Below are 55,961 nucleotides of genomic sequence, written 5' to 3' on the forward strand. Positions count from 1 at the left end.
CAGCCACGACCGGAACCGCGCGCGGTAGGCGCCCGGATCGTGGATCAGGCCGGCCCGGATGTTGGGGTCGAGCGCCGTGAGCAAGCGCTTGCTCTCGCGCCGCAGCACCGTCTCGTAGACCGACGCACCCGGTTCCAGCACGAGGCTGAGCGTGCCGAACGACACGGCCTTCGCGTCGGCGGGCAACGGGCCGGGGTCCTCGACGAGCCGGTCGGCCGTGCCGTCGACGTAGAACGCGTAGCGGGCGCTGCCGTCGTCGGCGAGGCCCACGACGGCGAGCGTGGTGTTCTCCGGTCCACGTTGGACCAGGTCCGTCGCCACGTTCGACGCGTGCAGCCGCTTGACCAGCTGCTCTCCGAAGTGGTCGGTCGACACCCGCGACAGGAACGCCGTCGGCACGTCCAGCCGTCCGAGCGCCACGGCGACGTTGTAAGGACCGCCACCCAGCTTCGGGGCCAAGGGGGCGAGCTCGTCTTCCCCCACGGGCACCATGTCGACCAGCGCCTCACCAGCAACCACGATCACGCGCTCTACTCCTTCTGGGAGACCCCGTTCCTCTGGAGCCCATCCAACAACAGTTCGCCCAAAGCAGTGAACGCCTCGGCGTCCGAAACGCCTGCCCGCTTCGTGAGGACCCCGGTCTGGATGCTCTCGATGAGCAGCCCGGCCATCTCGGCGAAGAGCGTGGCGTGCACCTCGCGGAACACGTGCCGCTCCACACCGTCCTGAATGAACGCCTTGATGCGCTCGGCCGCAGCGCGCGCGTTGCGTTCGTAGGTGGCCCTCGTCGGCGGGAAGTCCGACACGTCCGCGATGAACGCCGCCGACGCCTTGTTCAGCTCCTCCGCCGCGCCCGCGAGGTAGCTGCCGATGCGTTTGCGCACGTCGTTGAGGCCCGCGATGCGCTTCTCGATGCGTTCGGCGGCGCCCTTGAAGTACCGGCCGACGACCCGGACCGCGAGCTGCTCCTTGCTGCCGGCGAGCGCGTACAGCGTGGATTTCGAGCAGTGCAGCCTGCCCGCGATGTCATCCAGCGTGAGATGCCCGAAGCCCTCGGTGAGGAACAACGCCTCCAACCGGGTGAGCAGCTCAGCCTGCCGCTGCGTGAGAGCCCGCGTCATATGAGGACCTTGCCACATTCACTGGCAGCTGTACTGCACAACGTCCTAGAGTACAGCTACCAGTACACCACCGGAGGTCGACGATGCCCGCCGAGCGGCTGCTCCCCACCCAAGAGGCAGAAGACCTGATCGCGCTGGTCAGGGAGATCGCGCGGGACGAGCTCAAGCCCCACGCGGCCGACGCCGAGGAGAACGAGAAGTTCCCCCGCGACGCGTTCCGCCTGTTGGGCAGGTCGGGTCTGCTGGGCCTGCCGTACGCCGAGGAGTTCGGCGGCGGCGAGCAGCCCTACGAGGTGTACCTGCAGGCGTTGGAGGAGGTCGCCTCCGCGTGGATGACGGTCGCCGTCGGCCTCTCCGTGCACGTCATGTCCTGCTACGGCCTCGCCAAGTTCGGCACGCGCGAGCAGCAGGAGCGCTGGCTCCCCGAGATGCTCGAGGGCGACCTGCTCGGCGGCTACGCGCTGTCCGAGGTCCAGGCGGGCTCCGACCCGGCCGCCATGTCGACCCGCGCCGTCCGCAAGGGCTCCGAGTACGTCGTGAACGGCACCAAGGCGTGGATCACGCACGCCGGCGCCGCCGACTTCTACACGCTGATGGCCCGCACCTCCCCCGACGCCGGCCGCGGCATCTCCTGCTTCCTCGCGCCGGGCGAGACCTCCGGGCTCGTGGCCGCCACACCCGAACGCAAGATGGGGCTCACCGGGTCGATCACGGCGCAGCTGGCGTTCGACGACGTGCGGTTCGGGGCGGACCGGCTGATCGGCGCCGAGGGTGACGGACTGAAGATCGCACTGTCCGCTTTGGACTCCGGCCGGCTCGGAATCGCCGCCTGTGCCGTGGGTCTGGCCCAGGCCGCGCTCGACGAGGCCGTGGCGTACGCCAAGACGCGCACGCAGTTCGGCCGTCCGATCATCGAGTTCCAGGGCCTGGAGTTCCTGCTGGCCGACATGGCGGCAGCCGTCGAGTCCGCGCGCGCGACCTACATCTCGGCGGCGCGTCGGCGTGACCGCGGGTTGCCGTTCCGGCAGCAGGCGTCGATCGCCAAGCTCATCGCCACCGATGCGGCGATGAAGGTGACGACCGACGCCGTGCAGGTGCTCGGCGGGGCCGGGTACACCCGCGACTTCCCGGTCGAGCGGTACATGCGCGAGGCCAAGGTGCTGCAGATCTTCGAGGGCACCAACCAGATCCAGCGCCTCGTGATCGGCCGCGGCCTGCGCTAGCGCGGGTTGGTTGCGCGGGCTTGTTTCGCGGTCTAGCTCTCGCGGTAGAAGGGGTCGGCGACGGCCCCTTCTACCTTTTCCTCGTCCCAGGTGTAGACCTCGCGGCCCTGCACGAAGACGCGCAGCGCGCGGCTCATGACGTCGAGCGGGTCGCCCGACCAGATCACGACGTCGCCGTCCAGGCCAGGCTTCAGCGAGCCGACCCGGTCGTCGAGTCCCATGATCTTGGCCGGGGTGCTCGTGATGGACTTCAGGGCGACCTCGCGGTCGAGGCCCTCCTTGACCGCCAGCGTGGCCTGGTGCACCAGGAAGTGGATCGGCACCACCGGGTGGTCCGTCGTGATCGCCAGCTCGACGCCGGCGCGGGCGAGGATGCCGGGGTTGCGCAGGCCCCGGTTGCGAAGCTCCACTTTGGACCTGGACGTGAACAGCGGGCCGATGATGACCGGGATCTGCTTCTCCGCGATGACGTCCGCGATCAGGTGGCCTTCGGTGCCGTGGTTGAGGATCAGCCGGTAGCCGAACTCCTCGGACAGGCGGATGGCCGTGGCGATGTCGTCGGCGCGGTGGGCGTGCTGGCACCAGCCGAGTTCGCCGGTGAGCACCTTGCCGAGGATCTCCATGGTGTTGTCGCGGTCGAACGGCTTGCCGTCCTTCTCCGCCTCGGCCTTCTTCGCCGCGTAGTCCTGCGCCTTGGTCAACTGGTCGCGGATGACCGCCGCGACCCCCTGGCGGGTGGCCGGGAGCTTGCCCTTCTCGCCGTAGACGCGCTTCGGGTTCTCGCCCAGCGCGCTCTTCACGCTCACCGGCTCCTTGACGAGCATCTCGTCGACCGTGCGACCCCAGCACTTGATGGCCACGGTCTGGCCGCCGATGGGGTTGCCGGAGCCCGGCTTGACCACCGCGGTGGTGACGCCGCCGCTGAGGGCGTCCGCGAAGCCCAGGTCAGCGGGGTTGATGGCGTCGAGGGCGCGCATCCTGGCGCCCACCGGGTCAGTCATCTCGTTGGTGTCCTGGCCGGCCCAGCCTTCGGCCTCCTCGTGGACGCCCATGTGGCCGTGGGCCTCGACGAAGCCCGGGAGGACCCAGGAGCCGGTCGCGTCGACGGTCGGGGTGCCGGCTGGGATTTCCACGTTCTGGCCTACTGCTGCGATCTTGCCGTCCTGGATGAGGACGGTGCCGCCTTCGATGGGGGCGCCGTCCACGGGTACGACGTGGCCACCGGTGATCGCGAGGTTCATGGTTAGCGACGCTAACGGTTTTGGTGTCGTTCGGCCACCCGGTCCGTCACCTTTGTGCGGTGGTTGGGGTGGGTGCAAAGACAACCTCGGACGAGCGTGGTCCAGTCATCGCCGCTGACGCGTCGATAGAGATCGGGGCTGGGTTTGTGCAGGCACGTCACCACACCGCTTTGACGATCTGCGCGCTCGTTCGGGCTCCCTTCGGCATCGCGCTCGGCAACCTCGCCCCGGCCGCTGCGCCTGCGTCAGCCTGGGTTACAGCGGGCGGATGCCCCACCGCGCGCCCCACGACTCGCCTGGCGAGACCCAGATCAGGTCCATCCCGGAGTTGAGCGCGTTCGGTGGGCACGTCATGGGCTCGATCGCCACCGCGCGGCCCCTGCCCGGGTACGAGTCCGGGGTGTAGACCTGCACCCAGCGGAAGGCCGGGTCCGCCCACACCTCCACGCCGCCGTCGTCCGAGGTCAGGGTGTGGTGGATCAGGCCGTCGGCCGCGGGTTCGCAGCCGCCGAAAGGGGTGTCCAGTTGCACACCGTCCAGGGTGCGGCCCTCGCGGAAGTCGTAGGGCGTGCCCTCCACCGGGGTGGCCGGGCCGGACGGGACCATGCGGTCGGTGTCCAGGGGGAGGACGGTGGTCGCGGCCAGCGTCAGGGTGCAGGTGTCGGTGGTGGCGTTGCCTGCTCGGGGGTACGGGTGGGTGCCCACGCCGAAGGGGGTGGGGACGTCGCCGACGTTCGTGACGCCGTGGGTGACGGTCAGGCCGTTGTCGTCCAGGGCGTAGGAGACGGTGATGTCGAGGGCCGCCGGCCAGCCTGCTTGGGGCTCGATCAAGGCTCGCAAGGAGACGAGGGAGCCGGTGTGTTCGAGCACTGACCAGGGGCGGCGGCGGACCAGGCCGTGGATGGCGTTGCCCCTGGCCGGCTCGGTGACCTCCAGGTGCTGCTCCACGCCGTCGAGCACCCAGGTGGCGCCCGCGGTTCGGTTGGGCCACGGGACGAGGACGGCGCCCGCGCTCATCGGGGGTTTTTCGTCGGCGCCGAATGTTTCCACGTATGGGACGTCGTCGACCTCGAAGGAGCGCAGGCCCGCCCCTACAGTCGTGATCACGGCGGTGGCACCCTCGTACGAGATCCCCAACATGAGGCTGAAGCCTACGGGGCCTGCGGAAGGATTTGCCCATGAAGGTTCATCACCTCAACTGCGCTACGTTCCGGCCGCCCCTGGTGGCGGGTGGGCTGGTGGCGCACTGTCTGCTGATCGAGTCCGACCAGGGGCTGGTGCTGGTCGACACGGGGTTCGGCATGAACGAGGTGACGAACCCCAAGGGGACGATCGACCCGATGAGCCGCAAGTTGTTGCGGCCGGTGCTCGACATCACCGAGACGGCGATCAGCCACGTCGAGAAGCGCGGGTACACGGCGGACGACGTGCGGCACGTGCTGGTGACGCACCTCGACCTCGATCACGCGGGCGGGCTGCGCGACTTCCCCAAGGCCACGGTGCACGTGCTGGACGCGGAACTGGAGGCCGCGGTCAACGCCAAGGGGACCAAGGAGAAGGCGCGGTACCCGAAGGCTCAGCGGGACGGGGTGAACTTCCGGACGCACAAGGCCGAGGGTGAGAGCTGGTTCGGGTTCGAGGCGGTCAAGGACGTCGACGGGCTGCCGGACGACATCCTCATGGTGCCGTTGATCGGGCACACGCGAGGGCACACCGGCATCGCGGTGCGGTCCGACGGCGGGTGGTTGCTGCACGCCGGGGACGCCTACTTCTACCGCGGCGAGATCGAGACGCCGCCCAGCAACATCTTCGCGCTCAAGCTCACCGCGCGGCAGACCGAGACGATCCGCGAGCAGCGGCTGTCCAATGTGGAACGGCTGAAGGAGCTCAAGCAGTCCGGTGAGGCCGAGGTGTTCTGCGCTCACGACCCGGTCGAGCTGGCCCGGCTCGCGTGACGTTCATCCACCAGGTCCGCCTCGACCAGTCGAGCGACACGCACCGGTACCCGTTCACGTTGCCGGTGGTGCGGCACCTGATCGGGCACCCGCTGCACTTCCGCACGCCCGTCACGTTCCTCACCGGGGACAACGGCGCCGGCAAGTCGACGCTGGCCGAGGCGATCGCGGTGGCCGCCGGGTTCAACGCCGAGGGCGGCACGCAGTCGTTCCGGTTCGCCACCAAGGCGACGGAGTCGTCGCTCGGCGATCAGCTGATCCTGAGCTGGGGCACCAGGAAGCCGCGCACCGGGTTCTTCCTCAGGGCCGAGTCGTTCTACAACGTCGCCACCGAGATCGACCGCATCGGCGAGGGGATTCACGCGTCGTACGGCGGAAAGTCGTTGCACGAACGCTCACACGGCGAGAGCTTCATCGACCTGATGAACCACAGGTTCGGCGGCCGGGGCCTCTACGTGCTCGACGAACCGGAGGCCGCGCTGTCGGTCAAAGGCTGCCTCACGGTCCTCAGGCGCATGCACGAACTCGTCGAGGAAGGCTCGCAGTTCATCATCGCCACGCACTCGCCGATCCTGCTCGCGGCGCCCGGCGCGACGATCCTGGAGATCACCGACACGATCGACGAGATCTCCTACGACACAGCGGAACCGGTCAGGCTCACCCGCAACTTCCTGGGCGATCCCGACCGGTTCCTCAAGCACCTGCTGGACTAGCAGCGCTACTTGCCGAGGTTCTCGGGGTGCGTCTCCACCTTGCCGTGCAGCACGCGGTTGATGCCCCACAGCACGAGTCCGGCGAGCAGCAGGTAACCCGCGATCTTGTAGTCGTCGAACGGGCGGCCGGACGTCCACGGGATCGCCAGGTACGCGCACGTGATCGCGCCGAGCACCGGCGCCCAGGTGGGCGCGCGGAAGTGCTTGTGCTCGGACGGTTCCCGACGCAGCACCAGGCACGCGACGTTGACGATGGCGAAGACGATCAGCAGCAGCAACGAGGTCGTGCCGCCGAGCTTGCCGATGTCCGCTGTGGACACCAGGATCACCGCGACGCCGGTCGTGAAGACGATCGAGATCCACGGCGTGCGGCGGAACGGGTGCACGGCGCCGAAGAACTTCGGGATGATCTTCTCGTTCGCCATGCCGTACAGCAGTCGCGACGCCATCAGCATGTTGATCAGCGCCGAGTTGATGACCGCGAGCAGGCCGATCAACGCGAAGATCCACAGCGGGAAGCCGGGCGCGCCGACGGTGACGACCTTCAGCAACGCGCCGCTGCTCGCCTTCGCGAGCTCGTCGGACGGGATCAGCAGCGACGACGTGATCGCGACCAGCACGTAGATCGTGGCCGCGATGGCCATGCCCCACAGCATCGCGCGCGGGAAGATCTTGACCGGGTTGCGGCACTCCTCCGCCATGTTGACCGAGTCCTCGAACCCGACCATCGCGAAGAACGCGAGCGCCGTGGCCGAGGTGACCGCGAGCAGCACGTTGCTGCCGGACGGCACGTGGATCTCGGTCAGCCTGCCGGGCTCGCCGTCACCGTTGATCACGGCCCAGGCGCCGATCGCGATGATGATGAGCAGGCCGGACAGCTCGATGCAGGTCAGGACCACGTTGGCCTTGACGGACTCCGAGACGCCGCGGAAGTTGACCAGGGCGAGGCCCGCGATGAAGACGATCGCGATGCCGGTGATGACGAGCGACTCCGGGCTGAGCGCCACGTCGAAGAACTCCACCAGCAACTGCCGCAGGTACGTGCGGCCGAACGCCAGCGCGGCCGACGACGCCGAGGTGATGCCGGAGCACATGACCGCGAACGCGACCATGAACGTCAAGAAGTGGATCTTGAACGCTCTGTTCGTGTACAGCGCCGCGCCTGCTGCTCTGGGGTACTTCCCGACCAGTTCCAGATAGCTGAACGCGGTCAGGAACGCCACCACGAACGCGAGCAGGAAGGGCAGCCAGAGAGCGCCGCCGATCTTGCCTGCCACGTTGCCGGTGAGGGCGTAGATACCGGTGCCGAGGATGTCGCCGACGACGAAGAACAGCAGCAGCTTCGGGCCGATTGCCCGATGTAGCTCTGGTTGCTCCGTTTGTGGAGTCGCTTCAGCCATGCCCGAAGATTCTGCCCCTTTTGCCCGCTACCTGCGGGAACGAACGATGACCTCACCCAATTGGTGTAACAATCGCCGGATGAGACTCGCGGCAACCGCGATCATCGCCGCCGTGGCGCTGACCGCCTGCTCCTCGTCCGAACCCGCGAGCGACACCGGCTCCCGCCTCCGCGACGTCCCGAGCCTCGTGGCCGCGGTGAAGAAGTCCGTGACGGACAAGGGTTCCTACCGCTTCACGATCGACCCGCCGCTCGCCGGCACGTCCGGGCGGGCACCCGCGAACGGGAGCGTGCGGCTGGGCGGCGAGGTCCCGTCGATGGACGCGACCACGACCCGCCCCGTGCAGACCGACGGCGCCGCCGTGGAGCTCAGGCTGGTCTCGACGACGAAGGACACCGCGTTCGTGCGGCTGCCGGCCGACGTCTTCGGGCTGCCCGCCGACAAGCCGTGGGTGAAGCTCGACCGCAAGGTCGACGACGAGTTCACGACGACCGTGCTGGGCTTCCACGACGTCGTCTACCAGCAGGCCGTCTTCACGACGTACCACCTGCCGGTGATCGAGGCGGGCGGCGAGCTCAAGCTGACCGCGGAGGCCGGTGGCGCCACCCGCTACACGATCTCCGTCGACTACCAGAAGGCCTACGACAAGCTGACCGACGAGGCCTTGCGCGCCGAGGTCAAACTCGCGTTGGACCAGAAGGTGGCCGGTGCCACCGCCGAGGTCGAACTGGACGGCAGCGGTCTGCCCTCCCGCATCGGCTTCTACACGGACTTCCAGGGCCAGCGGATCGTCGACGCCACCCGCTTCTCCGACTGGGGCGGCGCCGTCACGATCGCCGACCCGAACCCGGCGGAGGTCAGCCCGCGGGGTTGACCTTGTAGCGCCAGATCGCCGGCAACGCCGCCACCATCGCGACGCTGGCGAGGACCACCAGCACGCCGCCCGCCGTCACCGCCGCGGCCGTGCCGAACGCCGCGCCACCTGTGCCGTGCAGCAGGTCGGCGATGCGCGGCCCACCTGCGACGACGACGATGAACACGCCCTGCATCCGGCCGCGCATCTCGTCGGTCGCGGCGGACTGCAGGATCGCGCCGCGGAACGCCATCGACACCATGTCGGCGGCACCGGCGAGCGCGAGGAACGCGGCCGCGACCCACAACGACCCGGCGAGCCCGAAGCCCGCGATCGCGACGCCCCAGCCCACGACGGCCAGCGTGAGCGCGACGCCGTGGCGGTTGACGTTCGAGATCCACCCCGACGTGAGCCCGCAGATCACCGCACCGACGGGGATCGCCGCGAACAGCACGCCGAGCGCGAACCCACCGCCCGCAGGGTCGCCGAACGTGTGCTGGGCCATCTCCGGGAAGAGCGCCCGCGGCATGCCGAACACCATCGCGATGATGTCCAGCACCATGCTCGCCATCAGCACTTTCTGCGCCCACAGGTACACGAACCCGTCGAGCACGTCCCGCAGCCCCGCGCGGCGGATCACGCCGTCCAGCGGGGGCATGGCGGGCAGCTTCCACACCGCGTAGACCGTGACGGTGAGGGCGATGGCGTCGACCAGGTAGAGCGTCGAGAGCCCGACGATCGGCATGAACGCACCCGCGAGCAACGGCCCGAGCACCGCGCCGAACTGCATCACCGTCGACCCGAGCGCGCCGGCGGACGGCAGCAGCTCAGCGGGCACCAGCCGCGCGATGGACGCCGACCGCGCCGGCGCGTTGGCCGCGAAGAACACCTGCTGGAAGCCGAGCAGCGCGATCACGAGCCACACCGACCCGACGTTCATCGCCGCCTGCGCCCACAGCAGCACCGACGACACCGCGATGCCGATGTTGGTGACGAGCAGCAGCTTGCGCCGGTCGACGGTGTCCGCGATGGCACCGCCCCACAGCCCGAAGACGAGCAACGGCACGAGCGCCACACCGGCGGCGATGCCGACCCACGCCGACGACCCGGTGAGGTCGTACACCTGCTTGGGCACGGCAACGGCGGTGAGCTGGGAGCCCACCGCCGTCACGATCGTGGAGAGCCACAACCGGCGATACGCGACGATCTTCAACGGTCGAGTGTCGATCACGAACGTCGAGCGCGCGCTTCTCACCACAGTGGCCACTTGGTTAGCCTATGGCAACTAACAAGCCCTTTATGTGATGTGTCGCCAAGACCACTCGTCAGAGGCGGACGGGGTACACCGGCTCGGGCACCTTGGGCGTGATCCGGCCCTCGACGAAGATCCCGTGCCAGATCATGAAGCAGAGCACGCTCCACAGCTGCCGGCTGCGGTCGAACTGCTCCGACTTGTGCTCGGCCAGCAGGTCCAGCACCGCGTTCTTGTCGAGCAGGTGCCCGGTCTGCGAGTCGTTGATGATCCCGCGCGTCCAGTCGTACATCTCGGCGCGCAGCCAGTGCCGGATCGGCACCGGGAACCCGAGCTTGGGCCGGTTGAGGACGTGCGCCGGAATGATCTTCGCCAGCGCCTTGCGCAGCGCGTACTTGGTCGTGCCCTCGGTCAGCTTCTGGTCGAGCGGCACCTCGGCCGCGACCCGGAACACCTCGGGGTCGAGGAACGGCACGCGCAGCTCGATCGAGTTGGCCATCGTCACCTTGTCGGCCTTGACCAGGATGTCGCCGCGCAGCCACGTGTAGAGGTCGATGTGCTGCATGCGCGCCACCGGGTCCCAGTCCTCGGACTCCCGGTACCAGGGCGCCGTGACGTCCTTGAACCCGATGCCCTCGACGTACCCCGGGAACACCGCGCGCACCTGGTCGTCGCTGAAGTTGCGGGCGTTCCCGTAGTAGCGGTCCTCCAGCCGGAGCGCGCCGCGCCGCAGCAGGTCCTTGCCGCGCACACCCTCCGGAATGGACTTGGACACCGCGCCCATCAGCTTGCGCACACCGCCGGGCACCTTCTCGAAGGGCGCCAACGACAACGGCTCGTGGTAGATCACGTAGCCACCGAACAGCTCGTCGGCACCCTCACCGCTGAGGACCGCCTTGACGTACTTACGAGCTTCCTTCGCGATGAAGTACAACGGCACCAACGCCGGGTCCGCCACCGGGTCGTCGAGGTACCAGATGATGAGCGGCAGCTCGTTCATCATCTCGTCCGCCGACACCGTCCGGACCACGTGCCGCACCCCGATCGCCGCGGCCGTCTCCGCGGCGACGTCGACCTCGGAGTACCCGTCCCGATCGAACCCGCTGGTGAAGGCGATCAGGTTGGGGTTGTGCTGCTTGGCCAGCGTCGCCGTGGCCGTCGAGTCGATCCCGCCCGACAGGAACGCCCCGACCGTCACGTCCGGGTCCGAGATCATGTGCTTGGAGACGGAGTCCCGCATCACGTCGGCGATGCGCTCGTGCAACGCCTCGGCCTCGTGCGCCCCGTTGACCGGCCGAGGGCTGAACACGGGCTTGAAGTACCGGTTGAACAGCACCTGCCCACCCGGCGACACCTTGAACGAGGTGCCAGACTCCACGCGCCGGATCGCCTTGTGCAACGACTCGGGCTCGGGCACGTACTGCAGCACCAGGTAGTGCTGCAACGCCGTCTGGTCCAGCTCCTGGCTGATCCCCAGCACACCGGTCAGCTGCAACAGGCTCTTCTTCTCCGACGAGAAGCCGACCCCGCCAGGCCCGGCGGCCCAGTACAAGGGCTTGATCCCGAACGGATCCCGCGCGCCGAAGACCACCCGCTCCTGCGCGTCCCAGATCATGAAGGCGAACATGCCGCGCAACATCTTGACCCAGTCGGCCCCGAGGTAGTGGTACCCCGCGACGATCGACTCGCCATCGCCGTTGGTCCGGAACTGGGCCCCGAACTTGCGCATGAGCTCGGCCCGGAGCTCCTTGTAGTTGTAGATCTCGCCGTTGAAGTTCAGCGTGTACCGCGTGGGGTTCTCCGGCGGCCCCCACACCAGCGGCTGGTGCGAGTGCTCAAGATCAATAAAGCCAAGCCGGTTGAACCCGTAGATGACCTCAGCGTCGGCCCAGGTGTCCTGCTCGTCGGGCCCACGGTGCCGCTGGCAGCGCAGAGCCGCAGCGACGGAGTCACGCGCGGAGGCCGCACCGGCTTCCGTAGAACAGATGAGTCCGAGCACTCCGCACACGTGAAATCGCACCTCGTAGCTAGCTGTTGCTGAAATCCCAGTATGCCGAAGCGGGGATCCGGACATTCTCGCCACCCGAAGGACGCCCGACCCCCAGGTCAGGTTCCGCGAGGCCGGAGAGGCGCCGAGCACGAGACCAGGTGCGCACGCAACCGCAGTCGTCAACGCAACCCAACCACCTACGCAGGCAAGGCGCGCGCACTCAACCGGCAGCCGTCAACGCAAGCCCACCACCTACGAGGCCTGGCACGCGATGCCGAAGGCGAGCCCGAACGGGCTGATGCCCCATCGGGAACCGGTTCCACCGCTCAAGGCGATTGGGGCTTGACTTTGGGTGCGAGGTGCTAGCTTCTCGAGCTCGGCCGGGCGCTTTTCAGCCCGGCCTTTTCCGGCCGATGAGCGCCTCGCAAGGGCCCCGAAGTCAAGCCCCAATCGCACACCCCAGGTCTTTCGTCGAGACCCGCGCAACCAACTCTCGCAACCGCAGCCCGACCAACAAAACGCAACCAACCCCGCTGGAACAGGAACCACAGCAACGCAACCGGCACACGCGAACAACAAAAACGGGGCGCCTCCCCGCCCACAGGAAGACGCCCCACCAGAAACAAAGAATTTACGGAGCTACTCGCTCCAACGACCACCCGTCCCGCCCGAGCCGGAACCGCAGCCGGTCGTGCATCCGATCCCGCCGCCCCTGCCAGAACTCGACCTCCTCAGGCCGAATCCGCCACCCACCCCAGTGCGGCGGCACAGGAATCTTCTCGGTCTCGGCGAACTGCCGCTCGATCTTGTGCAACGCGGAGTCCAAAGTGGACCGACCGGTCACCACCCGCGACTGCGGCGAGGCCCAGGCCCCGATCTGCGATCCGCGCGGCCGGGAGTTCCAGTACTCCGCGGTCTCCACGGGCCCGACCTTCTCGACCGTCCCGCGCACGTGCGCCTGGCGCTGCATCGCGAACCACGGGAACGTCGCCGACGCGTAGCGCGTGGCCATCAGGTCGTGCGACTTGTTGGACGTGTAGTTGGTGAAGAACACCAACCCGCGTGCGTCGAGGCCCTTCGCCAGCACCGTCCGCGAGGACGGCCGGCCCTTCACGTCGGTCGTGGCGAGCACCATGGCGTTCGGCTCGGGGAGCCCGGCGCCCGAAGCCTGGTCCAGCCACAGCTGGAGCTGCTCGTGCCAGGTGGCGGCGAGCTCGGCCTCGCTGAGCGAGCCCTGCTCGTAGGACACGCGCATCGCCGGTAGTGCGATGTTCGTGGTCTCCGTCATCGGCGAACCTCCAAGCGGCGGCAGAACTCGTGGTCCCTGGACCCGCGACCATACGCACGGCGTGCCGATACCGAAACCGCCTGCGCGGTGATGACCACCACCTGAACGGTGACTGTCCGTGCAAAGAACAGTTCTGGATCGAGTCCGTGATCGAGTCAGATGGCGTCGAGCACACGTGTGACAGTGACCACGTCGTCACCCAGTGCGGTAGCAAGGGTTCCGCCCGCTGCCAACGGAACGACGCTCCACCACTCCCCGCCGTCGGCCGGTCGTTCCTTGGCGTCCAGGAGCAGCTCGGTGCCCACCACTCGCCTTCCGGCCAGACCGGCGGACGAACCGTCGACCAACGGATCGCCCACGACCAGCTGCTGGTGCAACAACGGCTTGCCGCAACGGGTTGCGCGCACCGACGACGACAGCGAGCCGGCCGCTTCGCCAGAGCGTCCCAGCACCAGGACCTCCCGCAGTCGCAACTCTGCGTGACCGTCCAATTCAGCCTCCACCACTGCGGTGTGGTGTGCCCGTGCCGTCACCACGGTCGGTTCGGGCAGGTAGGAAACGCTGCCCTCGACCGAAAATCGCACAAGAGACGAAGAAGGCTCACCGGACGAACCGGGCAGCACCAGGGTCGCCGCAACGCCTCGGAGGTCCAAACACGCCCCAGGGCCGACTTCGACGGTCAGGGACAACGAATCGCCGCCCAGGGGTGCGGTGACCGAGGAAACCAGGTGCACCAACGCAACCGGGCCCACGCGCCGGGCCGGCACCAATGTCAACGGTGTCATCGAGCGCAGGACTCGCACGACGCTGTTGCCGTGCGAGTCCAACGCGACCACCAGCCGTGCCGAGGCTTTCACCGGGCCGTCCTCACAGCAGATGCCTTCACAGCCCCGCCAGCACCCACTTGGCGACCTCGGGCGCGTCCGGCGTCTCCACCAGCGACTGCGCGATGACGGGCAGCTCGCCGCGCATCCGGTGCGCGTCGGAGACCATCACCTCCATGTCCGCGCCGACGTACGGCGCCAGGTCCACCTTGTTGATCACCAACAGGTCCGCGGTCGTCACGCCCGGCCCGCCCTTGCGCGGCACCTTGTCGCCACCGGCCACGTCCACCACGAAGATCTGCCGGTCGACCAGGCCGCGCGAGAACACCGCCGTCAGGTTGTCCCCGCCGCTCTCGATGATCACCAGATCGAGGCCGTCGAACCGGTGCTCCAGCCGTTCCACCGCGTCCAGGTTCGCGGTGATGTCGTCCCGGATCGCCGTGTGCGGGCAACAACCGGTCTGCACCGCCTCGATCCGCGACGGGTCCAGCACCCCGGCTCGCCGCAGGAAGTCGGCGTCCTCGGTGGTGTAGATGTCGTTCGTCACGACCGCCAGCGACAGCTGCGACCCCAGCGCCCGGCACAACGCGGCCGTCAGCGCGGTCTTGCCGCTGCCGACCGGGCCGCCGATGCCGATCCGCGGCGCGACCCCGTGGTGGTGACCGTGCGGATCGGGTCCGTGGTTAGCTCCCAAAGAGACGCACCCCTTCACGTCGTACATGTGCCTCGGCCAGCAGATCCAAGGCAGGCGAACCCAACGCGGGCAACTCCACACAGGCCCGCGAAGCGACATCTTCGACCGGCAGCGCGGCCACGATCGCGTTCACGCCGAACGGATCGAGCCCCAGCAACCGCACGGCCGCGGAAGCCGGACCACTGACGGCCAGATAAGCGCAGGTCAGAGCCGCTTCGAACGCGTCACCGGCCAGCACCCCGATCACCAACGGCTGGTGCGGCGAAGAAGGCAACGCGTCCAGCCGCGCCGACGGCCACGCCCGCCGAGCCGCCCGCAACATCCCGCGCCCCTGCGCCCGCGAAGCCTCGCGTTGTGCCGGCGAGGGCGTCCGGGCGTCGAGCTCGGCGTCCAGCATCTCAAGATCCTCACCGCGGGCGGCGGCAGCGGCGAACCCGGCCGCCAGCAACCCTGCCCCGACCAACCGCCCGTGCAGGAACGACCGCAGCGAGGGCTCGTCGACGACCAGCTTGCGCGCGGCCGCCTCCTCCAGCCCACCGGAGTGCACGTGCCCACCGCCGGGAAAGCGGGAGTCGGCGAGGATCAGCGCGGTCAGCATCAGAACAGGAAGTACCGTTGCGCCATCGGCAGTTCCGCCACCGGCGACGGCTCCACCAGGTCCCCGTCGACGTGCACCGCGAAGCTGTCCGGGTCGACCTGGACGTCCGGCATGGCGGAGTTCAGCACCATGTCTGCCTTGGTGACCGACCGCGTCGACTCCACCGGCAGCACCCGCCGGGCGTACCGCGACCCGATCCCCGCCTCGACAGCCTCGGGCGACACGAAGAACACCGACGAGGCGGCACCGGCCGTGGCCCCGAACATCGGCCGCGCCCACACCGGCTGCGGCGTCGGGATCGACGCGTTCGCGTCGCCCATCTGCCCCCAGGCGATGAACCCGCCCTTCAGCACCACCGACGGCCGCACCCCGAAGAACTTGGGCTCCCACAGCACCAGGTCGGCGAGCTTGCCGACCTCGACCGACCCGACCTCGCCGGCGATCCCGTGCGCCACCGCCGGGTTGATCGTGTACTTGGCGACGTACCGCTGCGCCCTCAGGTTCGCGTCCAGCGAGCGCCGCGACGACATCACGTGCGCCGTCTGCCAGGTCCGGATGATCACCTCGCCGACCCGTCCCATCGCCTGCGAGTCCGACGAGATCATCGAGATCGCGCCCAGGTCGTGCAGCAGGTCCTCGGCCGCGATCGTGGTGGGCCGGATCCGCGACTCCGCGAAGGCGAGGTCCTCGGGCACCGACGGGTTGAGGTGATGGCACACCATCAACATGTCGAGGTGCTCTTCCAGCGTGTTCACGGTGTGCGGGCGCGTCGGGTTCGTCGACGACGGCAGCACGTTCGGCAGCGAGACCACGCGGATGATGTCCGGCGCGTGCCCGCCACCGGCGCCCTCCGAGTGGTACGCGTTGATCGACCGGCCACCGATGGCGTCCACAGTGGACTCCAAAAACCCGGCCTCGTTCAACGTGTCCGTGTGGATCGCGACCTGCACCCCGGACTCGTCGGCCACCCGCAGGCACGCGTCGATCGCCGCAGGCGTGGTCCCCCAGTCCTCGTGCAGCTTGAAACCGCCGGCGCCGCCGACGAGCTGCTCGCGCAAGCCCTCGACCGACACCGTGTTCCCCTTGCCCAGCAACAGGACGTTGACCGGCATGTGGTCCATCGACGTCAGCATCCGGTCGAGGTACCAGGCGCCGGGCGTGACCGTGGTGGCCTTCGTCCCCTCGGCCGGGCCGGTGCCGCCACCGATCAGCGTCGTCAGCCCGGACGCCAGCGCCTCGTCGACGATCTGCGGGCAGATGAAGTGGACGTGGCAGTCGATCCCACCGGCCGTGAGGATCTTCCCGTTGCCGGACAGGATCTCCGTCGACGGCCCGATCACCAGCGCGGGGTGGACCCCGTCCATCGTGTCCGGGTTGCCCGCCTTGCCGATGCCGACGATCCGCCCGTCCCGCACCCCGACGTCGGCCTTGACCACACCCCAGTGGTCGAGGATCACCGCACCCGTGATGACCAGGTCGGGAGCACCCTCGGCCCGGGTCGCGATCCCCTGCCCCATCGACTCGCGGATCACCTTGCCGCCACCGAAGATCACCTCGTCGCCGGACCCGGCCCCGCGCGAGCGGTCCTCGGTGACCTCGATGAACAGGTCGGTGTCGGCGAGCCGGATGCGGTCACCGACCGTCGGCCCGAGCAGCTCCGCGTAACGCGAACGATCGATCATCGCTGCAACCCCCGCACGATGCGCAGTCCTGCCAACGGAACCAGCGTGATCTCGCGTTCCACGCCGGGCTCGAACCGCACGGCCGTGCCGGCCGCGATGTCGAGCCGGTACCCGAACGCGGCCTCCCGGTCGAACAGCAGCCCGGTGTTCACCGAGGCGAAGTGGAAGTGCGACCCGACCTGGACGGGCCGGTCGGCGACGTTCACGACGACGATGGTCACCCGCGGCCGTCCTGGGTTGAGCTCGACCGGTTCGGCGCCGACGACCACCTCCCCCGGCGCGGGTCCTGCGGACGGCGCGATGGGGTGGTGGACGGTCACGAGCTTGGTGCCGTCCGGGAACGTCGCCTCGGCCTGCACCGAGTCGATCATCTCCGGTACGCCCCGCATGACCTGCTCGGGAGCGAGCACGGCGCGTCCGCTCTCCATGAGCTCGCTGACCGTGCGGCCGTCCCGCGCGCCCTCCAGCACGTGGTCGGTGATCAACGCGACGGCCTCGGGGTAGTTGAGCAGCACGCCGCGTTCGAGCCGTCTGCGCGCCACGTCGGCGGCGACGTGCACGAGGAGCTTGTCGCGTTCATGCGGCGTCAGATGCACCCCGCCGTTCTAACACGCGGAAGCACGCTTTCCCTGAGTGGAAACACGGCCGAAACACGACCGCGTGTCCACCGACCGGTTGACAACCGGGGTCAGCGATCAGGTCGTCCCGCGGAGACCCCTCGAAAACGCAGGATTTACGACATGAACGCGATCCGAGTGAGGGGCCTCCGGAAGGCCTACAAGGACCACCAGGCGGTGGCAGGGGTGGACCTCGACGTCGCCCGCGGCGAGGTCTTCGCGGTGCTCGGCCCGAACGGCGCCGGCAAGACCACCAGCGTCGAGATCATGGAGGGGCACCGCGACCGCGACTCCGGCGAGGTCAGCGTGCTCGGCGTCGACCCGGCCAAGGGCGGCCGCGAGTGGCGTTCGAAGCTCGGCATCGTCCTGCAGAGCGCGACCGACGCCGCGACGCTGACCGTCCGCGAGGCCGTGCACCACTACGCGAAGTACTACGGGAACCCGCGCGACCCGGAGGAGGTCATCGACCTCGTCGGGCTCACCGAGAAGGCGAAGTCCCGCGCGGGCACGCTCTCCGGCGGTCAGCGACGGCGGCTCGACGTGGCGCTCGGCATCATCGGACGCCCCGAGCTCGTGTTCCTGGACGAGCCGACGACCGGGTTCGACCCCGAGGCGCGGCGCCAGTTCTGGGGCCTGATCAAGCTGCTCGCCGCCGAGGGCACCACGATCCTGCTGACCACGCACTACCTCGACGAGGCCGAGGCGCTCGCCGACCGCGTGGCCGTGCTCGCCGGGGGCGTCATCGTCGCCGAGGGCACGCCGCAGACGCTCGGGGGCCGCGCGCACGCCGAGGCGACCGTTCGCTGGCTGTCCGACCGCGGCTACCAGGAGGTCCTGACCTCCGAGCCCACCAAGGTGATCGCCGATCTGTCCCGGCACGGCGAACTGGCCGAGCTCACCGTCACCCGCCCGTCGCTGGAAGACATCTACCTGGAGCTGATCAAGTGACCACCGCCGTGCTGTCCAAGACCGCCGCTCTGCCGTCCGCTTTGGCGCTCGGGTTCGCCCGTGGTGGCACCGAACTGCGGGAGTTCTTCCGGCAGAAGGAGAATCTCCTCTTCACGATCTCGTTGCCGGCGCTCTTAATGCTGCTGCTCGGCACCGTCTACGTGAAGGAACCCGCCGCCGCGCAGATGTTCGCGGCCAGCATGATCGGCGCCGGCATCATCTCGACGTCGTTCGTCGGGCTCGGCATGAGCGTCGTGGCCGACCGCGAGGACGGCACGCTGAAGCGCCTGCGCGGCACGCCGATGCCGTTCTCGTCCTACTTCCTCGGCAAGATCATCCTGGTCTTCGTGTCGAGCCTGTTCGAGGCCGTGCTGCTGCTGGTCGTCGGCATCCTGCGGTTCGACGTCGAACTGCCTTCGAGCGCGGAGAAGTGGTTCACGTTCGCCTGGGTGTTCGCGCTCGGCGTGATCTCCTGCTCGCTGATCGGCGTGGCGCTGAGCTCGATCGCGAAGTCCACCCGCAACGCGGCGGGCGTGCTGAACCTGCCCTACATCGTGCTGCAGTTCCTCAGCGGCGTGTTCATCATGCAGTCGATGCTGCCCGAGTCCCTGCGCACGGTGGGGTCGCTCTTCCCGCTGAAGTGGGTGTGCCAGGGTTTCCGCTCGGTGTTCGCTCTGAACGACGACTACGCGGTCATGGAGGCGGCGGGATCATGGGAGCTCGGCAAGATCGCGCTGGTGCTGGGCGCGTGGACGATCGTGGGCCTGGTTCTCGTCAGCAGGACTTTCAAGTGGAGCAACACCAGTCGCTGATCACCTGGTACGTGCTGTTCGCGGTCACCCAGACCACGGCGCTCGTGCTGATCCTGATCGACAACAACACCCTCGCCGACCGCCTGTCGGCGGCGGGGCTGTTGTGCTTGAACGGCCTGTGGTTCCTGCTCTACGGCAGGAAGCTCGTCCGGCGCGGGTACGACGACTGGCACGGGTTCGTCTACGCCGCCGGTTCGCTGCTGACGTTCGCACCGGCCGTGTGGTTCAGCGGCAACGCGACGTTCGCCCTGTTCGGCCTGGTCCCGCAGATCTACATGACGCTCCCGGTGGCGCAGGCGTTCGCGCCGATGGTGATCTTCGTGTTCACCCCGCAGGCGCTGACCTGGCTCGCGGGCGCCGAACCCGCCCTGCCGTGGCCCGCCGCGATGCTGATCGCGGGCTTCTCCCAGGCGTTCGGCTGGGCGATCGGCCGCATGTCCGACCAGAGCAGGCAACGCGCCGAACTGCTCGACAAGATCGAGCAGCTGACCATCGAGGCCGAACGGGCCCGCTGGGCGGCCGAGATCCACGACACGCTCGCCCAGGGCTTCACCTCGATCATCACGCTGCTGCAGGGCGCGCAGCCGAACGTCGACCTGGCGTTGCGGACCGCCCGCGAGAACCTCCGCGAGGCCCGCGCCCTGGTCGCCGCCAACGCACCGTCGCCTTTGGACGGTTCCTCCCTGGAGGACGCGTTGCGGCGCTTGATCTCCGGGGTGACTTTGCCGTCGTCGTTCCGCGTGATCGGGGACGCCGTGCCGCTGGCCACCTCGGTCGAGGTGGTGCTGCTGCGGACCGTGCAGGAGGCGCTGAACAACGTGGCGCGGCACTCGGAGGCGTCCCGCGTGGACGTGACGATGAGGTTCGACGCGGACGGCATCTCGCTGGAGGTCCGCGACGACGGCCGCGGCTTCGGCGACGCACCGGAGGGCTTCGGCCTGCGGGGCATGCGTGCGCGACTGGAACAGGTGGGTGGGACGCTCTCGTTGTCATCCGACGAGGGGGCGTCAGTGCTGGTGGAGGTGCCGCTGTGATCAGGATTCTGCTGGTGGACGACCACCCCGTGGTGCGTCAGGGGCTGCGCGGGATGCTCGTGGGGGACGATCTGGAGGTCGTCGGCGACGCCGGATCGGGGCAGGAGGCGATTGCTGCGGCTGCCTTGTTGAAGCCGGACGTCGTGCTGATGGACCTGCGGATGCCCGAAATGGACGGTGTGGCCGCGACCTCGCGGATCGTCGGAACCGGGCCGCGCGTGCTGGTGCTGACGACCTACGAGACCGATTCGGACATCCTTCGCGCCGTGGAGGCCGGGGCGTCCGGGTACCTGCTGAAGGACTCGACCACCGAGGACCTGATCGCGGCGATCCGGGCGGCCGCTCGCGGGGAGACCGTGCTGGCGCCGTCGATGGTGGCCAAGGTCGTGGGGCAGGTGCGGACGCCGCCGTTGTCGGCGCGGGAGGCCGAGGTGCTGAAACTGGTCGCCAAAGGCATGTCCAATGTTGAGATCGGGCGGAGTCTGTTCATTTCCGAGGCGACGGTGAAGACCCACCTGTTGCGGGTGTTCAACAAACTCGGGGTGTCGGATCGGACGGCGGCGGTCACCACGGCGATGGATCGAGGCATGCTCCAGTAACGCCCTGACGTCGCAGGGCTAGTGCACCACGGTGAATGGTCCGGTCAACCCGCCGTCCATTCGAGTGCCGTACTCGGGCGAACCAGACGCAGCCGCAACAATCTGTTCAGTCGACTATCACGGACAGTCAGCCGCACTGTCGCAACATCAGTCGGGGGGACAGGTGCTGCGGGAGACGATTCTTTTCCTGGAGGAATTTCTCCGGGGCCGAGGAGCGCCCGCGGTGGCCAGGGCCGTCGTGGGCATCATGTCGTTCGCCGTGCTGCTCGGGGCGGTCCTGGGGAGCGCCGCGATCAAGTCAGGCGCCCTGGTCGCGGCCGTCCTGCTGATCACGGTGGCCGGAATCTCGCTGGTGACGAACAGCGGTGCCGAGCGGCGGGAGTTGGAGATGCAGCGAGAACTGCTGTCGCGCTACACCAACCAGCTGGACAAAACACGAGCCGGTTACCGGATCCTCGAATGGAAGGAGACGGTCGTCATCGGCGACGGTGGCGACGCGCACACGAAACTGGCGATCAGACTTCGTCCACTGGGGCCAGATCTGCTGTTCGTCAGGATGAAGTTCCGGTGCGACTGGCCACAACCGGCCAGATACCGCCGCAAAGTCAAGATCGCGGTGCGCAACACGCACCCGGACGGCACACCCGGAACGACATTGCACACTTCGCAGTCGTGGCCGAAGGACGGGGTCGTGGCCGTGGTGATCCACTTTCACGAGGCACCACCGGAGAACGCGGACATCTCGTTCAGGGTCGAGCTGGACTGGCCGAAGCGGTACCGGCCCCTCGTGGAGGGATCACCTGACGTCTTCGGCCTCATGTTCGCCCAGCCGGTCGCGAACGCGGTGTACCGCGTCGTGCTGCCACGCGGACACGACGTCTACCTGGAGCCGATCGGCCGGCTCGACGAAGGCTTCGAGCTCGAACCGGGCTGGGACGACGACGATCGGCGCACGGTCACGTTGACGCTGACCGACCCACCACCGCGACACCGCGCCGGCGCGCGACTGGAACTCAAGAAGGGCCAGAGGATCGCGCCGAACGATTAGCTCAGTCGTCCTCATCGGTCGTGCCGGAGTTTCCGCCCATACCGGCACACATGCGCAACACTGAAACTACCCTCCGTGACCGATCATGAGCTGAGATCGCAGACTGTAACAAGGGCGAAGATCCAAGATCAACACCGGGGTGGGGGTCCGCAGTGACCCAGGACACCCGGTTGTCACCTTCGGTACACCGGCCTGCAACACTGTGAACTCCGGCAACGGCGCCGGTCAGGTCCCTGAAGCTCGTCAATCGCCCCGGAGGCGTGACCACATGACCCAGACCGCCGATCCGACCTCGTTGGTGCTTCCCGCCGAGCTCAAGCCGTCTGACGGCCGCTTCGGCTGTGGACCGTCCAAGGTGCGTCCCGAGGCCGTCGCGGCCCTCGCGTCCGAGGGTGCGGCGCTGCTCGGCACCTCGCACCGGCAGAAGCCCGTCAAGAACCTCGTCGGCCGCGTTCGCTCCGGCCTGCGCGAGCTGTTCCAGCTGCCGGACGGGTACGAGGTCGTGCTCGGCAACGGTGGCACCACGGCGTTCTGGGACGCGGCCAGCTTCGGGCTCGTGCGCGAGACGGCTCAGCACTTCACGAACGGCGAGTTCTCGTCCAAGTTCGCGAAGGTCACGCAGACCGCGCCGTTCCTGAAGGACTCGCTGGTCACCAAGGCCGAGCCGGGCACCTCGCCCGAGCTCTTCTACGCCGAGGGCGCGGACCTGGTCGGCTGGGCGCAGAACGAGACGTCGACCGGTGTCGCTATGCCGGTGACCCGCATCGAGGGTTCCGGGGACGCGCTCATCGCGATCGACGCCACGTCGGGCGCCGGTGGCCTGCCGGTCAAGGCCGAGGACTTCGACGTCTACTACTTCGCGCCGCAGAAGTCGTTCGCGTCCGACGGTGGCCTGTGGCTCGCGTTGATGTCGCCCGCCGCGCTGGCCCGCGTCGAGGAGCTCAAGGACCGCTGGGTGCCGGAGTTCCTGTCGCTGCCGACCGCGCTCGACAACTCCACCAAGGACCAGACGTACAACACGCCGTCGGTCGCCACGCTCTTCCTGCTGGCGCACCAGATCGACTGGATCAACGGCAACGGTGGCCTCGACTGGTCGGTCGCGCGCACCAAGGACTCTTCGGACCGCCTGTACTCGTGGGCCGAGAAGACCGCGTACACCACGCCGTACGTCGAGAAGGCCGCTGACCGCTCGCAGGTCGTCGGCACGATCAACTTCTCCGACGACGTCGACGCCGCCACGGTGGCGAAGGTGTTGCGCGCCAACGGCATCGTGGACGTCGAGCCGTACCGCAAGCTCGGCAAGAACCAGCTGCGCGTCGCGATGTTCCCGGCCATCGAGCCGAACGACGTCACGATCCTCACGCAAGCGATCGACTGGGTCGTCGGCCAGCTCTGACCCGTTCACAAAGCAGCAACCTGGGGCGCACCGAGTTTCCGGTGCGCCCCAGGGCTTTTCAGGCAAGTGCTTCCGTGGGCGACTGACGCGCCGCCCGCACCGCGGGATAGACGCCGGCGATGGCGCCGATGAGGATCGCCGAGCCCACTCCCCCGAGCAGGGCCGGCCACGGCAGTGCCGCAGGCCATTGCTGGCTGATCGAATATCCGGCCGTGACCGCGATTCCCACGATCACGCCGACCAGCCCGCCCAGTCCTGACAGCAGCACCGACTCGGTCAGGAACTGCCACCTGATCTGCCGCCGGGTCGCCCCGAGCGCCCGCCGCAGACCGATCTCGCGGCGGCGTTCCAGCACCGAGATCACCATCGTGTTCGCCACGCCGACGCCACCCACCAACAACGCGACTCCGCCCAAACCCAGGAACAGCGCGTTGTAGTTCTTCTCGGCCAGCTGCTGCGCCTCCAGCGCCTCAGACGGCCGGGAAACCTTGACCTCGTTGGACTTCTGCGGGTTCAGCGTCGGGCCGAGCAGGTTGCGGACGTTGTCCACCTGGTCCGGCGAGGTGCGCACGTAGACCGTGTTCGCGTTGCCCTCGAACCCGAACGCCTCCTTCGCCGCCTCCCAGCCGACCAGCGCCGACCGGTCGATCTCCGGCGAGAGCGGCAACGGCCCGAGGATCCCGACGACCGTGAACCACTGACCGTCGATCCACAGCTGCGCACCGGGCTTGTCGATGCCCAGCCGGGACGCCGCGGTGCCCCCGAGCACCACCGACTTCTCCCCCGGCGACAACCACCGGCCGGCGCGCACCTCCGCGTTCAGCACCTTCAACAGGTCCTGCTCCGCCGCCTGCACCTGCAACCCCAACGTGTCGCTGGACGGCACGAGGTCGTTCTTGCGCACGTTCGCGCTGAGCTTGCCGGTGGCGCTGGCCGCCGACACGGCCCCGATCCGCTTGGCCATCGGCACCGCGGTCTCCGGCAGCTTCGCGTCCTGGCCGAAGAAGTCCTGGCCGGGCGCGGCCGTCAGGAGGTTGGTGCCCAGCTTGGACATCTTCTCCTGCAACGATGCGGCGCTGGAGGCCGGAATGCCGACGACGGCGACCACGGCGGCGATGCCGATCGCGATGCCCAGCGCGGAGAGGATCGCCCGGATCGGGCGGGTCTTCATGCCGAAGAACCCGAGGCGCAGCAGGTCGATCACAATGCCCTCCCTTCGAGAACCCTCGCCCGACCTGCCTTGTCGTTGGCGGTAACTTGTCGTTCGTGCGAACGGCCTACAAGTGCCGGGCTTACCCGACTCCCGACCAGGCGGCGATGCTCTCCCGAACCTTCGGGTGCGTGCGTCTCGTGTGGAACAGGACGCTGGGCGAACGGATCCACCGCTACCGCAACGAAAACGCCAGCACTTCGTACCGGCAGACCGACGCCGCGCTGACCGAGTGGAAACGGGGCGACGAGCTCGCGTTCTTGTCGGAAGTGTCCTGTGTGCCGTTGCAGCAGACGTTGCGGCATCAACACACGGCACTTCAGAACTTCTTTTCCGGACGTTCTCGCTACCCGAGGTTCAAATCGCGGAAGAGCCGCCAGAGCGCGCACTACACCAGATCGGCGTTCCGCATGCGCAGCGGTTCGCTGGTCCTGGCCAAGGCGACCGCTCCGCTGCGGTTCACGTGGTCGTTCAGCGATGTGGACGTCACCGAGTTGAACCCGACCATGGTCGTCGTCTCCCGCGAACCTGATGGACGCTGGTACGTGTCCTTCGCCGTGGAATCCACGGACACCGCCCCTTCCTCGGCAACGAACCACGCGGTCGGGGTCGACCTCGGACTGACGGACTTCCTCGTGACCAGCGACGGCGTTCGGGTGGCCAACCCTCGGCTTCTCGCCCGAAAAGCGCGAAACCTCGCGCGCTACCAACGCAGGCTGGCCCGCTGCCGCCCAGGAAGCAACAACCGCGGCAAAGCGAAGGCCAAGGTGGCGCGTGCTCACCGGAAGATCCGGAACGCACGACTGGACTTCCTCCACCGAACCAGCACACGGCTGGTGAGATCCGCCGACATGATCGCGATCGAGGACCTCAACGTCCGGGGCATGATGCGCAACCGAAGGCTCTCCCACGCCATCGGAGATGCCGGATGGAGCGAGTTCCGGCGGCAGTTGGAGTACAAGTGTCAGCGCGCCGGTCGCACGCTGGTGGTCGTCGACCGTTGGCTCCCCTCCAGCAAGACCTGCTCCACCTGCGGGCACCTGCTCGCGGAGCTGACACTGTCCACCCGGCACTGGACGTGTCCGGGCTGCCGCACCCGGCACGACCGGGACCTCAACGCGGCGAAGAACATCCTTGCGGCTGGTCGAGCCGTAGCCCGGGAAGTCTCGGGCGATGCCTGTGGAGTCGACGTCAGACGGCAAGGGGCACCCCTTCCGCTATCGGCCGTGAAGCAGGAATCCGATGCCGTGAGGCTCGGCGCGTGAGCGAAGTCAAACGATCACCCCGTCCCGCACCTCGACGCGGCGGGGAGCCCAGGCCGCGATGTCCCGGTCGTGCGTGATCATCACGATCGTCGTGCCGTCGGAGTTGAGGCTCTCCAGCAACTCCAGCACCCCGGCGCCGTTCTTCGTGTCCAGGTTGCCGGTCGGCTCGTCCGCCAGCAGGATGCCCGGCGAGTTCACCACGGCCCGCGCGATCGCGACCCGCTGGCGTTCGCCGCCGGACAGCTCGTGCGGCTTGTGCAGTGCGCGGTGGATCAGGCCGACCCGGTCCAGGGCGGACATCGCGAGAGCGCGCCGCTTCGACCGGGGCACGCCGGCGTAGACCAGGCCGGAGGCCACGTTCTCGATCGCCGACAGGCCGTCGGTGAGGAAGAACTGCTGGAACACGAACCCGATCGTGCGTGCTCGCAGGGCCGACAGGGCGTTGTCGGACATGGCCGAGATGTCGTTGCCGTCGATCTCGACCTTGCCGGCGGTCGGCTTGTCGAGCGTGCCCATCAGGTGCAGCAGCGTCGACTTCCCCGAGCCGGACGGTCCCACGATCGCGAGCATCTCCCCGCCCCCGACGGTCAGGGAGACGTCGCGCAACGCCTGCACGCCACCGGGATACGTTCTGCTCGCGTGGTCGACGGTGATCACTCGGTGGTCACCACCTTCATGCCCTCGCGCAGGCCCTCGCCCTGCACTTCGACCTGGCCCTTGGCGAAGATGCCGACGGTGACCGGGACGGTCTTCCCGTCGTCGGTGACGACGCCGTAGCCGCCCTCGGCCAACGCCAGCAGCGCGCCGATCGGCACGGCCAGGACGTTCTGCTTCTTCGCCACGGTGAACAGCGCGGTGACGCTGCCGGTCTCGATGCCCTCGGCGGCCTTCGGGTCGTCGACGGAGATCGTCAGCAGGATCTTCGGCTTCTGCCCCTGGTTCGGGTCGCCCGAGGTGCGGGTGCTGCCGGTGATCGTGCCGGTCGTGGCCTTGCCGCCGCTGATCGACAGCTCGACCTTCTCGCCGACCTTCGCCAGGCGCTGCTTGGCCTGCTCCAGCTCGACGGTCACCGCTCGTTCGGTGCCGGTGACCTTCATCAGGTCGCCGCCGGCGGGCGCGCCGAGCTGGGCGGTCAGCGACGACACGCGGATCGCTCCACTTTGGACGATCACGTCGCCGGCGCCGAGCTTGCCGGTCTGCTCCAGGCCGTTGGCCTTCTGCCACTTCTTCAGCGCGGAGGCGGTGTACGAGGTGAACTTCTCGTCGGGGGCGCCGAAGTCCTTGAAGCCCAGTGCGGCGAGGTTCTCCTCCACCACCTTGACGTCCGGTCCGTTCGACATGCCCGCTTCGAGATCGCGGTAGAGCGGCATGTCGGCGTAGAACAACGGCACCGGCTTGGCGTCCGAGTGGAACACCGGTTTGCCCCGTTCGATGACATCGCCCTGCTTCGGCAACGCGGTGATGGTGCCACTTTTCCGGCTGGCCAGGGCTCGTTCCGCACCGAAGCCGAGCTGGCCGGTGACCGACTGCTGGTCGGCGAGGTTGGTCTTCTTGACGTCCGCGGTCTTGGCCGGGTCGTTCTGCAACGGGGCAGCGCTCGCCTGGTTCGACGCGATCCTGGTGAGGACCACGACCCCGCCGGTGCCGAGCACGACGGCGGCGACCAGGGCCGCGATGATGATCTTCCGGTTCACGCGACGCTTCATCCCGCGGGCCTGACCGAGACCATGCCCTCGCCCATGCCGCAGTCCTTCATGTCCTGCTTGACCTTGTCGTCGGACATGTCGGGCAGCTGGATCGCCTCGGTCTGGCTCGCGCTGCCGTCGAAGTTCGGGTCGGGCCAGTCGTAACCCCTGTCCCGCATGCACTTCGCGTCCTTGCGCATCTTGTCCTGCTCCTCCGGCGACGGCGGCTTGAGCTCGCCGCCGTTGGGGAGGTGCTTCTTGCAGGCCTCGTTGGCGGCGTTCATCTTGTCCATGTCCGGAGCGCCGCCCTCGCCTCCGCCGTCGGCGGGCATGGCCTCGATCATGATGCCGCCGCTGCCGTCGTCCTTGGGGTCCGGCATGTTGACGCCGTTCTCGCGCATGCACTTGGCGAACGCCAGCATGTCGCCCTTCTCGTCCTTCTTGCCGCCGTCGGCCGCCTGGTCCTTCGACCCGCAGGCGGTGAGCGCCAGCAGCAGGCCCAGCAGCACTGCGATGGTGGATTTCATGGCGACAGGTCTACGGAGGCGCTCATTCGGCCGCGTTAAGCGAAAGGCCTTATCCGGCGCTTATGCCCGTCCTGCGGAAAATAGGTGTCATGCGTGTGCTGGTGGTCGAGGACGAACAGCTGCTCGCGGACACGATCGCCGAGGGACTGCGCAGGTTCTCGATGGCGGTCGACGTCTGCTACGACGGCGAGGCGGCGTTGGAACGCGTCGGGGTGCACGCGTACGACGTCGTGGTGCTCGACCGCGACCTGCCCCTCGTGCACGGTGACGAGGTGTGCAAGGCGGTGCACGCGACCGGCGGCGAGGCGCGGGTGCTGATGCTGACGGCGGCGGCCGAGGTGGACGATCGCGTGGCCGGGCTGGGGCTCGGCGCCGACGACTACCTGACCAAGCCGTTCGCGTTCGCCGAGCTCGTGGCCCGCGTGCAGGCGCTGGGCCGGCGGGCTCGTCCCGCCTTGCCGCCGGTGCTCGAACGGGCAGGCGTGACGCTCGACCTGCCGCGGCACCAGGCGTCGCGGGACGGGACGTTCCTGCCGCTGTCCCCCAAGGAGTTCGCCGTGCTGGAGGTGCTGATGCGGGCGGAGGGCACCGTGGTGAGTGCCGAGGAGCTGCTGGAGAAGGCCTGGGACGAGCACGCGGACCCGTTCACGAACGCCGTGCGGGTGGCGGTGATGACGCTGCGCCGCAAGCTGGGCGCGCCGCAGGTCATCCAGACCGTGCCCGGCGCCGGCTACCGGTTCGGCTCGTGAAGCTCCGGACCAGGCTGACGGCCTGGTACGCAGGGGTGTTCCTGATCGCGGGCGTCGCGCTGATCGGCCTCAACTACTGGCTGTTCGACCAGTTCGCGCCGGTGGACGAGGGCGTCGCGATCACGCGGGCCATCCCCACCGAACCGCTGGGGGACGTCTACACGGGAGTCGCGGGCGTCACGCCGGTCGAGGCCGCGCAGCTGGCCCCGGACACGCTGGTGGTCACCGCGGGCCAGTTCAAGGCCGACACCATGAACACGATCCTGTGGTTGTCGATCATCGCGCTGCTGGTGGCCGCCGTGTTCTCCGTCTGGCTCGGCTGGGTCGTGGCGGGCCGGGTGCTGGCCCCGCTGCACTCGATCACCTCGACCGCGCACCGGCTGGAGGCCGAACGGCTCGACCAGCGCATCGAGCTGGACGGGCCGCCGGACGAGCTGAAGGAGCTCGCGGACACCTTCGACGGCATGCTCGACCGGCTCGCGTCGTCGTTCGACAGCCAGAAGCGGTTCGTCGCGAACGCCTCGCACGAGCTGCGCACGCCGTTGGCCGTGCAGCGGACGCTGATCGAGGTGGCCGTCGCCGCTCCCGACGCGACCGACGACATGCGCCGTCTCGGAGCGCACCTGCTCGACACGAACGAGCGAAGCGAGAAGCTCATCGACGGGCTGTTGCTGCTCGCTCGCAGTGACCGCGGGCTCGCCACGCGTGAACTTCTGTGGCTGGACGAGGTCGTGGACGACGAAGTGGAGTCGTGTCGCGCGTTGGCGTCGGAGAAAAAGGTCACGTTTGAGGTTCGGACTCGCAGGTATCTGGTGGACGGCGATCCGGTCTTACTTGCCCAGCTCGTCGGCAACCTGTTGCGCAACGCGGTTCTGTACAACGAACCAGGCGGTTCCGTCACCGTAGAACTTGATCAAGCGTTGATCGTTTCCAACACCGGCCCCACCGTGCCTGCCCAGGCAGTACCCGGGTTGTTCGAGCCCTTCCGACGTCTCCGCGATCGCACCGGGACGGCCGGATCGGGCCTCGGGCTGTCGATCGTGCAGTCCGTCGCGCGGGCTCACGGCGGCTCGGCGAAGGCTCGTCCGAACGGGGGAGGCGGGCTGGTGGTCCAGGTGAACCTTCCGGAAACGGGCGTGCGACAGGCCTCGTGAACTGGCAAGATCACGTAGAGATATCGGCGAGCCTCCCACTCGTGGACCGCTCGTTGTCCTAACGTTGTCTGCTGGCGAGGTGCGAATTCAGGGAGGCCACGATGCGAGCGCTGCGAGTCATCGGGCTCGACGAGGACGGTAAGTCCGTCATCCTCGAAGACCCCGAAAACCGCGGCGAGCGCTTCACGCTCCCCGCGGACGAGCGTCTTCGAGCGGCCCTGCGAGGTGACCTCGCGCGCCTCGGCCAGATGCAGATCGAGTCCGGCGAGGCCCAGATGCGGCCGCGCGAGATCCAGGCGCGCATCCGTGCCGGCGAGTCGATCGACCAGGTCGCCGCCGCGTCCGGGATGCCGACGCACCGCATCGAGCGCTTCGCCTACCCGGTCCTGCTGGAGCGTTCGCGCACCGCGGACCTCGCGCAGCGCGCGCACCCGGTCCGTGAGGACGGTCCGGACGTGCAGACGCTCGGTGAGGTCGTCGCGCACTCGTTCGGTCTTCGCGGCCACGACCTGTCCGACACCAAGTGGGACTCGTGGAAGGGCGACGACGGCCGCTGGATCGTGCAGCTGCACTGGAAGACGGGGCGTTCGGACAACCGCGCGCACTGGGCGTTCCACCCCGGTGCGCAGGGCGGCACGGTCACGGCGCTCGACGACGCGGCCGTCGACCTGATGGACCCGAACCCGAACCGCACGCTGCGCACGGTGCGGCCGGTGACGCAGCTGGCCCGGCAGGCCCTGGAGGCGACTCCGGTCCTGCCCGCGATCCCGGTTGCCGAGGAGCCGCTTCCGGTCCCGGCGCAGGCGCCCGCCCCCGTGGCGACGCCTGCTCCCGTCGTGGCCGAGAAGCCGGTCCAGGAGAAGGCGCCCGAACCCGAGCCCGCCCCTGCTCCGCCGCCGCCCCCGGTGAAGGAGCAGGAGCCCGCCGCGGAGAAGCCGGTCCGCAAGGACCCTCCTCCGAAGCGGGGGAAGAAGAACCACCCCATCGTCCCTTCGTGGGAGGACGTTTTACTGGGCGTGCGGTCGAACCGCTGAGTGAGAAGCTGACGCCGTGGGACGTCGTGTCGCGCTGGCTGCCGGAGTGGGTGCACTCCTCGGCCTGGCCTGGTGGGGAATGTTCGAGCTCCTCGCATCGGGAGCGGTCTGCTCGAAGGACGAGTGGGGCTGCCTCGGTGCCTTCGTGACCTCGATACCGATCTTCGCCGTGGTGGGGTCGGTCGTCGGCGGTCTGGGACTGCGATCGCTGAAGGTGTCGCGGGCGTGGCTGACAGCCGTGCCCGCGACCCTCATGGCGGTGGTCGCGATGGTGTTGTTGCTGGGGATCACCTTCGTCGCGTTCGCGGTGTTCGCCGCGCTGTACGCGTTGATCGCGGTGCTGACCGGATCGGTCGAGGCCCGCCGTGACCAGTCGCTTTCGTGAGCTGACCGCCGCTGCGGCGGGGGCGTTGTGCGGCGCCGGGTGGTTCGCGTCGGTCGAGCCCGTGGGGAACCTGCCCTGCTCGGAAAGCGGCATCGGGTGTGCGCTCTTCGCCCTGTTCGTCGTGCTGCCGGGGCTCGTGGTCGTCTGGGGTCTCGTGGGGTGGGGGCTGCTTCGGCTCGTGCGGTTCGCCGCCGCGGGACGGACCGCCGCACTCGGGACGGCGAGCGCTGTGCTGCTGGTGATCCTCAGTTCGTTGGCGCTGAGGTTCGTGCAGGTCCAGCTGCCGGAGTGGAGCGGGAGCCTGGTGGTGGCGTTCGGAACCGCCTGCGGGTACGCGGTGGCCTCGGTGGTGACGCGGGCACGCGGTGAAGGTGCTGTGGAGGGTTCGTGAAGGACGGTTCTTCGCCGTCCTCGATCAGGTAGCTGTGGGCGCATGGTCTTGCGCACTGTCGTGGGGGCGGTCGCCGGAGCCGTCGCCGGCACCGGGTTCTGGCTGACGCTCGACGGCTTCACCCGGTACTGCTACCTGAGTCCCGGCCGCACCGGCTGCGGTGCCGGGCTGCCCCTGGTCTACCCGCCGGTGTTCGCGCTCTGGATGGTCGTCGCGGCCGCCCTGGTGCTGGGCGGGTTCCGGATCGGACGGCAGGAGCGCGGGTGGCTCGCGACCGGGATCGGCAGCGGGCTCTGGCTCGCGCTGATCGTGGCGGTCGTCTGGGTCGAGATCGGCCTCCTGGAGATCTACCCGGAGGACCGGCGCCTCTTCCTCGCGGCCGCCGCGGTGGCCGTGCCCTGCGTCGCCTACGCGGTCGCGACGTCGGCGGCCGGTCGGGCGCGCCGATGCTGACGCGTGCGGTCACCGGCGTGATCGCCGGACTCGTCGGGTTGCTGGCGACAGGTCTTGCCGGGTTCGGGCTGGTCATCGGGTTCTGCGGGTTCGAGAAGCCGCGGCCGTGGTCCGACGAGCGGTGTCTCGCCGGCGACTTCGCCGAGTACGGGTTGCTGTTGATCCCGGTCGTGCTGCTCGGCGGGCTGGCCGGGACGGCGTTGCTGCACGCGTGGTTGCTGCGGTGGCGCGGACAGCCCAGGCCGTTGTCGGTGGTGGCGCCGGGCATCGGGCTGGTGCTCGTGTTCACGTTCTTCGGCACGCTCACCGGGGTGGTCGGGCTGGTGCTCGTGCCGTCGGTGGCGTTCGCGCTGGCCGGCTTGCTCACCGGGTACGGGCGCAACGGTCTGTGACCGAGGCCTTGGCTCTCGCGGCAGGCGCTGGTTACGGTGGACGGCGTGACGGAGCAGAGCACCGCGGGCAAGACGGGTAGGACAGGACGCCGGCTGTTGTTCCGGGTCGTGCTGTCGATGGCCGTCGGGGCCGGGCTGGTGCTCGGGTGGACGTGGGCCTACGAGTCGGGCTTCCTCAAGTCGTGGCTCGACAGCACGTCGATGTCGACGTTCCTGCTGCTGGTGCTGGTCGGGCTGCCGCTCGCGCTGGTGTCGTCGCTGGTGCTGGCCGGGCCGATCCTGTGGGTGTTCGGGGTGCGGCCGGTGTGGCCGATCATCCTGCTCGGGCCGATCGTGCTGGGCATCGGGCTCTACTTCAAGCTGCACGAGCCCGTCCTCGGGTGGTTCGCCAACAGGCACCACGCCGAGGCGTTGCTCGCGGCCGTCGCCTACGGGCTCGTCGGGCTCGTCACGTTCAAGAGGTCGTAGGCACCTCGTCGAGCAGGTTCAGGTCCCAGCCCTCGCGTTCGCACCAGTCCTCGGCGTCCTCGCGGGACACGAGCATCGCGTGCCGCGGCCTCGGGCCGGCCAGGTGGTCCCAGCCGTCGGGGGCGAGCACGAAGTTCGCCCCATCGCGTGACGCGATGAGCCGTCCGTGTGGAAACGCCATGGTCTGCTCGGTTCGCAGAAACCGCGTCATGGTGGTCATCGTGCCCTTGACCTCGACCTAAGTCGAGACAGCAGGCTCCGGTGGGGAGAAAAACCGGATGCTGAGTGTCGGTCCTCCTTCGTACTTTGGAGAGGACCTGGAGGGGGCTCGTCGCGTGAGCGATCAACGTAACTCGACAATTCAGACCTTGCGGAGGTTGTGGCCGTACGTGCGGCCGCACCGCGCACGGATGACTGTCGTGCTGTCGGCGACGATGCTCGCGATGCTGTGCGGTCTCGGCATCCCGCTGCTCACGCAGCGCATCGTCGACGGTCCGATTCAGAACAAGGAGACCGGCCCGCTGCCGTGGCTGATCGCGGGCGTCCTGGCGCTCGGGGTCGGCGAGGCGCTGCTGTTCTACATCCGGCGCAAGGTCGTGGCGCGGCCCGCCGCCGAGGTCGAGGCGCGCATGCGGTTCGACCTCTACAAGCATCTGCAACGGCTGCCGGTCGCGTTCCACGACCGCTGGCAGTCGGGTCAGCTGCTCTCGCGCGCCACGAACGACCTCACGACAGTGCGGCGGTTCGTGGCGTTCGCCATCGTGTTCCTGATCGTCAACAGCCTGGTCGTCGTGATCGGGCTGGTCATCATCGCCACGCTCTCGCCGTGGCTGCTCATCGTGTCGTTGTGCGGCGCCCTGCCGTTGATCGTCATCTCGTACTTCTTCGAGTCGAAGTTCAAGCTCGTCGCGCGGAAGGCGCAGGACCAGGCGGGCGACCTGACCACGACGGTCGAGGAGTCGGTGCTCGGCATCCGGGTGCTGAAGGCGTTCGGGCGCGGGCCCGAGCTGTCGAAGCGGTTCCTGGCGCAGGCCCGTGACCTGAGGTCGACGGAGCTGAACAAGATCTCGATCCTGGCCGCGCTGTGGTCGGTGCTGATCGTGCTGCCCGAGCTGTCCATCGCGGGCATGCTCGGCGTCGGCGCGATCGGCATCGTGCAGGGCTGGATGACGGTCGGCACGCTGGTCGCGGCCGTCGCGGTGAGCGCGTACCTGCGGTGGCCCATCGACTCCATCGGCTGGCTGCTGGCGGAGACGAACCAGACCGCGTCGGCGCTGGAACGCTACTGGGAGGTCATCGACTCCCCCGTGACGATCACCGGCCCGGCCACGCCCGCGCCGCTGCCGAAGCCGTTGCGCGGGCACGTCCGGTTCGAGGGCGTGCGGTTCGCGTTCGAGGACGGCCGCGAGGTGCTGTCGGGCGTCGACCTGGACCTGCGTCCGGGTGAGACGGTCGCGCTGGTCGGGGCGACGGGCTCGGGCAAGACGACGCTCACGGCGCTGGTGCCCCGGCTCGCGGACGTGACGGGCGGGCGGATCACGATCGACGGCGTCGACGTGCGCGACCTGTCGCTGGAGGACCTGCGGACGGTCGTGGGCACGGCGTTCGAGGAACCCGTGCTGTTCTCGGCCTCCGTGACCGAGAACGTGGGCCTGGGCGTGCCGGACGTGACCGAGGAGGCCGTGCGCGAGGCGTTGCGGGTGGCGAAGGCCGAGGAGTTCGTGGAAGCGCTCCCGTGGGGCCTCGCGACCCGCATCGGCGAGCAGGGCCTGTCGCTGTCCGGTGGTCAGCGGCAACGGCTGGCGCTCGCCCGCGCGGTCGTCGGCAAGCCGGCCGTGCTGGTGCTGGACGACCCGCTGTCGGCGCTGGACGTGCACACCGAGGCCGAGGTGGAGGGCGCGCTGCGCCGGGTGCTGAGCGAGACCACGGCGCTGGTCGTGGCGCACCGCTCGTCGACCGTGCAGCTCGCGGACCGGGTGGCGTTGCTGGCCGGCGGCAGGATCACCGCGGTCGGTTCGCACCGGGAGTTGTTGGACACCAACGAGGAATACCGGCACCTGCTGTCCAGCATGGACGACGAGCTGGTCGAAGAGGAGGTGGCGTCGTGAGCGAGGTGACCGCACCCGTTGCGACAGAAGAAGAATGGCGCGGCGTCGCCGCCGAGGAGATCGAGGAGCTCTCGCACTCGACGGGCCTGCGCCTGCAGGCCCGGTCGCGCAGGCTGCTGGGATCGTTGCTGCGCCCGCACATCGGCCTGACGTCGCTGGCGATCGCCGCCGTCGTCTGCGGCAACCTGGCCGCGCTGGCCGGTCCGCTGCTGATCGCCGCCGCGATCGACAACGGCATCCCGTCGGCGATCGGCGGCAGCGCGTCGACCCTGGTGTGGTGCGTCATCGGCTACGCGGTCTCGGCCGTGCTGATGACGTTCCTGCGCTGGGCGTTCCTGCGGATCTCCGGCCGGGTCGGCCAGGACATCCTGCTGGACCTGCGCGGCCGCATCTTCCGCCACTCGCAGGGCCTGTCCGTGGGCTTCCACGAGTCGTACACGTCGGGCAAGGTCATCGCGCGCCTGACGAGCGACGTCGACTCGTTGCAGGACCTGCTGGAGGAGGGCCTCGACAGCCTGTTCAACGCGGCCCTGTCGGTGACCGGCATCGCGATCATCCTGCTGTACCTGGACGTCCCGCTCGCCCTGGTCGTGATCGCGGGCTTCATCCCGATCTACTTCATCTGGCGCTGGTTCCGCCGCCGCTCGATGGACGCCTACCGAGGCACGCGCGGCGCCATCGCCAAGATCATCGTGCAGTTCGTCGAGTCGATGAACGGCATCCGCGCCGTCCAGGCGTTCCGCCGCCAGCCCCGCAACGAACAGATCATGAAGGGCTTCAACGGCCAGTTCCGCGACGCCAACACCGACGCCCTGGGCGTCATGGCCCTGTTCGTCTCCACGGTCCGGGCCATCGGCAACGTCTCACTGGCCGTGGTCCTGGCCTGGGGCGCCTACCGAGTGGCGGGCGGCTCGCTCGAACTGGGCGTGCTGACGGCGTTCACGGTCTACATCCGCCGCTTCTACGACCCGTTCGACGAACTGGCGATGTTCGCCAACTCCTACTCCTCGGCCACCGCGGCCCTGGAGAAGATCTCAGGCGTCCTGGAGGAGAAGCCCTCGGTCCCCGAACCCACGTCCCCCGCGGCCCTGTCCCAGCCGCTCGGCGCGGTCCGCTTCACCGACGTGGAGTTCCAGTACCCGGGCACCACCCGCCTGGTGCTCCCGCGCTTCTCGCTGGACGTCCCGGCGGGCCAGACCGTGGCCCTGGTGGGAGCGACAGGCGCGGGCAAGACCACGGTCGCCAAGCTCGTGGCCCGCTTCTACGACCCGTCAACGGGTTCGGTCGAACTGGACGGCACCGACCTCCGCTCGGTCGCGGACACCGACCTGCGCCGAGCGGTCGTGATGGTCACCCAGGAGAACTTCCTGTTCTCCGGCTCGGTGGCGGACAACATCGCCCTGGGCCGCCCAACGGCCACCCGCGCGGAGATCGAGGCTGCGGCAACGGAGGTGGGCGCCCACACCTTCATCAACGCCCTCCCCGACGGCTACGACACGGACGTCCGCAAACGAGGCGGCCGCCTCTCCGCAGGCCAACGCCAAATGGTCGCATTCGCCCGCGCATTCCTCGCGGACCCAGCCGTACTGGTCCTCGATGAGGCAACATCGTCCTTGGACGTGCCCACAGAACGCGCGGTCCAGTCAGCCCTGGAAACGGTGCTGGCGGACCGAACGGCGTTCATCATCGCCCACCGCCTGTCGACGGTCCTGATCGCGGACCGCGTACTGGTGCTGGATGGTGGCATTGTGGTGGAAGACGGCTCCCCAGCGGAGCTGATCGGTGAGCGGGGCCGCTTCGCGGCCTTGCACACGGCCTGGCGCGACTCGCTCGCCTAGGCCGGCAGGTCGCGGTGGGGCCACACGGGAATGTGTCCCCCACCACCCCACCACCCACCCCCCCCCGCCCCGGCCCCCCCCCCGCCGCCCCGCCCGCCCGCCCCCACGTCTCCGAGCGTGCGTCCCCAGTGCGTCACGACCGGCAGGCTCGCGCCCTGGACCGAGATGACGACGCTGGAGGTGTCGTCGTGCAGGTGCACGACCTCCGTGTTGCTCATGCGGGCCCCGTCCACATCAAACACAAATGAACATTGTGCCGATCCTCAGGCGCAGGACTCGCGTTGTCAAGCGTTGGAAAATGTTGATTTATGTCCGGTCAGACAACGAGACTGAGCAGCGCGGCGACCGCGAAACCGACCACCGAGAGGATCGTTTCGAGGACCGTCCACGACTGCAGCGTCTCCTTCACCGACAGCCCGAAGTACCGCGACACGATCCAGAACCCGCCGTCGTTCACGTGCGAGGCGATGATCGAGCCGGACGCGATGGCCATGACGACCAGCGCGAGTTGCGGCTGCGAGTAGTTCAGGTCCGCCAGCACCGGTGCCACGATGCCCGCCGTCGTCACGATCGCGACCGTCGCCGAGCCCTGCGCGATGCGGATGACGCAGCTGATCACGTACGCCAGCGCGATCACCGGCAGGCCGATGCCCGACAGCTCGTTCGCCAGCGTCTTGCCGATGCCCGTCGCGGCCAGCACGGCGCCGAAGAAGCCACCGGCACCGACCACGAGCAGGATCATCGCGACCGGCTTCAGCGACGCGCTCGACAGTTCCGCGACCTTCTCGCGGGTCATGCCGCGGCGGAAGCCCAGCAGCCAGAACGCCAGCAGCACCGAGATCGTCAGCGCGACGGCGGGGGTGCCGAAGAACGTCGCGATCGAGTACAGCTTCGAGCCCTTGGTCAGCAGGATCGAGCCGAACGTGCCCGCGAGGATCAGCACCAGGGGCAGGCCGATGATCGCGAGCACCAGACCGAGCGACGGCGGTTCGCGGTCGTCGCCGCCGTTCTCCGCCCGCGCGACCTCGGCCGCCGCCAGCATCTCCTCCGGTACCGGCACGTTGATGCGCTTGCCGATCCAGTACGAGTACAGGACGCCGCCGACGAACCACGACGGGAGCGCCACCGCGAGGCCCATGATGATGATCCAGCCGAGCGACACACCCAGCAGACCGGCCGCCGCCACTGGTCCGGGGTGAGGTGGCATGAACGCGTGCATGACCGAAAGGCCTGCCAGCAACGGCATGGCGAACAGCACGATCGACTTGCCGGACCGCTTGGCCGCCACGTAGACCAATGGCGCCAACACGAAGATGCCGATGTCGAAGAAGACCGGCACGCCGAAGATCAGGCCGGCGAGACCGATCGCGACCGGCGCCTTCTTCTCGCCGAACGCGGTCATCAGCTTGTCCATCAGGACCTGCGCGCCACCGGACGCCTCGAGGATCGCGCCGAGCAGCGTGCCGAGACCGATGATCGCGGCGATGTGGCCGAGGATCGAGCCGAAGCCCTTCTCCAGCAACGAGTCCGAGGCCTTCTGGGCAGACCCGACCAGTTGCTCCACCGGCACGCCCGCCAACAGGGCGACCAGCAGTGCGACGACGATCAACGCGATGAACGGCTCGACCTTGAACTTGATGATCAGTAGCAGCAGCACCGCGATGCTGACTACCGCGAGGGTCAGCAGGCCCCCTGTTGAGTGTTGCAACCAGTCGATCACGGGCGGCTCCTGAGTGAATGGCCTGGCAATGAGCCGGTGGCGGTTCCGTCGTCGATCACCGTCACCCCGTTGCAGAACACGTACGGGATGCCGGCGGCCTGCTGTCGCGGCTCGTCGAACGTCGCCGTGTCGGCGATCGTCGCGGGGTCGAACAGCACCAGGTCGGCCGCGTAGCCCTCGCGAACCAGACCCCGGTCGGTGAGCCGCAAACGCTGGGCCGCGCGGCCGGTGAGGTGCTCGACGCACTCCTCCAGGCTCAGCACGCCCAGTTCGCGGACGTAGCGCGCGAAGTAGCGGGGGAACGTGCCCCACGCGCGCGGGTGCGGCCGGTCGCCCACCAGCAGGCCGTCGCTGCCGCCCGTGTGCGCCGGATGCTTCATGATCGCCTGCACGTTCTCCTCGTGGCCCACGTGCATGAGGCAGGACGTACCCAGTCGTTCGTCGACCAACACGTCGAAGTACAGGTCGGCGGGCGAGCGTCCCAGTCTCGATGCCGAGGCGTGGACGCTGGAGCCGACGAGGTGCGCGTTGTGGTCGTTGCGGACGCCGTTGATCTCGATGGAGTCCCAGTCGACCGGCACGCCGTGGCAGCCGTCCGAGCCCGTCTCCTCGATCTCCGCGCGGATGCGTTCGCGGGTGTCCACATCGGACAACCTTGCCAGCGCTCGTTCGGGACCGCCCTCCGTGGCCCACGACGGCAGCAGCGCACTCAGATACGTCGCTCCCGGCAGGTACGGGTAGGTGTCGAGCGAGATGTCGGCGCCACCCGCGATCGCGTCGTCCAGCAACGCGAGGAGGTCCGGCGCCTTGCCCTTGTTCACCGGGAAGTTCATGGTGGCGTGCGCGAGGTGCAGTGCACAGCCCGAACGCTTCGAGACGTCCACCATCTCGGCGTACGCCTCCAACGCGCCCGCGCCGTAGCTGCGGTGGTGCGGGCTGTAGAAGCCGTTGTGCTGCCCGACGACCTCGCAGAGCTGCACGAGCTCGGACGTGTCCGCGTACATGCCCGGCGTGTAGGTGAGCCCGGACGACATGCCCGCCGCGCCCTCCGCGAGCGACTGCGCCAGAACGGACTTCATGGTGTCCATTTCGGACTCGGTCGGCGTCCGGTCGTCCCAGCCGACGACGAGCATCCGCAACGTCCCCTGCGGCACCAGGTACGCGGCGTTCACCGCGATGCCCTGGTCGAGCCGGTCGAGGTACTGGCCGACCGAGCGCCAGTTCCAGTCGAAGCCCGGCGGGTCGTCGTTCCAGCCCGCGAGCTGGCCGCGCAACGTCGCGAGCACCTCGTCGTTCACCGGCGCGTAGGACAGGCCGTCCTGGCCGAGCACCTCGGTCGTGACGCCCTGCGAGACCTTGGCCAGGTGGTCGGGTTCGGCGAGGATCCGCAGGTCCGAGTGCGAGTGCATGTCGATGAACCCCGGCGCGAGCACCAGCCCGTCCGCGTCGATCGACCTGGTGGTGCTCACCCCGTCCCCGATCGACGTGATGACGCCGTCCTTGATCCCCACATCCGCGCGATACGCGGGTGCGCCCGTGCCGTCGGCGATCAGCGGTCCGCGCAGGACGACGTCGTCCATCGGTGCACTCCTTCTAGAAGTAGGTGCGGATCAGGTCGACCACGGTCGTGCCCTGGACGACCGGGATGAGCTGCCACTTGTCGAACACCGTGCAGGGGTGGGACAGTCCCAGCCCGACCCAGTCGCCGACCCGGACCGTGGCCTCGGCGCCGAGCTGGAGGAACGCGTGCTGGTCGTTCAGGGCGGTGATCCTCGCCCCGGCCAGCGGGGCGATCGCGCCGTCGCGGCGGCGGAGGAGCTGCGGTTCCGGCAGGCCCTCGTCGAACGACGCGTCGCGCTTGCCGATCGTCAGCAACGCCAGGTCGCGCTGCGGCCGTGAGGTGACCTGGGCCCACGCCCGGAGCGCCGAGCGGAACGGCTCCACGCCGTCGATCCGGGAGAACGGCGAGATGCCGCGGTAGAAGCCGTCGTCGTGGGTGATGTACGCGCCGCTGCGCAGCACCGGGGTGACCGCCATCGGCCACGGCTGGGACAGCGTCGCCGCCACCTGGTCGAAGTACGCGCTGCCGCCCGCCGTGACGATCACCGAGTCCAGCTCGTCGAACAGGCCGGCGTCGGCGAGGCGCAACGTGAGCGTCCGCAGGTCGGTCAGGTAGCGGTCCACGACGGCCTGCGACGACTCGGACGCGTCGTGCGCCAGCGCGCCTTCGTAGCCGCCGGTGCCGACGAGACGCAGCACCGGGCTCTGGTCCACGGCCCGCGCCACCGCCAGCGCCGTGTCCAGGTCACGCGCGCCGGTCCGTCCGCCGGGAGCGCCGAGCTCGACGATCACGTCGACCGGCCGTGACGGTTGGAGCTCCTGCAAGGTCTCGCTCAGCAGGGCGACGCCGGTTTCGGAGTCCGCCCAGCAGCTGAACTCGAAGCCGGGGTCGGCGTCGAGCTCGCCGACCAGCCAGCGCAGCGCGGCGGGGTCGAGCAGCTGGTTCGCCAGCAGGATCCGCGAGACGCCGAACGCCCGGTAGACGCGCAGCTGCGACGCGTTGGCGGCGGTGATGCCCCAGACGCCGTGCTCGATCTGCCGCTGGAAGAGCTGCGGCGCCATCGTCGTCTTCCCGTGCGGGGCCAGCTTGACGCCGTGGTTGTCGCACCACCGGGCCATCGTTGTCAGGTTGTGCGTGAGCGCGTCCGCGTCCAGCACGACGAGCGGCCCGACGAACTCGTCGGCGAACAGGTCGAGGCGCTGGCCGGCGACCTCCCCGAGGGTGGAGCCGAACGTGCTCGACGGCAGTCCCTTGAAGCGCCAGCTGACCGTTTCCGCCCTGATGTCCGCGACGGCCGAGAGGTCCATCTCCATCAGTTGTTGCATATTTTGCAACTCCCATTGCGCGATGTGATGCTGAGTTGTGTAGCATTCGGACTCGCCGCCGTCAACGAACACCCCTGGAGCACGCATGCGGTTCGAACACGTCGGCGGTGTCGTGTGTCTCGGCGAGACCATGGTGATGATGGTTCCGGCTGAACCCGGACCCGTGCATCTGGTGCGCACGTGGCACCGGGCCGTCGGTGGCGCCGAGTCCAACGTCGCGGTGCACCTCACGCGCCTCGGCGTGCCGGCGTCGTGGGTCAGCGCGGTCGGCGACGACTCGTTCGGCAGGGCCGTGCTCGACACCGTGGGCGGCTTCGGCGTCGACGTGTCCGGCGTGCGGATCGACGCGACGCGCCCCACCGGCCTGTACGTCAAGGAGGCCTCGCCGCACGGCAGCCCGGTGCGTTACTACCGGCGCGGCTCGGCGGCGTCCGGCATGGGCCTCGAGATGATCGACCGGCTCGGGCTCGGGCACGTGAAGCTGGTGCACCTCAGCGGGATCACGCCCGCGTTGTCCGACTCGTGCCTCGCGATGATGCGCGAGCTGCTGCGGCGGCCGCGGCACGGGTTCCGCATCTCGTTCGACCTGAACTGGCGGCCCGCGCTGTGGACCGACCGCGACCCGCGCGTGCTGCGCGAGCTCGCCGACATGGCCGACGTCGTGCTGGCCGGCGCCGACGAGGCCGAGCTGGTGTGGGGGACCGGCGATCCCGCACGGCTGCGCAAGCTGCTGCCCGGCCCGGTGTCGCTCGTGGTGAAGCAGGGGGCGGACGGCGCGACGCTGCTGGAGGGCGGGTCGTCGTTCTTCGAACCGGCGCTCAAGGTCGAGGTCGTCGAACCGGTCGGCGCGGGTGACGCGTTCGCCGCCGGGTTCCTCGCGGCTACCTTGGCGGGGGAGGGTCCGTCGGTGCGGCTGCGCGCCGGGCACCTGCAGGCGGCGTCCGCTTTGCTCACGGCGGAGGACGTCGGAGATCCTCTGCCCGACGACGTGACGGTTCCGCTGCTGCACGCCGACCCGCAGACCTGGGCGTCCGCCCGCCTGGAGGTGTAGATGAGCCAGAGTCTCGACAGAGCGCTCACCCTGGTGAGCCAGCTCGCGAGCGGTCCGAAGACGCTGGACGAGCTGTCCGGCGTGATCGGCGTGCACAAGTCGACGACGCTGAGGCTGTTGCGGACCTTGGAGTCGCACCGGTTCGTGCAACGCGACGGCGTGCACCACTACCGCCTCGGCACAGCGTTGTTCGACCTCGCCAACCTCGCCCTGGAGGAACGCGACGTGCGCCGCGCCTCCGAAGCCGCGTTGCGCGACCTCAACTCGCGCCTGGGCCACACCGTCCACCTCGCGTCCTACGAGGACGGTGAGGTCATCTACATCGACAAGTACGAGTCCCGGCACCAGATGCGGATGTACTCGCGCATAGGCCGCCGCGCGCCGTTGCACTGCACGGCCGTCGCCAAGATCCTGCTCGCCGACCTGCCCGCCCCGGCGTTGCAGAAGGTGCTGGCGGGCATGGAGTTCCCCCGGCTGACGGAGAACACGATCCTCGGTCCCGCGGCCTACGTCGCCGAGCTGGAACGCGTGCGCGCCAACGGGTACGCGGTCGACAACTCCGAGCACGAGGACTTCATCCACTGCATCGCGGCCCCGATCAAGGGCGCGCGCGGCGAGGTGCTCGCGGCCGTCTCGATGTCCGTGCCGAAGGTGCTGCTCGACTTCGACGGCCTGCTGGGACACCTGCCCGACCTGCTCGCCACCGCCGAAGCCGCCTCCGCGGAGTGCGGTTATGTTTCCAGATAAGGGGAGTTCCGTTGTCCAAGGTTGAGATCAAGACCGCCGACGCGCCGCAGCCCGTGGCCCGTTTCTCGCAGGGTGTGCGCAAGGGCAACATCCTGCAGGTGGCGGGGCAGGTGGCGTTCGACCCGAAGTCGGGCGACATCGTCGGCACCACGGTCGCCGAGCAGACCCGCCAGACGTTCGCGAACCTGCACGCGGTGCTGGCGGCCGGCGGCGCGTCCATCGACGACGTGGTGATGATCCGCGTCTACCTCACCGACACCGCGCACTTCGCGGAGCTGAACGAGGTGTACGGCGAGTTCGTGACGGACCCGGCGCCAGCCCGCACCACCGTGTACGTCGGCCTGCCCGCCGGCCTGCTGGTGGAAATCGACGCGCTCGCGGTCGTCGACTGATCTACCGTGCTGCGGGGCGTGTCCGGGACCGGACGCGCCCCGTTTCGGCTTTCTGGGGGAAGCGTGACGCACTATCCGGACCTCTCGCCGTACGAGTACTTCCCGTCACGGGTGCCGATGGTGAACGTGGGCTGGCTCGACCCGCCGCACGACTTCCCGACCGGCCCCGCGCCCGACGGCCTCGTCGCGAAGTTGTGGCGGCTCGCGAAGAGGCCGCGGAACATGGCGCGCGGCTTTCACTGGTGCGGGTTCTGCGAGGACGAGGACCGGTTCGACGACCTGCCCCTGGCCAGCGGCGAGATCCACGTCGAGCTGGACGGGGTCCGGTACTCGGCGCCCAGACTGGTGGCGCATTACGTGCGGGACCACGACTACCTGCCGCCTCAGGTGTTCGTCGACGCCGTGTTGGGCCGAGGCGCACACCTGAACCACCCGGACGCGTGACACGATTCGGCGTATGAAGTGGTACGCGGACAGACCTGCCAGGTTCACGCGTCAGCTGATCGCCGACCTCCTCGCCGCCGGCTGGGTGGCCCTCTGGATCTGGGTGGCGACCACCGCCCACGACTGGGTGCTGCAGCTGCGGGCGCCCGGCGACGGCCTGGTCAACGCCGGTGGCAGCATCCGGGACGCCTTCTCGAACGCCGCCGGCAAGGCCACGGGTGTGCCGTTCGTCGGTGAGGACCTGTCCAACGCGCTCGGCAACGGCACGAAGGCGGGCGAGACGCTGACCAGCGCCGGCAACGCGCAGATCGGCGTGGTCCAGGACTCCGCGTTCTGGCTGGCGGCCGCACTCATAGTGATTCCCGTGCTGTTCCTGCTGATCACGTGGTTGCCGCTGCGGTTGCGGTACGCGCGCAAGGCCGCCAACACCGCGCGGTTGCGGGACAAGCCCGACCTGCTGGCGTTGCGGGCGCTCACCTCGTTGTCGCCGCGGGAGCTCGGGAAGTTCGACGGCGATCCGGCCGTCGCGTGGCGGACCGGGGACGTGGACGTGATCGAGGAGCTGGCCCGGCGTCAGCTGGCGAGCGTGGGGGTGCGGGCGTGATCACGCTCTCGGTGATCGCCGCGGTGGTGGCGATGTGCGCGGTGGCCGTGTCTTTGTGGCAGGCCCGCGAGGCCAAGAACGCGCAGGAGGCCGCGCGGCAGTCGCAGGAGGCGACGGCCAGGGCGCAGGAGGAGGCGCAGGCCGCGCGCAAGGCCGTCGAGCAGGCGACGGCGAGCGCTTTCCAGGCCAAGAACGCGCTGGAGGAGGCCAAGAAGGCCGTCCACAAGGCGGAGGAGGCGGCGCGGCAGTCGCAGGAGGCCGCCACGGCGTCGCGGATGCTGGCCGACGAGGCGCAGCTCACCGCGCACCAGGCCGCGACCCAGGTCGGCGAGCTGGTCGGGGTCCTCGCCGCGGAACGCAGCCGGGCCGGCATGCCGACGTTCGCCATCACGCCCGGCGCGCCCGACGAGTTCCGGCTGAGCTACTTCGGCGGGCCCGCGGTGATCGAGCAGCTCACGGTGTCGGTGGTCCCGGGCAGCCGGGTGCTCGGCCTCTCGCAGTACGACGAACCGCCGGTCGAGCACCTCGACGTCGGCCCGCTGCACAACGGCTCCACGGTCACGTTCCGCGCGGCGACCGGGCAACGGGCCAGCGCGGTGTTCCAGATCAAGGCGGAGCCGTGGGAACCGATCGTGGTGCGCGCCGAGTGAGGCAGGCGGCGACGCTCGACCGGCTCTGCGGAACGTGCGGCGGTCCGGGAGACAGCGGCTTCGCGCAGATCGGCGAGAACGGCGTGCTGCGCTGGGAGCTCGACGAAGGCTGCGCGAGCTGTCAGGTGCAGGGCTGCGATCGAGGGCCGGGACCCGGCTCGGCGGAGCTGCGGGACGTGCTCGGGCTCTCCGTCGCCGACGCGAGGGAGACGGCCCGTGGGCCCGGCCACGAGGGCACCCTCGTGGAGCTGTCGCTCGTGGCCGGGCTGCTGAACGTGCCGGGACCGGTCAGTACACGGGGCCGGTGAACTTCTCGCCGGGGCCCTGGCCGGGCTCGTCCGGCACGGCGGAGGCCTCGCGGAACGCGCGCTGCACCGACTGCAGGCCGTCCTTCAGCGGGGCGGCGTGCGGGCCGAGGTACTCGGACGTGGCCGTGACGAGGCCGGCGAGGCCCGTGATCAGGCGGCGGGCCTCGTCGAGGTCGCGGCGCGGGGAGTTGTCGGGGTCCGGGTCGGCGAGGCCCAGGCGCTCCGCGGCGGCGGACAGCAGCATCACCGCGGCCCGGCTGATGACCTCGATGCTGGGAACATCTCCGAGGTCGCGGACGCTGTCTTCAAGCGGATCGGTCACGCCGACATTCAAGCAAGACGCCCCGGACGACCCACGTCACAGGCCCGCGATTCGGGGGTTGACAAGAGCGTCTGCTACTATTTCCGACGCGACCAGCTCTCGTGAGTGCGAGAGCGGCAAGTGGAGCCCCGCTCCCACCCGCGATCACCGCTTCTGGAGGTGGCCGGGTCCGGTCCTCCTGGCAGTCAGGGCGCACGGGCGTCCGAGCAGGCAGGTGTGAGATCGGTTGGAAGCGGGCCCTGTCGTCGACATCGACGACGGGGCTCTTGTCTTTGGCGCAACCGAGTCTCAAAGGACGTGAATGACAAGTCCCTCGAACCGCGGTGCACCCGTCAGCACCGAGCCGCGCATCAACGACCGCATTCGGGTGCCGGAAGTTCGTCTGGTCGGGCCGAATGGTGAGCAGGTCGGGATCGTTCGCATCGAGGACGCGCTCCGACTCGCGCAGGAAGCGGATCTCGACCTCGTCGAGGTCGCCGCTCAGGCTCGCCCGCCGGTCTGCAAGCTCATGGACTACGGCAAGTTCAAGTACGAGACCGCGCAGAAGGCTCGCGAGTCGCGTCGGAACCAGCAGCTGACGGTCATCAAGGAGCAGAAGCTCCGCCCGAAGATCGACCCGCACGACTACCAGACGAAGAAGGGCCACGTGGCCCGCTTCCTCTCGCACGGGAACAAGGTCAAGGTGACCATCATGTTCCGCGGTCGCGAGCAGTCGCGCCCCGAGCTCGGGTACCGGCTTCTGCAGAAGCTGGCGGAGGACGTCGCGGAGCTCGGCTTCGTGGAGTCGAACCCCAAGCAGGACGGCCGCAACATGATCATGGTGTTGGCGCCGCACAAGAACATCAAGCCCCGCGTGGTCAAGCACGATGACGACGACGCGCCCGAGGCGGACTCCGCTTCGGAAGAGGCGTAGGACGCACGCCCGCCCCCGGACCCGGTGGGTAGCACGAGACGAGGACGGAAATGCCGAAGAACAAGACGCACAGCGGGACCTCGAAGCGCTTCAAGGTCACCGGCAGCGGCAAGATCCTCCGGGAGAAGGCCGGCAAGCGCCACATCCTGGAGAAGAAGTCCAGCAAGGTGACGCGTCGCATGAGCGGCACCGCGGTCGTGTCGGAGAACGACGCCCCGCGCATCAAGAAGCTGCTCGGTCTCTGACCCGCTTCGACACCCCCTAGCTAACTCGGGAAACCGGCCCCCGACGCCGGTTTCCCCATGAGATCGACAGGATGTACCCGTGGCACGCGTCAAGCGGGCTGTAAACGCCCAGAAGAAGCGTCGTACCGTTCTTGAGTTGGCCAGCGGTTACCGCGGCCAGCGCTCGCGGCTGTACCGCAAGGCCAAGGAGCAGGTGCTCCACTCGCTCAACTACGCGTACCGCGACAGGCGTGCGCGCAAGGGCGACTTCCGCAAGCTGTGGATCCAGCGCATCAACGCTGCGTCCCGTGCGAACGGCATGACCTACAACCGCCTGATCCAGGGTCTTCGCCTGGGCGGCGTCGAGGTCGACCGCAAGATCCTCGCGGACCTCGCCGTCCACGACGCCACCGCCTTCACGGCGCTCGTCGAGATCGCCCGCAAGGCGCTCCCGGCCGACGTGAACGCTCCGGCCGGGGACAAGGCCTGAGCCAGCACGCTCGCAAGCACCACCGACCCGAGGCAGATCCGTTCACCGAACGGACGCCTCGGGTCGTTGCTGCTCGCCACCTGACGCGCCGCCAGGGCCGTGACAAGGCAGGTCGTTTCCTCGTCGAGGGCGCCCAGGCCGTGCGCGAGGCCCTCGCCTGGCGTGGCGGCGAGGTGCACGAGCTCTTCGTCACCGCCACCGCCGCCGACCGCAACCCCGAGCTGCTCGACGCGGCCGCCGACCAGGGCGTCCGGATCAGCGAGGTCACCGACAAGGCAGCGGACTCGCTGTCGGAAACCGTGACGCCCCAGGGCGTCGTCGCGGTCTGCGACGCCGTCCCGCAGCCTCTGGACCAAGCGCTGAAGGGCACCCCGCGTCTCGTCGCCGTGCTCTACGGCGTCTCGGACCCCGGCAACGCGGGCACCGTCACGCGGGTCGCCGACGCGGCCGGAGCCGACGCGGTGATCTTCGCGGGCGACACCGTCGACCCGCACAACGGTAAGTGCGTGCGCGCCTCCACCGGCTCGCTCTTCCACCTGCCGATCGCCCGCTCCCGCGACGCGGCCGAGGTCTTCGCGGCATGCCGCCAGGCCGGTCTGCGGCTCGTGGGCGCCGACGGCTACGCGCGGCAGGACCTCGTCGAGGCCTCCGTCGCGGGCGAGCTGAAGCAGCCCACCGCGTGGGTGTTCGGCAGCGAGGCGCACGGCCTGCCCGACGAGGTGAAGGCCGAGCTCGACACGGCGCTGAAGGTGCCGCTGTACGGCGCCGCCGAGAGCCTGAACCTCGCGACGGCGGCCGCGGTCTGCCTCTACGGCTCCGCGCGGGATCAGCGGAATTGAGCTGACGGGCACCGGGCGCGCGGCTACTGTGCGCCCCGTGCGCGAACCCGAGATCGAACTCCTCTGCTCCCAGCTCGCCTCCTACTACGTCTTCCCGGACACGGCCAACGAGATCGCGAAAGTCCTGCGCGCCCGCCTCGACGAGGGCGCTTATTCCACTTTGGACGACGACGAGGCGTTCGCGGCCGCGGTGACCGCGGATCTGCAGTCCGTCAACGGCGACAAGCACCTCCGGTTGCTCTACAGCGCCGAGGAGGTCCCCGAGACCGGCCAGGAGTCGGCCTGGGACCCGGTGGCGTACAAGAAGGAAGCCGAGCTGGACGCGTTCGGCATCCGCAAGATCGAACGGCTCGAAGGCAACGTCGGCCTGCTGGAGCTCAGCCTCCTGCACGACGCCGAGATCGCCACCCCGGCGATCATCGCCGCGATGAACCTGATCGCGCACACCGACGCGTTGATCATCGACCTGCGCAAGAACGGCGGCGGCGACCCGCACACGGTCGCGCTGGTCTGCAGCTACCTGTTCGACGAACAGGTGCACCTCAACGACATCTACAACCGCCCCGAGGACACCACGCAGCAGTTCTGGACGCTGCCGCACGTGCCGGGGCCGAAGTTCGGCGGCAAGAAGCCCGTCTACGTCCTCACCAGTGCCCGCACGTTCTCCGGCGCGGAGGAGCTGAGCTACAACCTCCAGCAGAACGAGCGCGCGACCCTCATCGGCGAGACCACCAAGGGTGGCGCGCACCCCGGCGACCGCTACCGGGTCGGCCCGCACCTCAAGTCGGCGGTGCCGAACGGCCGCGCGATCAACCCGATCTCGGGGACGAACTGGGAAGGCGTCGGAGTCGTCCCGCACATCGCAGTACCCGCAGATGAAGCGTTCTCGGTCGCCTACAAGAAGGCGACCGAGAACAAGTAACTAATCCAAGCGGGCGGTCAGCTCGCGCACGAGGGGATCGGTGCCAGACGGCTTGTTCTGGCGCCGCATCGCCTCCGACAGCACCGACAGCACGTTCCCGGCCTGCTCGTCGTCCGGCAGCAGCGACGCGGCCCGGCGCGCCTCGGTCTCCGCGCCCTCGGCGTCGTCCGACCGCAGCAGCATGCCCGCCGCCTTCAGCACGACGAACACCCGCCATCCCTTGTCGCCCAACGACACCACCAGCGCCTCGGCGTCGCGGTACTGCTTCATCGCCAGCGCGAACTCACCGACCTGGCCGTGCACCCACGCCCGGATCGCGGCGATCTCGGCCTTGCGCCGGGTGACCTCCTGCTGGTCCTCGACCTCCACCAGCAACGCCTCGGCCTCGTTCAGCGCCGCCCGCGTCTCGGTGACCTCGTCCTCCGGCAGGTTCGAGGCCAGCTCGACCAGCGACCCGATCGCCTCGAAGAGGTTGCCCTCCTGGTGCCACAAGGCGGCACCCGCGCGCCACGACGCCGTCGCCTCCTCGTGCTTGCCCAGCCTGCTCTGCACCGAGGCGAGCGCGTCGAGCAGGAACGCCCGCCGGCCGATCTCCTCAGGCGGCAGCAGGTCGGACGCCTCGCGCAGGTGCCGTTCGGCCGCGGGCAGCTCGCCGAGCTGGCGGCACACCTGGCCGAGCCGGAACACGACCTGCAGGCGCAGGTCCTCCTGGCCGGGCTGGAGCAGCCGCAGCGACTCCTCCAGCACCTCGGCGGCCTCGACGAACCGGTTCGTCTGCACGTAGCCGGCGCTCAGCGTGAAGCAGAACGCCGCCGTGTGGCCGTCGGAGAGGTGCACGCGCGAGATCGCCACCGCGTCGCGCAGTTCGGCGAGGTGCGCGGACTCCTGGTCCAGCTCCTGGATCGCGGCGCACTGGTGCCAGACCGCCTCGGCGCGTTCGGGCAGCGGGAACGCGGCCACGTAGGCCTTCGCGGTCGCCATCGCCTCGTCGACCTTGCGCAGCAGGGTTTCCAGCCGCAGTCGCACGCGGAAGCCGTTGAACCGCGCGCTCGGCGTCATCTCGCCGGCCGTGACCGCCACGATCTGGGCGTACGCGCCTTCGAGGTCCTGTTGCCGCGCGAGGTGTTCCGCCGCGTCGACCCCGACGTGCCCGCGCAGCGCCGGAACGTCCAAAGCGGACGCGAGCGCGATCATCTCGCCGGCCTTCTCGTGGTCGTGCGCGTTGTTGTGGATGTCCGCGAGCGTCAACGCGGCGATCGCGCGCGTGTGGTCGGACTCGGCCTCGGCGAGGCAGCGCTCGGCGATCTCCAGGCCGTCCTCGAAGGTCTCCGCCACGCGGGCCTGGTGGCGCAGCGCGATGTCCGGCGGCAGCGCGGTGAGCAGCTCCTCGAACCGGGCCCGGTCGAACGGCACCGCGCCCGTCGTCATCCGCCGGATGCCCGCGTGCGCCGCGAGATCGGGTGGCAGCAACGCGTCCATGTCCTCGGGCAGCGAGGCGAGCGCGCGGGTCGCCGCCACGAAGTCGCCGTGGTCGAACAGCGTCACCATCGACTCGGCGATCTCCACCGGGTCACCGGACACGACGGGCTCCTCGGCCGCGGCCGCCACCGGGGCGGCGGGCACGGCGAGCTCGACGGCCGGGTAGTCCTCGCGGGCCAGCGTCTCGGTGAGCTTGTCGAGCGACGAGGTGGTGCCGTTGCGCGCGTCGAACTGCTTCGCGAGCTGGGTCGCCCGCTTCGTCAGCCGGTCGCGCAGCTCGGGGGCGGTGCGGGCGCCGACGCCGGGCACCTCGAACACCGTTTCGTCCGGAAGCCGTTGCAGCAGCACGGAAGCGCTCGTGCAGAACGCCATCTCGTCGGACGGCAGCTGCACCGCCGTCACCTTGTGCAGCGACCGGCGCAGGATCTCCTCGCCGCGCGCGAGGTTGCCCGTCAGCGCGCAGAACCGGATGTGCTGGTGCACGTACGAGGTGATCTCGTCGTCCTTGATCAACCGGTACGCGGTGGTGTGCGCGTGCGCGGCCTTCTCCAGCTCACCGGCCTTCAGCAACGGCCACAGCAGCGCCGACAGGATGCCCTGCGGCTGCGTGGAACATCCCGTGTCGACCGTCAGCCCCTCGAAGCCGTGCGCGATGGCCTCCTCGTGCCGGCCCAGGTGCGACAGCATCGACACCTGGCCCTCGGTCACGCACGACGCGCAGTCCGACATCGGCCCGCTCTCCGCCGCGAGGTACCGGCCGAGGTGCTCGGCGAGCGCCGCGTCGTCCCCGACGTGCTGCGCGTACCGGGCCCGCGCGCCGTGCACCGGCTGCACCGCGAAGCCGCGGCTGCCGTAGCGGTCCACGAGCTGCCCCAGCACGGCCTGCACCTGCTCCAGCGAGAACTTCGGGTCCCGCATCAGGCCGGAGAAGATCCACTTGTGGGACCAGCTCAGCCTGTGGACCTCGTACTCGTTGAACGCCTCGGGGTCCTTCTGCTCGGCGGCCAGCAGCCACGCGAACGGCGACAGCATCAGGTCGTAGCGCGCCAGGTGGTAGCCGGAGTCGATCTGCGCGACCCGGCACGACACCCCGAGCGGCAGGTGCCCGAGCGAGTCGGACATCCGCGCGGCCCGTTCCAGCGCCTCGTGCTTGGGCATGCCCGTGGGCATGTTGTACGCGTCGAGGAACGCTCTTTCCGCGTCCTCAGCGGTGAAGTCGGCCATGGTCACTTACCCCCAACAGCGCGGTCCAGCAGTTCCAGGAACGAGCGGTTCAGCGCCGCCGTGTCCTTCGGTCGCATCGCCCGCCGAGCCTGCAGAACGGCGTGCACGTAAAGAGATTCGAGCGTCAGCTCCACCAGCGCCGGGTCGGTCAGCCGCGCGAGCCGCTGCACCAGCGGGTTGCGGGTGTTGAGCACCAGCTGCTCCGGCCGTCCCGAGTCGGACCCGGCGGTGAGCTGGCCCAGCAGCTCCGCCCACAGCGGGTCCGTCACCTCTTCGGCCGTCTGCTCGGTGTCGAGCTTGCGCTGCTGCTCGGCGTTGCTGATCAGCAACGCGGGCAGCGAGACCGGGTCGAAGTCGCGGATCACCGCGTCGCAGTCGTGCCGGTCGAGCGCCCCCGCACCCTCGGACAACCGCAGCCGCAACGCCGTCTCGATGTCCGGCTCGGGATCGGCCAGCGCCGCCAGCAGCTCCGACGGGGCCACCCGGCGCGCGACCGACGGGCCGTCCAGCGCGCTCAGCCGGTTCAGCAGCTCCAGGTCGTAGGCGTAGCCCGCGTTCACCAGGCCGAGGCCCTGCGCACCCGCGACCGGCGCGAGCTGGTGGAACTCGTCGACGTCCGGGATGTAGAGGATCGAGCCGTGCTTGCGCTTGAACTGCCGCAACGGCATCGCGCCGTCCGTCGTCTCGAACGGCAGCCAGCGCTCGACCAGCCGCAGCATCTCGTCGTCCGAGCGGGCCAGCGACTTGATGCCCAGGTGGTGCGCCGCCAGCAGCTCGCCGGCCCGGCGCGGCTCGATCGCGTCCAGCCGGATCAGCCAGTCGCGGATCTGCTCGCCGAGCTCCTCGCGCACCGCCAGCAGCATCTCGTCCTGGTACAGCGACTCGCGCGACGCCGTCGGCCGGATCGCGGACGCGTCGACCACGCACCGCACGAAGTACGCCCAGTCCGGCAGCAGGCCCTCGACGTTGTCGCCGACCAGCATCCGCTTCAGGTACACCCGGTGCGTCTGGCGCGTGCCGGGGTGCACCCCGGACGGCAGCACGAACGCGACCCCGGTCAGGCCCGCCGCCTCGACCTCGATCGGGATCGCCTCGAACGGCGTGAACCCCAGGACCTGTTCGCAGTACTCCGTCAGGTCCGCGTCCTCGTCGTCCCAAGGCCGTTCGCCGCGGGTGACCTTCTTGCCGTCCAGGGTCACCGACGCGGGCAGCAGATCGCCGTAGTCGACCACCAGCGGGCGCACGACGTCGGCTTCGAGCCAGTGGTCGTTGCCGCGCGACGCCGTCAGCGTCACCGTCGTGCCGACCGGGACGTCACCGTCCACTTGAGACACCGTGTAGTTGCCAGAAGCGTCGGCCTCCCAGCGCACAGCCGGGCCACCGTCCCGCGCCGACCGGGTGATCACCGTCACGGAGGAGGCGACCAGGAAGCACGACAGCATGCCCACGCCGAACTGGCCGAGGAACCCCTCGCGGGCGAACCCCAGGTCGTCCCGCTTCGACGTGCGGCCGAGCGTGGACAGCAGGTCGTGGACCTCGGCCTCGGTCAGCCCGATGCCGGTGTCGGTGATCGTCAGCGTGGAACCGCAGGTGATCGTCACCTCGGCGGGGCAGGACGGGTCCAGCTCGCGCCTCGCCGTGATCGCGTCGACGGCGTTCTGCAGCAGTTCCCGCACGTAGACGCGCGGACTGCTGTACAGGTGGTGGCTGAGCAGGTCGATGATGCCGCGCAGGTCGACGCGGAAGGTGTGCGACATGATGCGCCCATCCTAGGGACGACACGGGCACTGGTGCCGCTCTTTAACGGAAGCGCTCAGAGCGGTCAACACGGCACCGACTAGGATCGGTCTGTTCATTGCCAAGTCCGTGACGGGAGCTGTCCTACCACCATGTCCGGAGCCAACGACCCGTACGACCCGAAGCAGGTCGCGGCGCTGTCGGCCGAGAACCTCGACGCGGCCGTGCAGAAGGCGCGCGAGGCGTTCGCCGGAGCGGCCGACCTGGAGGCGCTGGCCTCGGTCAAGCCCGGCCACCTCGGCGACCGGTCTCCCGTGCTGCTGGCCCGCCGCGAGATCGGTGCCCTGCCGCCCAAGGCCAAGGCCGAGGCGGGCAAGCGGGTGAACGAGGCGCAGTCCGCGATCAGGACCGCGTTCGACGAGCGCCACGCCGTGCTCCAGGTCGAGCGCGACGAGCGGGTCCTGCGCGAGGAGTCCGTCGACGTCACGCTGCCGTGGGACCGCATCCCGCGCGGCGCGCGCCACCCGATCACCACGCTCGCCGAGCGCATCGGTGACGTCTTCGTGGCCATGGGCTACGAGGTCGCCGAAGGCCCCGAGCTCGAGACCGAGTGGTTCAACTTCGACGCGTTGAACTTCGGCAAGGACCACCCCGCCCGGTCGATGCAGGACACGTTCTACATCGCGCCCGGCGACTCGCAGCTCGTCCTGCGCACGCACACCTCGCCCGTGCAGGCCCGCACGCTGCTCGAGCGCGAGCTCCCCGTCTACGTCGTGTGCCCCGGCCGCACGTTCCGCACGGACGAGCTCGACGCCACGCACACCCCGGTCTTCCACCAGGTCGAGGGCCTCGCGATCGACAAGGGCCTGACCATGGCCCACCTCAAGGGCACGCTGGACGCGTTCGCGCGCTCCATGTTCGGCGAGGACTCGAAGACCCGCCTGCGCCCGAGCTTCTTCCCCTTCACCGAGCCGTCGGCCGAGGTCGACGTGTGGTTCCCGGAGAAGAAGGGCGGCGCCGGCTGGGTCGAGTGGGGCGGCTGCGGCATGGTCAACCCCAACGTGCTGCGCGCCACCGGCGTCGACCCGGACGTCTACTCCGGCTTCGCGTTCGGCATGGGCCTGGAACGCACGCTGCAGTTCCGCAACGGCCTTCCCGACATGCGCGACATGGTCGAGGGCGACGTCCGCTTCACCCAGCCTTTCGGAACGGAGGCCTGATCCGGATGCGCGTCCCGGTCAGCTGGCTGGTCGAACACCTCGGTTTCGACGAAGTCCCCACGCCCGACGAGCTCGCCGAGGCGTTCATCCGCATCGGCATCGAGGTCGAGGAGGTGAGCCCGCTCGGTCCCGTGACCGGCCCGATCGTCGCCGGTCGCGTCGTCGAGATCGAGGAGCTCACCGAGTTCAAGAAGCCGATCCGCTACTGCAAGGTCGAGGTCGGCCCCGAGCAGGTCAACCAGGTCATCTGCGGCGCCACGAACTTCGTCGAGGGCGACTCGGTCGTCGTCGCGCTGCCCGGCGCCGTGCTGCCCGGCGGGTTCTCGATCGCCGAGCGCAAGACGTACGGCCGCGTGTCGCAGGGCATGCTCTGCGCCGCCGACGAGCTCGGCATCGGCGACGACCACTCGGGCATCCTCGTGCTGCCCACCGGCACCGCGCAGCCCGGCGACGACGCGCTGGAGCTGCTCGGCCTGAACGACACCGTCCTCGAGCTCGCGCCGACGCCCGACCGCGGCTACGCGTTCTCGGTCCGCGGCCTCGCCCGGGAGATCGCCTGCGCGCTGGAGGTCCCGTTCGGCGACCCCGGCCTCGCGGAGATCCCGGAGCCCGAGGGCGAGGCGTGGCCCGTCCACATCGAGGACCGCGACGGCTGCTCGCGCTTCGTCGCGCGCCGCGTCACCGGGGTCGACCCGACGGCGCCGACGCCGTGGTGGATGCGCCGCCGCCTGATGCTCGCGGGCATGCGCTCGATCTCGCTGCCGGTCGACGTCACGAACTACGTGATGCTCGAACTGGGCCAGCCGCTGCACGCGTTCGACGCCGCGTCGCTGTCCGGCACG

Annotated in this window: 59 protein-coding genes (2 of these 59 only partly in view); 35 read left to right on the forward strand and 24 right to left on the reverse strand. The window is 69.2% G+C overall.

All coding sequences use genetic code 11. The annotated features are described in order from the left end of the window. Together ACFWNN_RS25735 and ACFWNN_RS25740 are read right to left on the reverse strand one after the other, a co-directional pair. A protein-coding gene (locus ACFWNN_RS25735; RefSeq protein WP_382442473.1) for a carbohydrate kinase crosses the window boundary here: on the reverse strand, positions 1-525 show its 5' portion. The gene continues 408 nt to the left of window position 1, outside the view; 525 of the gene's 933 nt are visible here — the first part of the coding sequence; its start codon is at positions 523-525; its stop codon lies off the left edge, out of view. Positions 526-530: 5 nt separating this feature from the next. Beyond that, a complete protein-coding gene (locus tag ACFWNN_RS25740; RefSeq protein WP_382442474.1) occupies positions 531-1,121 on the reverse strand; it encodes a TetR/AcrR family transcriptional regulator in 591 nt (196 codons plus the stop codon). 83 nt (positions 1,122-1,204) lie between these two features. On the opposite strand from ACFWNN_RS25740, the gene ACFWNN_RS25745 reads away from it, so the two are divergent. Further along, on the forward strand, positions 1,205-2,344 hold the full coding sequence (locus ACFWNN_RS25745) for an acyl-CoA dehydrogenase family protein (protein WP_382442475.1): 1,140 nt from the start codon (positions 1,205-1,207) through the stop codon (positions 2,342-2,344). A 32-nt stretch (positions 2,345-2,376) separates the two neighbouring features. Here ACFWNN_RS25745 and ACFWNN_RS25750 read toward each other — a convergent pair whose 3' ends face one another. Then, positions 2,377-3,585 carry an amidohydrolase gene (locus ACFWNN_RS25750; RefSeq protein WP_382442476.1) on the reverse strand — a complete coding sequence of 403 codons (1,209 nt, stop codon included), beginning with the start codon at positions 3,583-3,585 and terminating at the stop codon, positions 2,377-2,379. Between the two features lie 255 nt (positions 3,586-3,840). Next, positions 3,841-4,725: an aldose 1-epimerase family protein gene (locus ACFWNN_RS25755; RefSeq protein ID WP_382442477.1), complete on the reverse strand. Its 885-nt coding sequence runs from the start codon at positions 4,723-4,725 to the stop codon at positions 3,841-3,843. Positions 4,726-4,763: 38 nt separating this feature from the next. Here ACFWNN_RS25755 and ACFWNN_RS25760 point away from each other — a divergent pair, with 38 nt between their 5' ends. Both ACFWNN_RS25760 and ACFWNN_RS25765 read left to right on the forward strand, forming a co-directional pair. Next, positions 4,764-5,540, forward strand: coding sequence for an MBL fold metallo-hydrolase (locus ACFWNN_RS25760; protein ID WP_382442478.1), 777 nt, complete (start codon positions 4,764-4,766; stop codon positions 5,538-5,540). Then, positions 5,537-6,253 carry an AAA family ATPase gene (locus ACFWNN_RS25765; protein ID WP_382442479.1) on the forward strand — a complete coding sequence of 239 codons (717 nt, stop codon included), beginning with the start codon at positions 5,537-5,539 and terminating at the stop codon, positions 6,251-6,253. Before ACFWNN_RS25760 ends, ACFWNN_RS25765 begins: the two co-directional genes overlap by 4 nt. Positions 6,254-6,258: 5 nt before the next feature. Here the strand turns inward: ACFWNN_RS25765 and ACFWNN_RS25770 are convergent, their stop codons facing one another. Beyond that, positions 6,259-7,653: an APC family permease gene (locus ACFWNN_RS25770; protein ID WP_382442480.1), complete on the reverse strand. Its 1,395-nt coding sequence runs from the start codon at positions 7,651-7,653 to the stop codon at positions 6,259-6,261. A 79-nt stretch (positions 7,654-7,732) separates the two neighbouring features. Here ACFWNN_RS25770 and ACFWNN_RS25775 point away from each other — a divergent pair, with 79 nt between their 5' ends. Then, entirely contained in the window at positions 7,733-8,527 is a 795-nt protein-coding gene (locus ACFWNN_RS25775; RefSeq protein ID WP_382442481.1) for a hypothetical protein, read from the forward strand. Here ACFWNN_RS25775 and ACFWNN_RS25780 read toward each other — a convergent pair. The 8 genes from ACFWNN_RS25780 to ACFWNN_RS25815 form a co-directional block, all read right to left on the reverse strand. Next, positions 8,511-9,773, reverse strand: coding sequence for an MFS transporter (locus tag ACFWNN_RS25780; RefSeq protein WP_382442482.1), 1,263 nt, complete (start codon positions 9,771-9,773; stop codon positions 8,511-8,513). The genes ACFWNN_RS25775 and ACFWNN_RS25780 overlap by 17 nt on opposite strands. 58 nt (positions 9,774-9,831) lie before the next feature. Next, positions 9,832-11,766: an asparagine synthase (glutamine-hydrolyzing) gene (asnB, locus tag ACFWNN_RS25785; protein WP_382442483.1), complete on the reverse strand. Its 1,935-nt coding sequence runs from the start codon at positions 11,764-11,766 to the stop codon at positions 9,832-9,834. 613 nt (positions 11,767-12,379) lie between these two features. Next, entirely contained in the window at positions 12,380-13,036 is a 657-nt protein-coding gene (gene pdxH, locus ACFWNN_RS25790; RefSeq protein WP_382442484.1) for a pyridoxamine 5'-phosphate oxidase, read from the reverse strand. Between the two features lie 155 nt (positions 13,037-13,191). Further along, entirely contained in the window at positions 13,192-13,893 is a 702-nt protein-coding gene (locus ACFWNN_RS25795; RefSeq protein ID WP_382442485.1) for an urease accessory protein UreD, read from the reverse strand. A gap of 25 nt (positions 13,894-13,918) precedes the next feature. Next, positions 13,919-14,581 carry an urease accessory protein UreG gene (gene ureG, locus ACFWNN_RS25800; protein WP_382442486.1) on the reverse strand — a complete coding sequence of 221 codons (663 nt, stop codon included), beginning with the start codon at positions 14,579-14,581 and terminating at the stop codon, positions 13,919-13,921. After that, positions 14,544-15,152, reverse strand: coding sequence for an urease accessory protein UreF (locus ACFWNN_RS25805; RefSeq protein WP_382442487.1), 609 nt, complete (start codon positions 15,150-15,152; stop codon positions 14,544-14,546). Before ACFWNN_RS25805 ends, ureG begins: the two co-directional genes overlap by 38 nt. Further along, positions 15,152-16,834 carry an urease subunit alpha gene (locus ACFWNN_RS25810; RefSeq protein WP_382442488.1) on the reverse strand — a complete coding sequence of 561 codons (1,683 nt, stop codon included), beginning with the start codon at positions 16,832-16,834 and terminating at the stop codon, positions 15,152-15,154. Before ACFWNN_RS25810 ends, ACFWNN_RS25805 begins: the two co-directional genes overlap by 1 nt. Then, the gene (locus tag ACFWNN_RS25815) at positions 16,831-17,430 is read right to left on the reverse strand and encodes an urease subunit gamma (RefSeq protein ID WP_382442489.1); all 600 of its coding nucleotides are present in this window, start codon (positions 17,428-17,430) and stop codon (positions 16,831-16,833) included. The genes ACFWNN_RS25810 and ACFWNN_RS25815 overlap by 4 nt, the downstream gene beginning before the upstream one ends. A gap of 144 nt (positions 17,431-17,574) precedes the next feature. On the opposite strand from ACFWNN_RS25815, the gene ACFWNN_RS25820 reads away from it, so the two are divergent. From ACFWNN_RS25820 to serC, 6 genes are all read left to right on the forward strand, one after another. Then, entirely contained in the window at positions 17,575-18,399 is an 825-nt protein-coding gene (locus tag ACFWNN_RS25820; RefSeq protein ID WP_382442490.1) for an ABC transporter ATP-binding protein, read from the forward strand. Then, positions 18,396-19,211 (forward strand): ABC transporter permease, encoded by an 816-nt coding sequence (locus tag ACFWNN_RS25825; RefSeq protein WP_382442491.1) that lies wholly within the window; start codon positions 18,396-18,398, stop codon positions 19,209-19,211. Before ACFWNN_RS25820 ends, ACFWNN_RS25825 begins: the two co-directional genes overlap by 4 nt. Further along, positions 19,190-20,245 (forward strand): sensor histidine kinase, encoded by a 1,056-nt coding sequence (locus ACFWNN_RS25830; protein ID WP_382442492.1) that lies wholly within the window; start codon positions 19,190-19,192, stop codon positions 20,243-20,245. The genes ACFWNN_RS25825 and ACFWNN_RS25830 overlap by 22 nt, the downstream gene beginning before the upstream one ends. Beyond that, positions 20,242-20,844: a response regulator transcription factor gene (locus ACFWNN_RS25835; protein WP_382442493.1), complete on the forward strand. Its 603-nt coding sequence runs from the start codon at positions 20,242-20,244 to the stop codon at positions 20,842-20,844. The genes ACFWNN_RS25830 and ACFWNN_RS25835 overlap by 4 nt, the downstream gene beginning before the upstream one ends. Before the next feature lie 223 nt (positions 20,845-21,067). Further along, positions 21,068-21,892, forward strand: coding sequence for a hypothetical protein (locus tag ACFWNN_RS25840; RefSeq protein WP_382442494.1), 825 nt, complete (start codon positions 21,068-21,070; stop codon positions 21,890-21,892). Positions 21,893-22,160: 268 nt separating this feature from the next. Then, entirely contained in the window at positions 22,161-23,288 is a 1,128-nt protein-coding gene (serC, locus tag ACFWNN_RS25845; RefSeq protein WP_382442495.1) for a phosphoserine transaminase, read from the forward strand. Positions 23,289-23,346: 58 nt separating this feature from the next. On the opposite strand, the gene ACFWNN_RS25850 is transcribed toward serC, so the two are convergent. Continuing rightward, complete coding sequence (locus ACFWNN_RS25850) at positions 23,347-24,459, reverse strand: ABC transporter permease (protein WP_382442555.1); 1,113 nt, start codon at positions 24,457-24,459, stop codon at positions 23,347-23,349. Between the two features lie 95 nt (positions 24,460-24,554). Here ACFWNN_RS25850 and ACFWNN_RS25855 point away from each other — a divergent pair, with 95 nt between their 5' ends. Then, positions 24,555-25,763 carry an RNA-guided endonuclease InsQ/TnpB family protein gene (locus ACFWNN_RS25855; protein ID WP_382442496.1) on the forward strand — a complete coding sequence of 403 codons (1,209 nt, stop codon included), beginning with the start codon at positions 24,555-24,557 and terminating at the stop codon, positions 25,761-25,763. Positions 25,764-25,769: 6 nt separating this feature from the next. On the opposite strand, the gene ACFWNN_RS25860 is transcribed toward ACFWNN_RS25855, so the two are convergent. From ACFWNN_RS25860 to ACFWNN_RS25870, 3 genes are read right to left on the reverse strand one after another with little or no spacing between them, the layout of a single operon-like run. Further along, entirely contained in the window at positions 25,770-26,420 is a 651-nt protein-coding gene (locus ACFWNN_RS25860; RefSeq protein ID WP_382442497.1) for an ABC transporter ATP-binding protein, read from the reverse strand. Next, entirely contained in the window at positions 26,417-27,457 is a 1,041-nt protein-coding gene (locus tag ACFWNN_RS25865; RefSeq protein ID WP_382442498.1) for a peptidoglycan-binding protein, read from the reverse strand. The genes ACFWNN_RS25860 and ACFWNN_RS25865 overlap by 4 nt, the downstream gene beginning before the upstream one ends. Before the next feature lie 8 nt (positions 27,458-27,465). Then, a complete protein-coding gene (locus ACFWNN_RS25870; RefSeq protein ID WP_382442499.1) occupies positions 27,466-27,975 on the reverse strand; it encodes a hypothetical protein in 510 nt (169 codons plus the stop codon). Positions 27,976-28,064: 89 nt separating this feature from the next. On the opposite strand from ACFWNN_RS25870, the gene ACFWNN_RS25875 reads away from it, so the two are divergent. The 8 genes from ACFWNN_RS25875 to ACFWNN_RS25910 all read left to right on the forward strand — a co-directional run bounded on the left by ACFWNN_RS25875 (position 28,065) and on the right by ACFWNN_RS25910 (position 33,001). Further along, positions 28,065-28,724, forward strand: coding sequence for a response regulator transcription factor (locus ACFWNN_RS25875; protein WP_382442500.1), 660 nt, complete (start codon positions 28,065-28,067; stop codon positions 28,722-28,724). Then, the gene (locus ACFWNN_RS25880; protein WP_382442501.1) at positions 28,721-29,878 is read left to right on the forward strand and encodes a sensor histidine kinase; all 1,158 of its coding nucleotides are present in this window, start codon (positions 28,721-28,723) and stop codon (positions 29,876-29,878) included. The genes ACFWNN_RS25875 and ACFWNN_RS25880 overlap by 4 nt, the downstream gene beginning before the upstream one ends. Before the next feature lie 101 nt (positions 29,879-29,979). Beyond that, complete coding sequence (gene sepH / locus ACFWNN_RS25885) at positions 29,980-30,912, forward strand: septation protein SepH (RefSeq protein ID WP_382442502.1); 933 nt, start codon at positions 29,980-29,982, stop codon at positions 30,910-30,912. Between the two features lie 16 nt (positions 30,913-30,928). Then, positions 30,929-31,297, forward strand: a complete 369-nt coding sequence (locus ACFWNN_RS25890; RefSeq protein ID WP_382442503.1) for a hypothetical protein — start codon at positions 30,929-30,931, stop codon at positions 31,295-31,297. Beyond that, on the forward strand, positions 31,278-31,688 hold the full coding sequence (locus ACFWNN_RS25895; RefSeq protein ID WP_382442504.1) for a hypothetical protein: 411 nt from the start codon (positions 31,278-31,280) through the stop codon (positions 31,686-31,688). The genes ACFWNN_RS25890 and ACFWNN_RS25895 overlap by 20 nt, the downstream gene beginning before the upstream one ends. Before the next feature lie 42 nt (positions 31,689-31,730). After that, on the forward strand, positions 31,731-32,141 hold the full coding sequence (locus ACFWNN_RS25900; protein ID WP_382442505.1) for a hypothetical protein: 411 nt from the start codon (positions 31,731-31,733) through the stop codon (positions 32,139-32,141). Next, complete coding sequence (locus ACFWNN_RS25905) at positions 32,135-32,533, forward strand: hypothetical protein (protein WP_382442506.1); 399 nt, start codon at positions 32,135-32,137, stop codon at positions 32,531-32,533. Before ACFWNN_RS25900 ends, ACFWNN_RS25905 begins: the two co-directional genes overlap by 7 nt. A gap of 45 nt (positions 32,534-32,578) precedes the next feature. Beyond that, positions 32,579-33,001 carry a hypothetical protein gene (locus ACFWNN_RS25910; RefSeq protein ID WP_382442507.1) on the forward strand — a complete coding sequence of 141 codons (423 nt, stop codon included), beginning with the start codon at positions 32,579-32,581 and terminating at the stop codon, positions 32,999-33,001. Here the strand turns inward: ACFWNN_RS25910 and ACFWNN_RS25915 are convergent. Further along, positions 32,988-33,212, reverse strand: a complete 225-nt coding sequence (locus tag ACFWNN_RS25915; RefSeq protein WP_382442508.1) for a hypothetical protein — start codon at positions 33,210-33,212, stop codon at positions 32,988-32,990. The two genes, ACFWNN_RS25910 and ACFWNN_RS25915, sit on opposite strands and share 14 nt — an antisense overlap. 157 nt (positions 33,213-33,369) lie before the next feature. Between ACFWNN_RS25915 and ACFWNN_RS25920 the strand changes: the two genes are divergently transcribed. Both ACFWNN_RS25920 and ACFWNN_RS25925 read left to right on the forward strand, forming a co-directional pair. Beyond that, the gene (locus ACFWNN_RS25920) at positions 33,370-35,109 is read left to right on the forward strand and encodes an ABC transporter ATP-binding protein (protein ID WP_382442509.1); all 1,740 of its coding nucleotides are present in this window, start codon (positions 33,370-33,372) and stop codon (positions 35,107-35,109) included. Next, positions 35,106-36,947, forward strand: a complete 1,842-nt coding sequence (locus ACFWNN_RS25925) for an ABC transporter ATP-binding protein (RefSeq protein WP_382442510.1) — start codon at positions 35,106-35,108, stop codon at positions 36,945-36,947. Before ACFWNN_RS25920 ends, ACFWNN_RS25925 begins: the two co-directional genes overlap by 4 nt. A gap of 316 nt (positions 36,948-37,263) precedes the next feature. Here the strand turns inward: ACFWNN_RS25925 and ACFWNN_RS25930 are convergent, their stop codons facing one another. From ACFWNN_RS25930 to ACFWNN_RS25940, 3 genes are read right to left on the reverse strand one after another with little or no spacing between them, the layout of a single operon-like run. Beyond that, entirely contained in the window at positions 37,264-38,667 is a 1,404-nt protein-coding gene (locus ACFWNN_RS25930) for a GntP family permease (protein ID WP_382442511.1), read from the reverse strand. Beyond that, positions 38,664-40,247, reverse strand: coding sequence for an amidohydrolase family protein (locus tag ACFWNN_RS25935; protein WP_382442512.1), 1,584 nt, complete (start codon positions 40,245-40,247; stop codon positions 38,664-38,666). The genes ACFWNN_RS25930 and ACFWNN_RS25935 overlap by 4 nt, the downstream gene beginning before the upstream one ends. 13 nt (positions 40,248-40,260) lie before the next feature. Then, positions 40,261-41,541 carry an amino acid deaminase gene (locus ACFWNN_RS25940; protein WP_382442513.1) on the reverse strand — a complete coding sequence of 427 codons (1,281 nt, stop codon included), beginning with the start codon at positions 41,539-41,541 and terminating at the stop codon, positions 40,261-40,263. Positions 41,542-41,638: 97 nt separating this feature from the next. On the opposite strand from ACFWNN_RS25940, the gene ACFWNN_RS25945 reads away from it, so the two are divergent. From ACFWNN_RS25945 to ACFWNN_RS25975, 7 genes are all read left to right on the forward strand, one after another. Continuing rightward, positions 41,639-42,604 (forward strand): sugar kinase, encoded by a 966-nt coding sequence (locus tag ACFWNN_RS25945; RefSeq protein ID WP_382442514.1) that lies wholly within the window; start codon positions 41,639-41,641, stop codon positions 42,602-42,604. Continuing rightward, a complete protein-coding gene (locus tag ACFWNN_RS25950) occupies positions 42,605-43,351 on the forward strand; it encodes an IclR family transcriptional regulator (protein ID WP_382442515.1) in 747 nt (248 codons plus the stop codon). A gap of 11 nt (positions 43,352-43,362) precedes the next feature. After that, entirely contained in the window at positions 43,363-43,743 is a 381-nt protein-coding gene (locus tag ACFWNN_RS25955) for a RidA family protein (RefSeq protein ID WP_189159655.1), read from the forward strand. A gap of 63 nt (positions 43,744-43,806) precedes the next feature. After that, positions 43,807-44,187: a hypothetical protein gene (locus tag ACFWNN_RS25960; protein WP_382442516.1), complete on the forward strand. Its 381-nt coding sequence runs from the start codon at positions 43,807-43,809 to the stop codon at positions 44,185-44,187. A 13-nt stretch (positions 44,188-44,200) separates the two neighbouring features. Further along, complete coding sequence (locus tag ACFWNN_RS25965; protein WP_382442517.1) at positions 44,201-44,791, forward strand: hypothetical protein; 591 nt, start codon at positions 44,201-44,203, stop codon at positions 44,789-44,791. Beyond that, the gene (locus ACFWNN_RS25970) at positions 44,788-45,441 is read left to right on the forward strand and encodes a hypothetical protein (RefSeq protein WP_382442518.1); all 654 of its coding nucleotides are present in this window, start codon (positions 44,788-44,790) and stop codon (positions 45,439-45,441) included. Before ACFWNN_RS25965 ends, ACFWNN_RS25970 begins: the two co-directional genes overlap by 4 nt. Then, positions 45,438-45,749 (forward strand): hypothetical protein, encoded by a 312-nt coding sequence (locus tag ACFWNN_RS25975; protein WP_382442519.1) that lies wholly within the window; start codon positions 45,438-45,440, stop codon positions 45,747-45,749. The genes ACFWNN_RS25970 and ACFWNN_RS25975 overlap by 4 nt, the downstream gene beginning before the upstream one ends. Here ACFWNN_RS25975 and ACFWNN_RS25980 read toward each other — a convergent pair. Next, the gene (locus tag ACFWNN_RS25980; protein WP_166054225.1) at positions 45,730-46,071 is read right to left on the reverse strand and encodes a DUF1844 domain-containing protein; all 342 of its coding nucleotides are present in this window, start codon (positions 46,069-46,071) and stop codon (positions 45,730-45,732) included. The two genes, ACFWNN_RS25975 and ACFWNN_RS25980, sit on opposite strands and share 20 nt — an antisense overlap. 301 nt (positions 46,072-46,372) lie before the next feature. Here ACFWNN_RS25980 and infC point away from each other — a divergent pair, with 301 nt between their 5' ends. The 5 genes from infC to ACFWNN_RS26005 all read left to right on the forward strand — a co-directional run bounded on the left by infC (position 46,373) and on the right by ACFWNN_RS26005 (position 49,459). Next, a complete protein-coding gene (infC, locus tag ACFWNN_RS25985) occupies positions 46,373-46,984 on the forward strand; it encodes a translation initiation factor IF-3 (protein WP_382442520.1) in 612 nt (203 codons plus the stop codon). A gap of 50 nt (positions 46,985-47,034) precedes the next feature. Further along, positions 47,035-47,229, forward strand: a complete 195-nt coding sequence (gene rpmI, locus ACFWNN_RS25990; RefSeq protein WP_086663968.1) for a 50S ribosomal protein L35 — start codon at positions 47,035-47,037, stop codon at positions 47,227-47,229. A gap of 79 nt (positions 47,230-47,308) precedes the next feature. After that, positions 47,309-47,698 (forward strand): 50S ribosomal protein L20, encoded by a 390-nt coding sequence (rplT, locus tag ACFWNN_RS25995; protein WP_382442521.1) that lies wholly within the window; start codon positions 47,309-47,311, stop codon positions 47,696-47,698. Beyond that, the gene (locus ACFWNN_RS26000; RefSeq protein WP_382442556.1) at positions 47,695-48,537 is read left to right on the forward strand and encodes a TrmH family RNA methyltransferase; all 843 of its coding nucleotides are present in this window, start codon (positions 47,695-47,697) and stop codon (positions 48,535-48,537) included. The genes rplT and ACFWNN_RS26000 overlap by 4 nt, the downstream gene beginning before the upstream one ends. Positions 48,538-48,574: 37 nt before the next feature. Beyond that, on the forward strand, positions 48,575-49,459 hold the full coding sequence (locus tag ACFWNN_RS26005) for a S41 family peptidase (RefSeq protein WP_382442522.1): 885 nt from the start codon (positions 48,575-48,577) through the stop codon (positions 49,457-49,459). Here ACFWNN_RS26005 and ACFWNN_RS26010 read toward each other — a convergent pair whose 3' ends face one another. Further along, positions 49,460-52,162 carry a hypothetical protein gene (locus ACFWNN_RS26010; protein WP_382442523.1) on the reverse strand — a complete coding sequence of 901 codons (2,703 nt, stop codon included), beginning with the start codon at positions 52,160-52,162 and terminating at the stop codon, positions 49,460-49,462. 2 nt (positions 52,163-52,164) lie between these two features. Beyond that, positions 52,165-53,919, reverse strand: coding sequence for an HSP90 family protein (locus ACFWNN_RS26015; protein ID WP_382442524.1), 1,755 nt, complete (start codon positions 53,917-53,919; stop codon positions 52,165-52,167). Between the two features lie 132 nt (positions 53,920-54,051). Here ACFWNN_RS26015 and pheS point away from each other — a divergent pair, with 132 nt between their 5' ends. After that, a complete protein-coding gene (gene pheS, locus ACFWNN_RS26020) occupies positions 54,052-55,119 on the forward strand; it encodes a phenylalanine--tRNA ligase subunit alpha (protein ID WP_382442525.1) in 1,068 nt (355 codons plus the stop codon). A gap of 5 nt (positions 55,120-55,124) precedes the next feature. Then, a protein-coding gene (gene pheT / locus ACFWNN_RS26025) for a phenylalanine--tRNA ligase subunit beta (RefSeq protein WP_382442526.1) crosses the window boundary here: on the forward strand, positions 55,125-55,961 show its beginning. Its footprint extends 1,641 nt past the window's final position; 837 of the gene's 2,478 nt are visible here — the first part of the coding sequence; the start codon lies at positions 55,125-55,127; its stop codon lies off the right edge, out of view.

Origin of the sequence: Lentzea sp. NPDC058450, from assembly GCF_042721395.1 — a bacterium.
Classification (GTDB): Bacteria; Actinomycetota; Actinomycetes; order Mycobacteriales; family Pseudonocardiaceae; genus Lentzea.

What these genes read in the sequence shown, in the direction of transcription:
- ACFWNN_RS26010 (WP_382442523.1), bottom strand. Translation starts at nt 52,162, where the DNA reads ATGGCCGACTTCACCGCTGAGGACGCGGAAAGAGCGTTCCTCGACGCG.
- ACFWNN_RS25935 (WP_382442512.1), bottom strand. Translation starts at nt 40,247, where the DNA reads ATGGACGACGTCGTCCTGCGCGGACCGCTGATCGCCGACGGCACGGGC.
- ACFWNN_RS25820 (WP_382442490.1), top strand. Translation starts at nt 17,575, where the DNA reads ATGAACGCGATCCGAGTGAGGGGCCTCCGGAAGGCCTACAAGGACCAC.
- ureG (WP_382442486.1), bottom strand. Translation starts at nt 14,581, where the DNA reads ATGTACGACGTGAAGGGGTGCGTCTCTTTGGGAGCTAACCACGGACCC.
- ACFWNN_RS25740 (WP_382442474.1), bottom strand. Translation starts at nt 1,121, where the DNA reads ATGACGCGGGCTCTCACGCAGCGGCAGGCTGAGCTGCTCACCCGGTTG.
- ACFWNN_RS25905 (WP_382442506.1), top strand. Translation starts at nt 32,135, where the DNA reads ATGCTGACGCGTGCGGTCACCGGCGTGATCGCCGGACTCGTCGGGTTG.
- pheS (WP_382442525.1), top strand. Translation starts at nt 54,052, where the DNA reads ATGTCCGGAGCCAACGACCCGTACGACCCGAAGCAGGTCGCGGCGCTG.
- ACFWNN_RS25900 (WP_382442505.1), top strand. Translation starts at nt 31,731, where the DNA reads ATGGTCTTGCGCACTGTCGTGGGGGCGGTCGCCGGAGCCGTCGCCGGC.
- ACFWNN_RS25875 (WP_382442500.1), top strand. Translation starts at nt 28,065, where the DNA reads ATGCGTGTGCTGGTGGTCGAGGACGAACAGCTGCTCGCGGACACGATC.
- ACFWNN_RS25745 (WP_382442475.1), top strand. Translation starts at nt 1,205, where the DNA reads ATGCCCGCCGAGCGGCTGCTCCCCACCCAAGAGGCAGAAGACCTGATC.
- pdxH (WP_382442484.1), bottom strand. Translation starts at nt 13,036, where the DNA reads ATGACGGAGACCACGAACATCGCACTACCGGCGATGCGCGTGTCCTAC.
- ACFWNN_RS25775 (WP_382442481.1), top strand. Translation starts at nt 7,733, where the DNA reads ATGAGACTCGCGGCAACCGCGATCATCGCCGCCGTGGCGCTGACCGCC.
- infC (WP_382442520.1), top strand. Translation starts at nt 46,373, where the DNA reads ATGACAAGTCCCTCGAACCGCGGTGCACCCGTCAGCACCGAGCCGCGC.
- ACFWNN_RS25870 (WP_382442499.1), bottom strand. Translation starts at nt 27,975, where the DNA reads ATGAAATCCACCATCGCAGTGCTGCTGGGCCTGCTGCTGGCGCTCACC.
- ACFWNN_RS25755 (WP_382442477.1), bottom strand. Translation starts at nt 4,725, where the DNA reads ATGTTGGGGATCTCGTACGAGGGTGCCACCGCCGTGATCACGACTGTA.
- ACFWNN_RS25945 (WP_382442514.1), top strand. Translation starts at nt 41,639, where the DNA reads ATGCGGTTCGAACACGTCGGCGGTGTCGTGTGTCTCGGCGAGACCATG.
- sepH (WP_382442502.1), top strand. Translation starts at nt 29,980, where the DNA reads ATGCGAGCGCTGCGAGTCATCGGGCTCGACGAGGACGGTAAGTCCGTC.
- ACFWNN_RS25940 (WP_382442513.1), bottom strand. Translation starts at nt 41,541, where the DNA reads ATGGAGATGGACCTCTCGGCCGTCGCGGACATCAGGGCGGAAACGGTC.
- ACFWNN_RS26015 (WP_382442524.1), bottom strand. Translation starts at nt 53,919, where the DNA reads ATGTCGCACACCTTCCGCGTCGACCTGCGCGGCATCATCGACCTGCTC.
- ACFWNN_RS25915 (WP_382442508.1), bottom strand. Translation starts at nt 33,212, where the DNA reads ATGACGCGGTTTCTGCGAACCGAGCAGACCATGGCGTTTCCACACGGA.
- ACFWNN_RS25950 (WP_382442515.1), top strand. Translation starts at nt 42,605, where the DNA reads ATGAGCCAGAGTCTCGACAGAGCGCTCACCCTGGTGAGCCAGCTCGCG.
- ACFWNN_RS25805 (WP_382442487.1), bottom strand. Translation starts at nt 15,152, where the DNA reads ATGCTGACCGCGCTGATCCTCGCCGACTCCCGCTTTCCCGGCGGTGGG.
- ACFWNN_RS25850 (WP_382442555.1), bottom strand. Translation starts at nt 24,459, where the DNA reads ATGAAGACCCGCCCGATCCGGGCGATCCTCTCCGCGCTGGGCATCGCG.
- ACFWNN_RS25750 (WP_382442476.1), bottom strand. Translation starts at nt 3,585, where the DNA reads ATGAACCTCGCGATCACCGGTGGCCACGTCGTACCCGTGGACGGCGCC.
- ACFWNN_RS25965 (WP_382442517.1), top strand. Translation starts at nt 44,201, where the DNA reads ATGAAGTGGTACGCGGACAGACCTGCCAGGTTCACGCGTCAGCTGATC.
- ACFWNN_RS25770 (WP_382442480.1), bottom strand. Translation starts at nt 7,653, where the DNA reads ATGGCTGAAGCGACTCCACAAACGGAGCAACCAGAGCTACATCGGGCA.
- ACFWNN_RS25760 (WP_382442478.1), top strand. Translation starts at nt 4,764, where the DNA reads ATGAAGGTTCATCACCTCAACTGCGCTACGTTCCGGCCGCCCCTGGTG.
- ACFWNN_RS25810 (WP_382442488.1), bottom strand. Translation starts at nt 16,834, where the DNA reads ATGATCGATCGTTCGCGTTACGCGGAGCTGCTCGGGCCGACGGTCGGT.
- rpmI (WP_086663968.1), top strand. Translation starts at nt 47,035, where the DNA reads ATGCCGAAGAACAAGACGCACAGCGGGACCTCGAAGCGCTTCAAGGTC.
- serC (WP_382442495.1), top strand. Translation starts at nt 22,161, where the DNA reads ATGACCCAGACCGCCGATCCGACCTCGTTGGTGCTTCCCGCCGAGCTC.